Genomic DNA, 55,996 nt, shown 5'->3' with positions numbered 1-55,996 from the left:
CTTTTTGCCGGGGCGCCGTTCTTCGCTCAGCTCTGGGCATATTTGTCAGTTCTTCGGCATTTGGGGTGGCACAAGTTGAACGTATGGCGTCGTCGGTTCCTTATCAGGGCGAATGCGACTGGGGGCCGGCTTCCCGTGTTTGCCGAGCGACCTAATGTATTGATAGAGCGATTGCATATCGCTCTCGTCCATCGCTCGAAGATTGTACCAAGGCATCGGTGGAGACGTTCTAATGCGCTTCAGCATCCCTACAAATCCACGCTCGGTCATTACCGAAGCATCTATCCGAAGATTGGTCGCATAGGTCGTGCCCCAAGGACCGCGCCAACCGACCGAGTTGCCCATTAAAGCCTTTTCAGGATCAATCTTGCCTTCTGTTTCCCGGTAGCCTTCGGTATGGCAATCGTGACACCCGCCGATGATTGATACCTGCAACCCTCGTTCGACCGATACTTCGCCTTGAGCGAAGGCTGCAATTGGCATCGTGAGACCGGCTAATAGGAAAAACAGGCTTGTGACACGCATCCTTCCCTCCCATGCGTTCCGCTAAGCAGTATGAGCCAACGTCCGAAGGCGACGGCTAGCTTGAAAGGCTCTTTTTGTAAGGGCCGCGAATAGCCGGTTTCTCGGCTTCTCTCGCTTCGATCAGCGCAACGATGTCACCAATCTCCCAAAGCTTGTCAGTGACGCCAGTGGCCATCGCAGGCGTCATGCGCAACGTGGCATGGATGCGAACAAAATTGTAGTACATGAAATGCAACGCCACCGCATTGGCGTGAGCCTCCACCTTCTTGGAAAGCCATTGGTCAGGCGAGTGAAGCGGCGCATGTGCATCCGCATGGTCAGGTTCTGGCGTTCCGCAAATGACGTGCTGACATGCTTGATGTCAGGATTTCCTTCGATCCGTTCTTTCCGCGCGCCAGTGCATTCGGCGGGGCTATAGCGGCCCTTGGCGCTGTCAGGCGAAGTGCCATAGAGCTTGATCAGCATGGCATAGTCGATATCGCCGCCGAACGCACCTTCAACAGCCTCTAGCGACTTGAACCCCCGACGTCAGCACCGAAACATTCTGCCGCATCTTACCCTGTCCGATTTGCACGTCGCTACTCGCCTTTCCCGAACGAGCCGGCCAAGCAGCTTCCGCACCACGCAACATCTCTTATCTTGGGCAACACGGTCTCTTCATTACCGGATGTGCGGGATGTGGATTTGTTGTGCCGAGTGCAATATGGCCCCGTTTACCGGGACCGAGGCTTGTCGAAACAGTCAACCGCCTGGATTTGATATCGTTGTGCTGTTTCAGTACCGACGTTCTCGAGGCCGCGTCTATGAAGAGTGACGCGCTTTCGTACCCGCCCCGCGGCCTCTCTCGTGAGGAAGCAGCGCGCTATGTCGGCGTCGGATCGACACTATTCGACGACATGGTTGCTGACGGCCGCATGCCGAGGCCTAAGCACGTCAACAGTCGCGCGATCTGGGATCGTGTGGCGCTCGATATCGCTTTCTCCGCCCTGCCAGACAAAGACAATGGTCTCCAACAACTATTGGAGCGGAGCAAACGAGAGCCGACAAGGAGATAAGCAACTACGCACATTGCGTATACGCTGCAGGCGTAGTACAGTCATCGCCTGAGCGGATGAGATGACGTGAACGACAATGAAAAGCTCGCGCGAGAAGTGAAAGCCTGGCGGGCGAAGGGAGGATTCACCGCCGAGAGTGCAGCCAAGGTCTTGGGAATACCGAAACGCACTTTTGAAGGCATAGAGCAAGGTCGGGGCTTCCCTTACCCGGTACTCCTGCGCGTTGCTATAGAAAGCAAGACCCTTTCGCTTCAGGCAATGCTGGAGGATTCCCCGCCTGTGGAGCAACGGCAGCGGAAAACTCAAAGGGAGATTTGATGGTCAGGCCTTTTAAAGATGTCCGCTACCCCGGCGTTTCGTCGCGCATCAAGAACGGAAAGCTCGTCTATCGCTATCGCGGCAAAGGAATGCCCGAAATTCGGCTTCCTGGCGCACCAGGCGATCCTGAGTTCGAAGGCGCCTATGAACAGGCAACGCAAGGCCAAGGCCAAAAGGCCGTCATCATTGACTTGCCCGGTCGGGCGTTGCCAAAGACATTTGGTCATGCTGCGCGCCGACTTGAAGCGACGATGGAATGGCTGAACTTCGATGAAGCGACGCAGCAGAAGAATGCTCGGCTTATTGAGCGCTTCCTTCAGATGCAGGTCGATCCTGCCTATCCGCTGACTTGGCGCAATACGCCGGTGGAACATCTCGATGCCGACCATCTGCGTGCGATTATCGAAAGCGTCTTTGCCACCAACCGGACGGTTGCCAAGCACCTGCTGGTGGCAATCAAGAAGCTCCTGTGGGTGGCGATCGAAGTTGAGAAATGGATCAAACCGCAGGACGATCCCTCGCTGTCGATCCGCGTCCGCATTCCCAAATCGACTGCCAATCCCGCCTGGCCGATCGCCATTCGTGAAAAGTTCGAGGCGCACCATCCAATCGGCTCAGCGCCGCGCACCTGCTATGCGCTCGGTTTCTGGCTCGGCAACCGACGCGGCGATATCGCCTCACTGGAATGGGACGACTTGGTCTTCGAGGAGATCGAATTGTTCGATGGCTCCTTGGAAACAATCGAAGCCTTCGACTTCCGACAGCAGAAAAATCGCAACCGTCATGGCGGGCGCGAGATGTTCATCCCGGTTGTGGACAAGCTGGCGCAAGCTTTAGTGCCATTAGATCGCTCTAAGGGTGGCACGGTATTGAAGAACGCCTATGGGCGTCCGTTCTCCGAAAAGAGCCTCACCGGCATGATGGCACATTGGAACAAGCAGGCCGGCATCCCGGAGGGCTACACCTTGCACGGGCTGCGCCGTACCTTCGGCACGTATCTCGCCGAATGCAACATCCAAGCGCGCGCTATCATGGAGGCGATGGGGCATTCTTCAATGACGGTAACAGACGAGTATGTGCGAGAGGCCAATAAGAAACGGATGACTGTCGATATCGCCCGCGCCATTAACGAGCGGGAAGCCAAACGCGACGCCATGAAGCAACGGATACCCCTGCGCGTCATCAAATGAGTGAATCAACCCGACCAAGTGGAGGGTGGCATATCGGCCGCCCTTTTTTGGGCCCATAATGGGCCCAAAACGTTTTGGGCCGAGGCGTATTTTCCTCAATAAAATCAATGGTTATGGTGGGCCCGGAGGGTATTCAGAAAGCCATAAAAATCAATTGGTAAGAGATCAGTGGGACTTCAGAGCATTCAAATCTTTTCCAATGTTTTTCAATGTTGTTGTCCCACTCAGAAGTGCCTCAGTCCACCAAGCCGACGCACTGAACGCCTCACTCGGAAGGGAGGTTTGCGCAAGGTGAAAGGAAGATCGCGTCGGTGTGCAGCCTTCCTGAGAAAGGTCGCGGTAGAGCCAACTGCTGACGCTCAGCGCGAAGACATCAATGTCCTGTTATGGGGCCGTCAGAGGACCGGCCGCTTCTCGCGCCCAGAAAGCGATAGCAGACATGCAATAGGTGGTACAAAAGTCTCTAGCGTGACCCTTTCGAGACATTTGCGTGCGGCATTTGCGTCTCGAAAGCGGTTCTTCAGTGCTACCAGCACCAACGACCGTCTGCGGTCGTTCAGAACACGGGTTACCGTCTCTAAACCGGATATTGGACCGGGCAGCCGCCGGAAATTGATCGAATGGAGGTGATCGCCTGTCAGGACGCGTTCAAAAACGACCTACGACCGCGATCTTCATCGCGGCCGTTTTCATGGTGTCATTCCCGGCTATGCTGACAAGTTCTTTATGATCGGCAGCTTGCGGATCGTCTTGCCCGTCGCCGCCCGTAGCGCGTTGGCGACGGCCGGGCCGATCGGCGGCACACCGGGCTCGCCAACGCCCTTGGGCGGCTCGTCGGACGGCACAATGTGCACCTCGACGCGCGGCATCTGCTCGATCCTGAGCGGCGTATAGGTGTCGTAGTTCTCTTGGTCTATGACACCGCCCGTCAGGGTCAGCTCCTCCTGGAGGATCGCGCCTAGCCCGAAGCCGATACCGCCCTCCATCTGAGCGCGGATCTGGTCAGGATTTATCGCGGTGCCGCAATCTACCGCGCAGACGACGCGGTCGACTTTGAAATCATTTCCATCGTTGAAGGTGATCTCCACCACCTCGGCGACATAGGTCGAGAGGCTTTCATGCAGGGCCACGCCGCGGAAACGGCCTTCCGGCAGAGGCTTGTCCCAGCCTGCCTTCTCAGCAGCCAATTTCAGCACGCCGGCATGCCGTGGATGGTGACCGAGCATCGACAAGCGGAAATCGACCGGATCACGGTTCGCAGCGGCGGCGAGCTCATCGATCAGGGTTTCCATTGCGTAAGCGGTGTGGGTGGAGCCTACCGAACGCCACCACAGCACTGGGATGTTCACGTCCGTCGTGGTCAGCTCGACCTTCAGGTTCGGGATCGCATAGGGCAGGTTGGTGGCGCCCTCCACGGAGGTCGGATCGATGCCGTTCTCGATCATCGCCGCAAAGGGCGAACCGCCCGCGATCGATTGGCCCACGATGTGGTCATGGAGAGCGACGACATTGCCTTCCTTGTCGAGCCCCGCCTTGACTGCGTGCACATAGACCGGCCGGTACCGCCCACCCCGCATGTCGTTCTCGCGGGTCCACTGCACCTTCACTGGCTTGCCGGGTCCCAGTGCACGCGCTGTGGAAACAGCTTCGATAATGAGATCTGCGTCCGAGACCGCTCGGCGGCCGAAGCTGCCGCCGGTCTTCATCACGTGCAGCCTCACCTTGTCGGGCGTGGTGCCGCCTACTTGAGCGGCAGCCGCCTGATAAAGGTCGGGCATCTGGTGTCCGCCCCAGACGTCGATGGTGCCGTCTTCGTTGATTCGGGCGGCCGCGTTGAGTGGCTCGATCGAAGCATGGACAAGATAGGGGAATTCGTAGTGCCCTTGGATGACTTTCTCAGCACTGGCCAACGCTGCGGGAGTGTTACCGTCGTCGCGCGCGGTGGCCGCGCCCGGATCGTCTGCTGCCTTAGTGTATTCGGCCATGATCTCGGCCGTGCCGCGCCTTTCGGCCTTCTCTTCGTTCCAGGTCACCTCCACGAGATCGCGGCCCTTGAGCGCCGTCCACATGTCCCTCCCGACCACGGCAATGCCGCGCGGCGTCTGGACGACATCGACAATGCCGTCGAGTGCCTTGGCCTTGGAGGCGTCGAAGCTCTCGATCTCAGCGCCGAATTTCGGCGGATGGATCATAACGGCCGTATTGAGTCCATCCATCTTGAGGTCGATCGTGTAGGTCTGCGCGCCATTGGTCTTGCCGGCGGAATCGTAGCGCTTGAGGCTGTCCGATCCGATCTGGGCCCACTTGTCGCGCGGCTTTAGCGGCACGTCGTCGGGAACCGGCATTCCCGCTGCGGCTTCAGCCAGGTCACCGAAGCGCGCCTGCATCCCTGAGGCGTGCGACACGACCCCGGAAGCGACTGTGATCTCGCCGGCTGGCACGTCCCACCGCTGCGCCGCGGCCGCCACCAGCATGGCCCGTGCGGCAGCACCCGCCTTGCGGTAGCGCTCCCACGACGAGCTCATCGACGTGGAGCCACCGGTTCCCTGCGCGGCCCCTCCCCAGGCGAGATTGCCGTAGAGCGCGGTATTGCCATATCCGCCGACCACGTGGACCTGCGCCCAGGCGCCGTCGAGCTCTTCCATAACCAGGGTGGCGATGCCGAAATAGGAGCCTTGTCCCATCTCGAACTGCGACGAGTGGACGACGATTCGGTTCTCCGGTGTGATCTCGACATAGGTCTGGAAGGGGTTCGCCTGGACCGTTGCAGGCGTCGTTTGTGCGTTGGCGGGCGCGGCCATCATTAGCCGGTAGCCCACGGCGAGGCCCGCGGTGGTGACGGCCGTGCCGAGGAGGAACTGGCGGCGCGTAGGCCCCACGGCATTATGCTTCGGGAGAAACTGCAACATGCCTCAAGTCTCCAGCCGGTTGGCGGTCTCGTGGATGGCCGCGCGGATGCGATGATAGGTGGCGCAGCGGCAGAGATTGCCGCTCATCGCCGAATCAATATCATCGTCCGTCGGCTTCGGCGTCTCTGTCAGGAGGGCCACGGCCGACATGATCTGGCCAGACTGGCAATAGCCGCATTGAGGTACGTCGAACTCGGCCCACACGGCCTGGACCGTTTCGCCGATCTTGCCCGACACGCCCTCAATGGTGGTGATCGAGGCTCCTTCGATGTCGCCGACTGCGGTCTGGCACGAGCGCGTCGGCATGCCGTTAACGTGAACCGTGCAAGCGCCGCACTGGGCAAGGCCGCAACCGAATTTCGTTCCTGTGAGTCCGATGCCGTCACGGATCGCCCAGAGCAGCGGCATCTCTGGATCGACGTCGAGTGTTCGCGCCTCGCCATTGAGGGTAAAAGCGACCATGGTTTGCTCTCCTTGTCCTGAGCTGGCTATCTCGTTGCGCCTCCGCCCGGCTAGGAACCGGATTCTTATTGCTGAGGCATAGCGACCACAGACTAGGATCGCGCAGCTCGAGCAACAAGCCGCTAGCTGGCAATCGCGAGATCGTGAAGTGGCTCGTGTCGAAAGGCTGGAGGCAACTGAATGTCATTTTTGGGCCGACCGGCCGGTCAGTTTCCGGCTCGATGACCTGGTTGGCAGTCATTCCGCTTCTAAGCCTAAACCCCAGACATGAACTGTAGCAGCATCATAAAAGACGACATCAAGCGGCGATTTTTCGTTGCGCTGCACCGCTAGCTCGTTCGCGTGGTTCATGATCCGCTGGTTATCCGCGGATGCTGGTTCACCATAGATGCCAACACAGAGCTTGCGAAACTTGCCACGCGCTATGCGGTTAAGGATGTGGTCGTCATTCGTAGCGAGCGAATGGCCGAAAATGAAGAAGCAATGGCTGGCGGTCTTCACATTCGCGGTGAACTGCTTGAAGCCTTGGTACAGGTAGGCATTGTGACGGATCTTCGCCTTCTTCTCGGCGCTGGTGGGCTGATGAAGGGCGGCTTAGGGTCATGATTTCCGGTTCATCGCGCTGCAATGACCGATGAGTCACAGACGCTGCATTTCGCGCTAGACCGCAGCTGCGGTATTCTCGATCATACGCTCAGCCATCCTATTCGCACCTCGTTGCCGCCGTTCGCCGCACCTATCGATCGGAGGCCTTCCAGCCTCGCGATAGCCGCGCTATGTGGCTGCACACAACCTGACGACGAACAGGAGCAAGATTGGACACATAGAAGCCAGCACAAGATCGCCCTCCCCCTGTCCTTGCTCGTTTTCAACGAAAACAATCAAACTGAGTGCTGCGGGGATAGCGAGCTCGATTTGGCCCACTTCAGAGCGAAGTCGGCCATAAGCCCATTGATATAATTTTGGTGGGCCCTGAGGGTGCTTGGAAAGTCAGAAATATCAAAGGCTATTCGACAGTGGGACTGTGTTGCGTTACTATGCTCTCCGGTCTTTTCCGGTTGATTTGTCCCACCCTGATGCCGATTGCGGTCATTCGCCGCTGCCTTGGTCAATTCCCGATTCCACAAGCATCCGGTCCTGAGTGGGCAGACGGCCTTCCTAGTGGTAATTAGTCAGCGACACGTTGACCGTTCTCGTCATGCGGGTGAATCTACGTTCGACCATATACGTCGTCGAAGCGAACGATATCATCCTCGCCGAGATAATCGCCGCTCTGCACTTCAATGATCACCAGGTCAATTCTGCCTGGGTTCTCCAGCCGATGCTTATGGCCGCAGGGGATGTAGGCTGATTGGTTTGTCGCCAGGAACAACTCCTGCTCGCCATTGACGATTTTCGCGGAGCCGCTGACCACGACCCAGTGCTCCGAACGATGATAGTGCATCTGCAGGCTCAGCCGCCGACCGGGCTTCACCTCGATGCGTTTGATCTTGAAGCGCTCGCCTTCCTCGAGAACCGTGTAGGTACCCCACGGCCGGTGTACCGTGCTATGGACCAGGTGAGCTTCATGTCCTGAAGCCTTGAGGCCCTCGAACAGCTTCTTGACGTCCTGAACGCGGTCGCGGGATGCGACAAGCAAAGCGTCCGGGGAATCGACGATCACCAGATCGCTGACACCGACCGTGCCGATGACGCGCTTGTCGGAGCTCACATAGCTGCCGGTCGTGTCGACCATATGCACATCGCCGCGTATCCTGTTCCCGCTTTCGTCGGGGGCGATCAAATCGGCCATTGCGTTCCAGGATCCGATGTCGTTCCAATCCATGTCGCAGGCAACCACGGCAAGTTTGTTCGTCTTCTCCATGACAGCGTGGTCGAGCGAGATTCGCGGGGCGGAGCCGAAATGCTCAGGCGCGAGTTCGATTTTGGCAAAGCCTTCGCCTTGACTGAAGCGCCCGTTCTCGTAGCTGTCGGAGACGGCCTGGATCACCGCGGGGCAATGCGATGCCATCTCGTTGAGCATGGTTTGTGCGCTAAAGCAGAAAATGCCGGCGTTCCAGAAGAAGCGCTTGGACGCGACATAGGCTTTGGCTGTGTCCAGATCCGGTTTTTCAACGAAACGGACGACTTTTTCACCATCCGCTTCGATATAGCCAAATGCCGTGTCCGGTCTGGTTGGGGTGATGCCCAATGTGGCGATCCGCCCGAGCTTCGCATGTTCGATGGCCCGGCACATGACGTCTAAAAATGCAGGCAGGTTGCCAACCATGTGATCGGCTGGGAAGACGCATAGAATCGCGTCAGGGCCTTGCGTTGCCTTGGCATGGATGGCGGCTGCCGCAACGGCTGCGGCCGTATCCCGGCCTTCAGGCTCGAGCAGAAAGGTGCGTGGCAGGACCACGGAATCTAGTTCGTCGAACTCGTCCTTGGTAAGGAAGAGGTGTTCCCCAGATGTCACGGCGACGAGTTCCACTACGCCCTTTATCGAACCGACGCGCAGGACAGTGTGCTGAATGAGAGAATGTCCATCTGCTACTTTAAGGAAAGGTTTGGGGTGCGATTGCCTCGAAGCGGGCCATAGCCGCGATCCGGCTCCACCGCTGATGATGACGGGAACCACTTTCATTAAACAACCTCGATTTCGTCTCTGGACGTCATTGCCCGCGCCCTTAGCGTCAGCGTCACGACCGCCGTCGCTCTAGGATGGTCTTGCGGCGCTCCGAGTAACAGCGAAGTTCTGGCGCGTTGCCGGACGGCCGCAGATGAATGATCTCGTCATTCTGTATTCGTGCCCTAAGGCCGTTGGTTTCATCGACGTCGGCAACAGTCCCGAATGGAGCCAAGAACTGCTGCAGTGTGTCCGGATCCTCAAGCCTGCGGATCAAGCTGAGCAGCTGCGGGACATTTAGCGTATGCCATGGCCCGCCTCTCGTGGATTGCGGTCGATGTCTCTATGCCTGTTCGTTCCATTTGCCGAATTGCCCAGGTAGCGGTCTTAATCAAGATGAGAGATTCTTTGGCTGCCTTCTATCAAAATCAAACGACTTGGGTCCTTCAGATCGAACTCAATTACCCGCGGTACGAAAAGGCGTGCATATCGTGTAAAGGCGCTCGTCGGAGGAAACCGAACTACAGTATCGCAGCGCCCGAGAAGATACATCTCAACGAGGGCGGAAATTGCGCCGTCCATCCCAAGTGCTGCAGTGTGTAAGGGGCCGTCTTGATCGGATCGGAAATGCTTGGGGACGGTGAGAAGATCGGGAAACTTGGCCGACAGATGATCCAGGATTTGCGCGCTGTCCGTGCACAAGAACAGCCGCACAGGCTTGGGGTGCGGTAACGCTTTAGCCTTATCAACCGCAGTGCACACTTGTCGAACGGCGAACTCCGGATCGGCCCAGTAGGGCGCATGGTCCATGATGTCTTCACCGTTACCATGTCGAACATGAACCCCGATGATGCTGTGCCCCTCAAAACATTCTTGGTAAATGGCATCTATGCGTGTTTGAATTTCAGACCGAGGCTTGACACTCTGGAAGACCTGCCGCTCGGCATCCTCATCGCAGCGCCACATCAAGCAAGCGTCACACACTACTGTGTTCGCTTCGACATCGTGTTCGGCCTGAAAGAGCTCGCCCAACTCGTCGCGCTCTTGGAAAATCTGCTCATCTGGGCGGTAAAGGCAGTCGATCGCTGGCCTATTCCACCACTCCGGGAAGAATGGACCCGGGAAGGAAAAGTCGTTGATCCGGTCGTCGCAAATAGCCGGTACGCCAGCGATGTCATTGATCGGTTGGAAGAACACCGGAAAGGCATTTGTGAAGGGTTGGTCGAGATAGCAGGACCCGCGCCAGTCGACGGCTAGCGTTCGTCCCGACCGCTGAGCGTAGCGCCAAGCGGCCGCCAGCGACCACAGACAATCACCGAACCCCGTACGCCTCTGAGAGACGACGAACCTGCGCTTTACCAATCCACTGACCTGCATTTTCGGAAATCTCGTTTCAGAGACGAGGTTGCATCTGGCTTGGGATCTCTTAATCGATACTAGTCGACCGTTACGCCGGGCGATTTGGTAGAGGCTGCGCGTGGGGCAGAAGAGCTCCTCAGCACTGCCTATCCTTATCTCTGTGACGCTCGCAAATCTTGACGCCGGGTACGCTCGCTTCCGGTTTAAATTCAGCGTTCTCTAATGCGCCCGGCGACATGTGTAAAATTGATTGCGTGAATGTGGCCCATCCATGTGATGGATACTAAGGCGTTCCTTGACCATGAGCCTCTGCTGACGTGGGGCCGCGCTTTGCTAAGCGAAACAACCGGTCGAGACAGTCCACAAAGTCCCTTTTTCAAGTCCAATTCTTAACTGCCTCAACGCAACATGTCATTTGCGGGCGTTTCCTGAAGGACGGATGTGCAGGACCCGCCAGCCGTGAATGTCAGGCGCAGGCCATCCACGTCATTTATGGCCATCATGGCGTCCGGTCCCATCGAAAGATGCGACACGGCGCCCTCTGACGCTTTCAAGTGCGCCAACATGGCGCAATTCCTGCCGGATAGCTTTCGAGCCGGCTGGACTGAGCGACTGGCACGCGATGCTGTGCGACGATGTCCGGGAGAGGAATTTTGGCGTCTGCAGCCATGTGGAGGATCGTTCCGAGGGTTCTGCGGGTTCTCGGTGTCAGAGCGGACACCTGTGCAAACCCGCTCTCGTCCGTTTTCGACAGGCCCTTGAGGTTCATGGCCCTGTTGTTCGCCGAGATCACCCGCCAGTTCAGCGATCCAGGTGAAGATCGGCACGCCTGTCGATGCGGCGATCATCGCCTCGGCCAGCGAAGATGATGAAGAGGGCCATTGGGTCAAGTACAAGCGCCGACCAGCGTTTCATTGCTTCAAAGCCCATTTCGGTGCCTAGGCCGATACGGCCCTTGTCGAGGAGATCGCCGTCACGGCGCCCACACCGAGGACGGCAACGCCGTTCCTGATGCTCTGCCCGACAATCCCGGCGAAGTGTTTGCCGACAGCGCCTACCGAGGCAATCATCTCGGCGACGCGGTGCGCGCCAAGGGTGGAAGGCCGCGCATCGTCGCAACCGCTATGTGGGGGCGCGACGAGGCCGAGAGCTTGACGCCTGGAACCAACCGATCCACAGAATTTGTACTCGGATCGAGAAGATCTTCGGCACCTGTAGCCGGATGCGATGGCGAGGGCTGGCAAAGGCGGCCGTTCAAATTCGCCGCACTGCGATCGCCTCCAGTATGAATCACAGTTTGATGGTCGCCTCGTCCCGCCCATCGTTGAAGCCCAGCCACCGTTTTCGGGCTAGCGCGCCCGAAATTCTTTGGAGGTCAAATACGTAATGCCTACCCGGCTTTTCCCCGCCGTCTCAGATGTGCGGTTCGCCCAAAGCCCCCGACTGCCACGAACTTTGTCTTCGCGCGGAGCGAAACCTCGCGCCCACGACTTTGTGCCGCCGATGTGCCGCGCTGCCTTGTCAAACAATCCATTTTATGGATGCACCTCATCCAAACAATCGATTTCACTGATCAAAACAATTTCCATTAGAAGACGCTGAAGCAGGCAAAGATTACTTGGTCAGCGCAAAAGAGGGATGGTGGAGTTCTAGTGTGGCTTGGACCCACATGCTCGCCATTTTATCTGGGAACGGCTACGTGCCCTGCTGGCGCAGGGCAATACGATTCTAGTGGCCACCAACTTCGTGGAAGAAGCGGAGCGGCTATGCAACCGACTGTGCGTGCTTGAGAACGGATGTAGAATCCCAGAAGGGCGTCCTAACTCGCTGATTGATGAGCAAATCGAGTGCGACGTGATTGAAATCTATGTCGCTCACCCCGTGAGCTGAGTTCGGCACTCAGGCCGCATGTGCGACTTAGGCAGTTAGCGGCGAGACTCTGTTTTGCTATGCCTCCAAGCAGGAGCAGGTGTGCTCGCTGGCTGACACTGTCAATGACGAGCTCCGCGCCACATCTGTCGAAATCCTACCATAGGGTATGAGGCGGGCCGCCGGTGTGGCGAGCCAGATTCGAAACTTCAACTACCATAGAGCAGGAAGAAAATGGGCGAGAACAGGAAAGTTGCTCTGGTTACGGGCATAACGGGACAGGATGGTGCCTATCTCACGCGTCTTCTGCTGGAAAAAGGCTACGTCGTTCATGGGATTAAGCGACGTTCCTCTTCCTTCAACACGGGTCGCATCGAAGACATCTACCAAGACCCGCACGATCCCGATCCGCGCCTAATTTTGCATTACGGTGACCTCACTGATGCGACTAATCTCATCCGAGTAGTTCAGGAATCCCAGCCAGACGAGATTTACAACTTGGCCGCTCAGAGCCATGTCCAGGTGTCGTTCGAAACGCCGGAATACACAGCAAACGCCGACGGTATCGGAACATTGCGACTTCTTGAGGCGATCCGCCTCCTCGGTCTGAAGGACAAGACCCGCTTCTATCAGGCCTCGACTTCAGAGCTCTACGGCCTCGTGCAATCCGTACCGCAGAACGAAACAACGCCCTTTTATCCGCGCAGCCCTTACGCCGCCGCCAAGCTCTACGCCTACTGGATCGTGGTCAACTATCGCGAGGCCTATGGTATCCATGCTTCCAACGGCATTCTCTTCAATCATGAAAGCCCACTGCGCGGCGAAACTTTTGTGACGCGCAAGATCACCCGCGCCGCCGCTGCTATCTACCTCGGCAAGCAGGACAAGCTTTATCTCGGCAATCTCGATGCTCAACGCGATTGGGGCCATGCGCGTGAGTACGTGCGTGGTATGTGGATGATGATGCAGCAGGATCAACCGGATGATTACGTGCTGGCGACGGGCAAGACGACCCCTGTCCGCCAATTCGTCGAATGGGTTTTCGAAGATGTCGGCGTCGAGCTCGAATGGCGTGGTGAGGGAGTCGACGAAAAGGGCTATGATGTCGAGACCGGCAGATGCCTAGTCCAGGTAGACCCACGCTACTTCCGCCCCACGGAAGTCGATCTTCTCCTGGGCGATGCCACCAAGGCGAAGGAGAAGCTCGGCTGGGTGCATGAGACATCCGTGCGCGAGCTCGCCGCGGAAATGGTGCGGGAAGACCTCAAGGTCATGCAGACATCGGTAATCATGAAGGAAGCATAATGTACGATCTGAAGGGAAAAGCCGTGTGGGTCGCGGGCCACAAGCATGGTGGGCAGCGCTGTTGTAGGCCGCCTCGCGTCTGAAGACTGCAAAGTTATGGCCGCCCTGACGTTTCCCCCAAATTTTATCCAGTCGTGAGTTCGTTTCCGGGGGTGGATTTGCCCTGATGGCCGGTGGACGCGACGGGTGCTGGCGCGGAGCGTTTCACGTTGCGCAGCGCGAGCGACCGTCGCGGGTTGAAGATCGATGCACATTCGTTGGGTGTCTGCCATCCGATGTGCGAGTGCGGACGCGCGCCGTTGTAATCGGCGCGCCATACATTGAGCCTCGCGCGGGCCTGGGCCAGGGACGTGAACCGCGTCTCGTTGAGGAGTTCATCGCGAAGGGGGCCGTTGAAGCTCTCGCGTTAGGGTCCTAGCCAACCTCCGACTGTGAACTCGCGGAAGCGATTTACGGCAAGCGCACACAGCAGCTCGTCCACGGCGTTCGTACATGAAGTTTGGAAACTTATAATACTGGTACACACCTCCATGGGGGAACATTATCTCCAATATCTCAGCGATTGCCGGATAGCTATCTGCCTTCACCTACCTCGGCCTAGTGCAGAATCTTGGCCGAATGAACTCGGCGCTCTTGCTGCACACCAATGGTCCGTCCCGCGCGAAGTGCGATCATACCGCCGCAGCTTACCTTCAAATCCGGCACTGGCGAGGATCTAGATCCAAGCCGACGGCGCCGGGCATCAAATAAAAAGCCGCCGACCGAAGCCAGCGGGCTTGATTGGGATGGCCCGCGCGGACGGTCAAGACTGCGCCGGCCGACCATGACGGAGGGACCACCTTGGTCAACGGCACGGCCCGATGACGGCGTGCCGATGTACCACAACATGCGGCGAGATAGAGCCTTCCGGCGTCGCGGAAAAAAAGCCCGCCGGTTTTGAGCCAGCGGGCAAGTTCTGGAGTGGCTGAGATCAACCCAGCATCAGTCAACGACCGGCGGAAGGGTTGGTTGCAGTGGATGCCAGCTAGCCGCAGCATGCTGTGAATCGTAGCAAAGTGAAAAACAAAACTCTGGACTTCTAGGTCGGACTCGCCCCAATATTTGTTTGGGGGATTCACATGAAAATTGGAGCACTCATCGCAAGTGCAGCCCTGTGCGTCAGCGGCTGCTCTACGAGCGCTGTCGTGTCGGACAGCGATCTCACGGCAATGAATACCGTTGCGCTATGTCACGTTCTCGCCAGCAGCACGGACGAACAGTATCGTAGCAGGGTAGCGGCCCTTCTAGTGCGCAGGGGCGCAACAGCAGAGAAGTGCACCAGGCTTGTGCAAACCGACAATGCTGTCGCGACAGGCATAGCGATCGCGGCTGTCGGCGGCGCAGCTGTGGGTGTCGCTGCCAACAACGGCTATGGAGGCGGAACATATTACCGGCCACCGCCACCACAAACCTATGGCGTCGCGTGGGACCAATTCTATGGCCAGAACTACAGCGTTATCTGGCGCTGCCGCGACCGGTCCACCGGGCGGTTCCTTGACGATTACTATTGCGCCGGCCTGCCCATGGTCGACAGCGCATGGCCGGGCTGGTCGGCGTAGCGGATGAGCAGGCCATACCGCAAATATCGATCCAATCGGTGGCAGAGACCCACCGGTGCCAAGCTGTGGCGGCGCCAACTTGCGAGCGTGCCGGCAATGCTCGGTCTTACGGCAGCGGCGGCGGTGGCCGCCTTCCTGGCGCCGTCGGGCGCGCAACGTAGCGACGATGCATCAAAGGCCAGCCCACGAAGGGCGGCGCCCGCCTCGCTTACCGGTGTCGCTTCCGTCATTGACGGCGATACGATCGAAATCCACGGCCAGCGCGTCCGCTTCAACGGCATCGACGCGCCAGAGAGCCGGCAGCTGTGCCGCGATGCGAATGGCGCCGAGTATCCTTGCGGCCGGCGATCGGCCGAAGCGCTGGACACTTTCCTGGCCGCGTCGAGGCCGCTCGAATGCACATTCGCGACGTGGGACCGCTACCACCGCTTTGTCGGCGATTGTCGGCGCGCCGACGGCGCGGGCGTGGCCGCCTGGATGGTCAAGCACGGCCAGGCGCTGGATTGGCCTCACTACAGCCAGGGCGCTTATGCGGGGCAGCAGGCGCAAGCCCAAGCCTCAAAGATCGGCCTGTGGGCCGGGACGTTTCAGGCACCCTGGGAATGGCGCGCTGCGCACGCCGACGGCGCGGCGCCGTCGAGTCGCCCGCTGGGCATCATCAGCCGTAAGCTGGTCGCGCAGAGCGGCTATTCTTGCGAGCCGCGGAGAACGTGCAAGCAGATCGGTTCCTGCGACGAAGCCAACTGGTACCTGCAAAACTGCTCATGGGGCGGAAAACTCGATCGCGACAAGGATGGGATCCCATGCGAAACACTCTGCTAGCTGAAATGTAACGGAGTAAGCGCGCTACGGCCTGTTCGGCTTTCCGCTTACACCGATCCAACGAAGACCATGCATGGGCGACGCGGTCTGCTAACCCCATTTTTTGACGAGGTATTCTATATCTGAAGGGCAGAAAAAGTTATTGCGACAATAGAGAGAAGACGCCTTAACTAAGACTTTCAAAACCGTTAAGTGTATGCTGGCAGGCGATCAAGGCGTGATGTTGCCCTGTCGGGGGGGCGAGTAAAATGCAGACTGTGATGAGTCAAAAGCTGGCAAGCTATGGCCAGTGGACCTTACCGTGGTGCCTGGGCCTAGAGATTGCGGCCGCAGCGATTGGTCTTACGACAGGTGTAGCATTAGGCGTACAAGCGTTTTCTGCAAGCGAGTCTGTCACTGCAATGGATTTGACGCTCGCCAGTGCACCCTTTCTCATGGTGGCAATCGCGGAGCTCACCAAGATACCGATAGCTACCCACCGCCAAGACCTTGGATCGGACCTAAGTGTTCGTCCGTTGTCGGAATCCAGCTAATTTGGCCCTGTGTTCCTGAAGATTTTACCAAAAGCGCCTTCAGGGAGGAGGTGCCCATCTTGCGGATGAGAAATCAGTGGCCTGTCAATGTAATGTATTTCGCGGGTGGCGCAGCCGGTTGTCGGAGCACCTTTTGCTGCGCAATTCAAATAGGATTGAAACCACCTGTTTTTCCTATGGGAAACACTCCAGAAATATCGGCTTGAAATTGCAATTGCCGCGAGAGATCGCCAAGCTGATGACAAGGTCGATTCGACTTGGGTGGCAGGTAGCGATTGTCTGGGATAGAGAGTTTTTCTGCAGCAGACTCCTTGGTGGGATATGTCTACCAATGTGAGTATGCGCTATTTCGAGCCCTGGATACGGATGATCCCGCGGAAGGCTTCATGGTGGAAACCTTCGACGACGTGGTCGTCGGAGGCAAGGACGACGCGTTTGAGCTTTTGCAGCTGAAACACCACGACCCCGCCAAGGCAAAGGCCTTCACCGACAAAAGTGCGGATTTGTGGAAAACGATCCGCATCTGGTCCTCTCTCGTCAGGGACGACGCTGTCGATCCAAGCAAAACCGCGTTCTTTTTGCTCACCACTGCCCAGCCCTCGTCCTCTGCGATGCTTGTGGATTATCTAGCGCCCAAGGGAATCACGGGAGGAACGAGGCACGTAAAGGCTGCTAAAGGCCTTCTCATGCAGATCGCGAAGGAGATAGAGGCCGGAACGACGGGTAGCATGAAGAAGAACGTCGAGCCTTTCTTGGCATTACCAGAAGCCGTTCGCGACGTGCTGATTGGAAACATGACCATAGTGCCGGGAGTGGCGGTTATCGAGAGCCTTCGCCAGAAGATCGTCAAGCGATTAAGCCTGACGGGTGCTACGACCGGAAACCTGGAGCGCTTGGCGCAGTCGCTGGTTGGCTGGTGGTACTGGGTTTTGATCGAGCGCCTCAGAACGAAAGAGAAAGTGCCGATCAGTAAAGAGCTGCTCCAAGAGAAAATTACGGATTTGGTTTCCCAGTATGTCGTGTCGAGCTTGCCTATATTCGAAGACATCACGGACCCGAACGCCGACCAAAAGGCTCGCCTGTTGCAGAGGCTGTTCGTTCGGCAATTGATGGCTATCGGGCACGCTCCGGACAAGACGGCGGTCGCCGGGGCGCTACTTGATGTCTACAAGGCTGATGGGCACATAAAGCGCTGGATTGAGAGCCTGCGGCTGCAGCCAAAGGAATTACAAGAGTTCAAGGATCAGCTTTACGGTCACTGGGCAGCGAAATTCGGTGCGATCGAACCTGACGCAGACGCTTGCCTTGGCCGGGACGGCGTAGAATTTGAGCTAGAAAAGCTCGGCCGAACCGCTCTAAGCGGCTCACTCTCGGGAAGTCAGGCAAAGCTCAAGGACGTCGAGCTCGATTATCTACGGCGCGGCGTCTTACACCTCATGGCGAACGAACCAGTGATCGGTTGGCACCCTCACTGGACCGCGAAATTCAAGCCGGACGAATAATATGGCGTTTGCTCCCTGGAACGATCGGCAGACAGATTTCGCCAACTATTTTAATCCGGGCTATCTCGGCGTCCTCGTGTATAGCATGGCCAAAGGCTATAGCGTTACTAATGGGGGCATGTCGCTGGCCCTTGCGTTTCCCGGCATCGCCATAGCCTTGCATCCCGATATCCGGAATGCCCTTCCCCGCACTATCGCTACCCGATTTTCGAAGTGGCTGAGGGATCACCCAGAACTTCGAACCGACCTGATCTCATCTACGCAGTCCCTTGTTCCGCAGGTCAAGGAGGCCGTTTTGACGTCGCTCCGCTCGAACTGGGTCTCGACTGAGAACGGCCGCCTGATTGCGGCCACCAAGGGGCCTCCGATCTTGAAGTCGGACAAAACCCTTGATGACGACCAGAAGGCGGCCGCATTTGTCGGGAAGTGGTTCGCGAAGGTAGGAGACGACAGAGAAATCTACCAACAGGTAGGAGTAAAACCATAATGCAAATCCAGAGCGTGGTCCTTTACTCCCTTGACGGCAGGATCAACGAAATCTCGTTCGACCTAGGTCGCGTGAACATCCTCACTGGCCCAAGCGGTCGGGGAAAGTCTGCAATGCTAAGCGTCGTCGATTACTGTCTTGGAGCATCGCGTTTCGAGATCCCGGCAGGTGTGATCTCGAATGCCGTGTCATGGTTCGCCTTGAAACTGGATTTTGGTGCGGAAAGGTTATTCGTGGCCCGCCGTAGCGTCCCCGTAGGGAGGACGGCGAGCAATGAGTTCTTCGTGCGGCCAAACCCGGACCACGAAACGCCGCCTATGAGTGATTTGAAGCCGAATGCTCGTCGGGATGATCTTGTAGAAAAGATCGGATCGCTTCTAGGCGTGGGAGTCACACTTCTTCCTCGGGCCGACGGCACGGCTGACCGACAAAAGCTTACCTTCCGGTCAGGTCTTATCTACAGCTTCCAAAAGCAGAATGAGATCGCCAACCCGGACCTGTATTTCCATCGTCAAAGCGAACTCGCTCAGACGATAAGAGATACGTTGCCATACTACCTCGGGGCAATCTCCCCTGCCATCATCGAAAAGCAAGCCGAACTCCGCAATAAGCGGAAGAGACTGCGAGAGGTCGAGCGTGCGCTTGAACGCGGCGTATCGATCGCCGCCAATCGTGACACGGAACTCGTATCAATTGTGGCGGAAAGCACCCGGCTGGGTTTGATTGCGACATCCGACATCCCAGCTAGGAGGTCGACGGCACAGATACTCGAGAGAGTTTCTTCGGCCCTCCAAACCACTCTTTTCGCCGGTAGCCAATTAGCGGACGGTCAGGACGTTGACGTCCTCAAGCAGATGAATACTGAGCTACTGAATAAGACTCGTGAAAGGTCAGATCTCAAAAAAGAGATTGACGCTCTGGAGCGTTTTGAGAACGACCAAAACGTCGTCGATAGCGCGCTCAACGAGCAGCGGCGACGTTTGACGGCGTTGCATCTCCTCGCAGATGACCACGATTCCAAGCAATGCCCGGTTTGTGAAAGCTGGCTAGAGGGTGTCACGCCGGCTGTAGCGGATATGAAGCAATCTTTGGAAACGCTTGCCGTCGAACTTGCGATGGTGAATTCGGACAAGATCGATGTCCGGGAACAACTCTCAAAGCACCGTGCCGCCGTTACCAATCTCACGTCGGAAATCGCTTCGCTTAGGCGCGAGGTTCAACGCTTGAAGGTCGAGGAAGACTCCATCAAGTCGCTATTGGAGCAGAAACACGAGGTTGCCCGGCTTTCTGGCATGATCGACATGTTCCGCAGGCTCATATCGGTCGACGACGACGAGACACGTGTCGCGATGGAACTTGAGAGGGCCTCCTTGGTCACGGACATCGAAGAACTCGAATCAGAGACTAACCTGTCAGACGTACGTGCGAAGACCGCGACCTTCCTCGGCGGTATCGGGCAGCAGATCACCCGCTGGGCTCGCGAGCAACGTCTCGAATACGCGAACGGTTTTCTGACATTTGATCTCCGCGGGCCGAGGCTTGTCAGCGAGACTGCAGACGAGACGATTCCGTTTTCGCGCTTTGGCAGCGGACGGAACTGGGTCTGGTATCACTTGCTCGGCCATCTGGCTCTCCACGAATGGTTTGCCTCGAACAAGCGGCCCGTACCTAACTTTTTGATCCTCGATCAGCCGTCACAGGTCTATTTCCCTTCAGCTAACGGGGAGACAGAGGACAATGACTGGATGGAGGTCCGCAAAATCTACGAGTGGCTTTTCGACGTCGTCGAAAAACTTGATGGCCAGATGCAGATTATCGTCACCGACCACGCGAAATTCGAGAACGACTCGCGTTTCACAGACCACCTCAAGCACGACTGGTGGGAGGGAGGATCCCTGGTGCCCCAAGATTGGTTGAAGCAAAACCTGCAGTCCTGATGAACCCCCGACGTCATGGTCGCCACGTAAGTCGATGACAGTCATAGTGGTGGGCCCGCCTGCCATCAACTTTGTTTGGCGCGACATCGCTCTGCCACGAGAAGAATATTCCGATCATCGTCTCACCAATATCGCCTTCAACAACCAGCGAAATGCCGTATCAACCGGCCGGGAGGCATTTTGTCGATTGTGAGGTTTTCCCTGCCACCCTGTCGTCACGAGATCATGCTTTTTTTCGCCGCATTCTGCCGGATGCGATGCCAATAAATTTTGGACCGCTGCACCTCTAAACAAGTATCCCCCGGCACATGGCGGTTCGATATGATGAACATAGACACCGCACGGGGATCGATGAGTTTGAAACAACCGCGACGTCTTGACCTTTGTCGATCAGACATCTTCGCGGTCCGGCTGCGATTGTCGCGGTCAATAGTCCATCCGGGCAACAGAGCGGATCCGGCTGCGGCTCTTCGGCATATGATCGTCGAAGCTTTCCAGACGCTGTTGCTTCTGAAACGCTTTTCCAAGAGCGGCGATCGCCTGCGCTCGTTCTCGCAAGATCTGCCGTTCGCTTACCGAGAGATCCTTGTAGGATGACGGTTCGTAGCTGGTTGCGATCTCTGCGTATCCAAGCGAGCCCGGTTCGGGTTCTTCTGCGTAGGCATCGGCGAATTGGCGCAGCATCTCGTCGAGCGCGCGGACTTCGACTAGATACCGACGCCACTTGTGCTCGTTGAGTTCGAAATCGTTTGTGATGAGGTCGCCGGCACGTTCGCCGAAGCCGGTGAGCTGGTCTATGCGGGCGGGTGGCATATCCAGGTTGAGGCCGCCCTCCTCCGGTTTGAGGTCGACCGTCACGATCCGTTCGCGATAGCCGGCGAGGATCGACTGGAGGGAATCCTGCCAGTCCTTGGCGCTGTCAAACAGGGCGAACACGAAGGCGATCAGGCCGGAAAAGCCTTGCGTTGGCAGGAGTTGCCCCTGTCCCGCCTTTGTCGGAAGAAATACGCGGGTTTCCCCGGTGCTTTCCGGCTTCTCCCGCCGGCGGTCATATTCGCCGAGAGAGATGCCAAAGGTCGGGCGCGACGGCAGGAAGCGGTCGAAGAAATGTACCGGAAAATTTGACGACAGCCCTCCGTCGGAGAACATGCAGCGCACCAACCTGTCCTGTTCGGGGACGCCGACCAGCGTATAGTCGATCCTGTAGAGCGGCACCGCCGAGATCAGTGCCGGGAAGCTGAGGCTCATACGTGCGAGGACCACTAGCGGAAGATTGTCGATCTTGAACGGATAGAGGTCGCTTGACCCCTCCTTTGGCGTCGTCAGCATCGCGTCGACGACGCGAGCAGGAAAAAGCGAACGGAACTCCCGCTCGGAAAAGAGATGAAGGTTATTCTCCATCGGCAGCACGTAGGGGCGATGCGAGGTGATATCGGTGGTTACCGTTTGCACCTTGATCTGGCGGGATTGAAGATCCTTGACCCCAAGCGGTGCCCCGGTGGCCGAACGCCCGGCGACGAGATCTATCGTGTCGGCTAGCCACTCCGTCAGGGCGGGATGGCCGGCCGTCATATAAGGTTGGGTCATTCCGTTGCAGAGGCCGTAATCGGCCTGCGGGAGCCTGCGGGCGACATCGCGGGCGGCGACCAAAGCCGCTGTGGCGGCCGGCAGAAGAAGGAGCAGAAACAGGAACAGCAAGACAACGAGCAGCGCCGCTGGCAGGGAATGCCAGGTGAACGGGATCATGATGGCGATTATGATCGCAGGGATGGCACCAAAAAGGGCTGGCACCGGGTAGCCCTTCAAAAGCGCGAAGACCGTGCCCCCGCGATACTTTTCGACATCGCCGCCAGCACTAGATCGAAGACCGGGCGAAGCTCCTGGCGAGGCTGGAATTTCTCCAAGAGCGTCGCTGACAGCTGCTTTGGGAGCGCCTCGATCTTTTCAAATCCGCCTTCGGCGCGACCGAATTCGGCGGCGGCAGTGACCACCGCGGCAATCGCGCCGGCCGACGTACCGCCGATATTGCGGAAGCGGTACTTGCGCGAAAGTTTCACGACGGCCTTCGGGTAGACAACCCCACTTGTGATCCCGCCCTTCATGACGAGGTCGCAGCTCAGTTCAGGCGCGCTCATGTCCCATCTACCTCAATTGATTTTAAGCGTGTCCGACCAGGCCTTCACGAGGCTCGAATAGGGTTGGCCCGGCTCCGCCATCGTGCGGATTTCGTCGAGGATTTGGTTGACCAGCAGGTCGAGCCGCGCGCCCATGGTCTTGGTCTGCTGATCAAGGCTGGCAAGCAGCGTCTCCGAAATCTTGCCGATCTCGTCGATCAACCGGCTCAGGAAATCTAGCTTGCGCAGGACCCGTGTTCTCTCCTGAACCAATCCGAGCCGGTTCAGGCCGTAGACATGGATCGATGTCAGGCCACGCCTGGAAGGGACGTTGTCCTTGAAGGTCGGAAGGACGAGGCCGAGAGGGTCGCCACGGTCAATGTGAAACACCAAGTGCTCTTCCGGAACGTCAACGCAGGGGTTGATCAGGTCGGGCTGCTCGTCGATACCGGGAAAGTCCGCCGTCGCCCTGGCTGCACCGGCGATCGGAAACAAATCCTGCTTGCCAAGCGATGCCTTGACACCTTGCATTTCAGGAGCCGCCAGCAGTTGCGCGAGACTCTCGGGGAATCTCGGCAAGTCCTGCCAGCGCCGCCGATTGCAATCGATGCAACTTGGCAGCAGGTTGTCCCACACCATGGCAAGCCACCAGTAGCCGGGATGATTGGCAACTCGGGCGATGCGTCCCTTTGGCCGGTAATGTTCGACATCGACCGGCGCTTGGTTGGCATACCGGCTTTCGCAATAAGCGCATTTGCCGAAGAACAGCTTGTCGAGCGCGTATTTGACTGCTTCGTCGGAATAGGCGCTGAAACTGAACGTCTTGTCCTTCTTTTTCCTGGTTTTCGCACCTGGAGCCGCAGCGCCGGCGGCCGCTGTCACAGCTTGTGCCTTTGCCTGCGCCGCGAAGAAGATCTTCGCCTTTGCCAGTTCCTTGCCGCCGCGGCTTTTCTCACCGACAAGAACAGCCGGCGCCGAAACCAGGGTCCGATCGACGCGCCGCATCAGATGCCCTCCAGGACGGCCAGGATCCGCCTCTTCGTTTCATCGCGCAGGACCTCGCGTGGCCGGCCGGCAAGGTTGCGCCGCTTGACGAGGTAGTCGGCAACGGCCTCCTGCACGAGGCGGGCAGCCTCGCTCATGCCGACCGGAAGGGCATCCACTACCTGCCTGCGGATCGCGTCCATCGCAGTTCTGACGTCCTGGTCCGGCGCACTCCCGTCCTTTCTTGCGAGATAGTCGCCAAGCCTTGCGAGGCTTGCCTCGATCTCGGGGTCGTCGGTGGAAAACAGGCTGAACAGGTCCGAGGTCAGGAGCTGCTCGATGGTCAGCGCCGACACCTTCGGCAACTGGGTGAGGCTGTCGACCATGAGCGGGATCTGGCCGCTGCCTAGCTGCCTGGCGACCTTGCTCAACACCACCACTTCACCGTCGCGCATTCCCCTGAGGCACAACGGATCATGCGTCGTGACGATGAAGGTCATCGACGGCAATGCAGTGCGCAGGCCCTTCATGATGTGGATCTTCCAGCGCGGATGGAGATGGGCCTCGACCTCGTCGATCAGCACGATCCCTTCCGCCGAGGTCAGCGTTGTGAAGTTCGGATTGATGTCGCGATCCATGAGCCATCGCAGGATGTCGCAGGACAATGCGAGAATGGTACGGAAGCCCGACGAGACGTTTGAGAGCGGGGTCCTGCTCTTCTTGCCGGACGCATCAATCTGCATCTCAACGAAGCATCGCCTCTTGGCCTCGTCTCGATGGATGACTTCGATCTCTTCGGCCGCCCCGAAGATCACTCCCAAGGCCTGGACGACGGCCCGGTACTCGGTCGGCGGCAACCCGAGAAGCCAGTGCTCCGGATTGCTGAGCAGGCTGTCGGTATGGAACAGGCTGAGCACCGGTCGTGACGGTTTCCAGTCATGCAGGTCGCGCACATAATGACGGTAGGCGCCGTAGCCGAAGACCAAGGGCAATCGGTTCTCGCCGATTTGAGAATAGCCCTTGGCACCGACCGTGAGTGTCGAGACCTGTCCATTGTCGAACTGAAGGCGAACCTTGGCCGATCGCCTTTGCGGCAGGTCCTCGGCACCCATGAAGCTGGGGTTGAGCCTTAGGCTACCCGGTTCTTCCACCAGGTCGGGGCGCGCGTCGGTGCCGATGAGGGCAAGCGCGATCGCCTCTAGGATGGAGCTCTTGCCAGCAGCGTTTTCGCCAAGGATCAACAATGCCTGCGCCATGCGTTCGGTCGAGTCTGGTGCAGCAGGCAGTTTGATCGACAGCGTCTCAATGGCCTTGAAGTTCGTCAGCCGGATTTCCTTGAGGCGGGGGGGTGCTCCCGCTATGTCGTCTTCCTCGACGATATTCGCAGAAGCGGCAATCCGCACAATTTCCGCGTCGCTGGCATCGACCTGGCGCCTGAGTATCCGCCAGAGGCCTACGAATTCATTGGTGTCGTTCGGCCCATCGCCTTCAAGTTTTGCATAATCGTCGAAGGCCTGCTTTCGTCTGGTTCTCAATCGCGTCCGATTGAGCCGGAAATGCTTGATGGTTTCCTCGCCCTGTGGACTTGCAGCTTCCATCGATCCGTCTTTCCGCGGGACGAGATGGCGGGCAATGTCGTCGGCACAGGGATCGACCAGGAGCGGTGCCTCGTTGAGGACCATGTCCGGCCACGTCCCGTCGCCTTTCTCGACAAACCGGGCATATTCTTCCGGCGCCGGGATAGGCGTCCTCTGTCCGTCGACCGGGAAGTAATTGGTTCGTTTCGGCCTGCAGTCCCCGCAGCTCGGATAGAGATTGATCCAGGCATCCGACAGCCAGCCGTAGTAGAGATGGGCATCGCGTGCCCGCCCGTCCTCCTCGCTGCCGATCGTTGGCTCGGCATCGTTCATCGGCCTGAAGCGGTGCAGGAACATGCTTTTCGAAGCCTGTTCGCAGAACGCGCACTTTCCCAGGAACATGTGCGAGAGATCGCGCATGATCTCCCGTGACTCGAGCTGCATGATCGGAACGCGGGTCTGTTCGCGTTTCATCGGATCCAACTGAAGATAACGGAGAAAGGATTGACGTCTCTCCGTAGCGAGCGAGCCCCCCAAGGCCGCTGGCGGACTTGGTGCCCGCGCGACGTTTCGCATGATCTACTCCAAGTGATTCGGTGTCGGCACGTCAGGCTTCATTTTAGGCTAAAAGACGATTCCTCGGCGGGCAGCGTTTTCTACCTTTTAGAGCCAAGGCTGATCATGTGAATATCGCGAGAAACTTGCAACCATAAAGTTTCTTCGAAGAATAACTTCTCGCCTGCTGCGGCTCATAGCTGTGACTTGCCTCATCTAGTCGGGAGAGAGCAGCGGAGCCGCGAGGTTATCGGCCCAACGCCCCGCCCGTCGAAGCCCAGTAAGTTGCAATATCATGATCTACCTAGGCCTGATCGGCATCACGATCACGCCACAAGCTCACGTGTCGTGTCTGCGGCATCATGTCTGCTTTCAGTGGATTGTGTTGAAGAAGTCGGTGATTAAGCCAGGCGTTCTTTTCGCCGCGACGAGTTGCGATTGGGTCGAGGCGGCCTCCTTGCCCTAAGTGGCTGGGATTGGTGTCCGGATAGTGCAGATCTTGGCCAATTTCCTGAGGTTCTGGGCGATGGCTGCGAGGTGGAACTCATCGCGGGCACCACAGGGGCCGCGCAATCGCAGTCTGTCGAGCTTCAGGATGCGCTTGAGGTGCGCGAACAGCATCTCCACCTTCTTCCGTTGATAGCGTGAGGTTTGGTAGGCCTCGGTCTTGGCGATGTCGCGGGCCATGTCGCGCGCGCCCTCATAGATCGAGCGCAGCACTTTGCGCGCCGGCTCCTTCGGGCAACAGCGGGGCTTCAGCGCACAGGCGTCGCAATCCAGCTTGCTGGCGCGATAGCGCATCATGCCATTCTCGTCGACGAGAGGGTGTGGCACCCGATAGGTCTTCTGGCGCTGCCTGAGCGTCTTTCCGCCAGGGCAAATATAGGCATCGGCCTTATGGTCGTAGGTGAAGTCGTCGCGCGAGAAGGTGCCATCCTTGCGCCTAGACTTGTCGAACACCGGGATATGCGGCTCGATCCCACGCTCATGCACCAACCAGTTCAGCATTTCGGCCGAGCCGTAGCCGGTGTCGGCAATCAGCCGCTCTGGCCACAGGCCGAGCTCGTCGTGCGCCCGCTCGATCATGGTCTTGGCGGCCGTCACCTCGGCTTGGCGCACCGCGGTCGAGGGCTCCACATCGACGATGACGGCGTGCTCCACGTCGATCAGATAGTTCGTGCAATAGGCATAGACGGCCGGGCCGCCCCAAGAGGCGGTCCAGCGCGCGGCGGGATCAACAGGGGAGACGAACTTGGGCTCCACCGGCGTGGCGGCCCCGAAGGCGGCGTCATCCAGAGTGGCGAGATACTCAGCCACGGCCCGCTTGGCTTTGGGATTGAGGTCCTCGGCCGTTTCGATCCCGCGCTGACGATGGGCGTCGGCGACGATCATGCTGGCATCGACCGCAAAGCCTTCGCCGCCGACGAGCCCTTCAGCTATGCAGCGCCGGACGACGGTCTCGAACAGTTCGCGCAGCAGGTCGGCATCGCGGAAGCGGCCGTGGCGGGTCTTGGAGAAGGTTGAGTGGTCAGGCACATCACCCTCGAGGCCAAGCCGGCAGAACCACCGATAGGCCAGGTTCAGATGTACCTCCTCGCACAGCCGGCGCTCCGAGCGGATGCCGAAGCAATAGCCGACGATCAGCATGCGGATCAGCAGCTCAGGGTCGATCGAGGGACGGCCGATCGAGCTGTAGAAGGGCGCCAGATGCTGGCGGATGGCGGACAGGTCGACGAAGTGGTCGATCGCTCTGAGCAGGTGATCCGCCGGCACATGCCGCTCCAGGCTGAAGCCGTAGAACAGCTCCTCCTGCATCACACTTTGCTCGCCCATCATCGACTCAATCTCCTCTTACGACGAAGATTGAATCAGATGGGATATTCGGCTTGAGCCCCATCTTCGACGGTGATGGACGGAGGTGCTGCGCTCCGAGCTGATGATAGAACGTGGTCTGCAGCTACAGCCACAAGCATCAGGAAAGGAAACGCAGCATGAAGCATTATGCCGGATTGGATATCTCGGTAAAAGAGACCGCCGTTTGCATTGTCGATGAAACTGGCAAGATCTGCCGCGAGGTCAAGGTGGTCAGCCACCCCGACGACCTCACCGCGGTTCTGAAAGGTCCCGCCTTGCGCATCGAGCGGATCGGGCTCGAGGCCGGACCGTTGTCGCAATGGCTGTTCGAAGGCCTGGCCAAGGCCGGTTTGCCGGCAATCTGCATCGAGACCCGACACACCAAGGCATTCCTCAAGGCGCGGCCGAACAAGACGGATCGCAATGATGCGCGCGGCATCGCACAGATGATGCGCGTCAACCTGTTCCGCCCGGTGCATGTCAAGACGCTGACGAGCCAGAAGCGCCGCGCGCTGCTGACGGCGCGCAAGCTGCTGCAGGACAAGGCCCTCGCCATCGAGAACGACCTGCGCGGCCTGTTGCGCAATTTTGGGCTCAAGGTTGGCGTCGTCGGGACCGTCAAGTTTGAGGATTGGATTCGCGAGCTCGTCGAAGGACGCTGTGAACTGGCCGAAATTGTCACGCCGCTGCTGGAGGCGCGCTGCAAGCTGCGAGAACAGTTTACAGTTCTACATCGCAGACTTCTGAGAATCGTGCGGGACGATGAGGTCTGTCGGCGCTTGATGACGATCTCCGGCGTTGGTCCTGTGGTGGCGCTGGCTTATACCGCGACGATCGACATTCCACAGCGATTCAGAAACTCCAAAACGGTGGGGTTCATCCTGGGACTGACGCCGGTGCTCAACCAATCAGGTGAAAGTCACCGCGTCGGTCGCGTCTCGCTGTGCGGCGACGGGATGATGCGCACCTTGCTCTACGAAGCCGCCCAAGTGATGCTAACGCGCGTCAAGAAGTGGTCATGGCTGAAGGCGTGGGCGATGAATGTCGCCAAGCGGTGCGGTCTGCGAAAAGCGATCGTGGCACTCGCCCGCCGGCTGGCGGTCATCATGCACCGCATGTGGGTGGACGGCACCGAATTCCGCTGGACGCGGGAGGCCTCGCCAGCCGCTATCTGACCGGGAAGGCCGTAAGGAGAGAGACAAGTTCCGCCACCGGCGGAAGCACGTCCTTCGCGGGACGATGGATGAGGCGAGTTCGTTGAAGCACTCGGACCGGTCGCTCACTGCAGCCGATCAGGCCGCGAATCAGATTGTGCCGCTTCATTCTCCTGATCCCATGCTGGGAGGGCTAAAGCCGATCCCGTAGAGAAGCGAGGCCCCGCGAAAGACGTCAAACGCCGGAGAAGCCGCAAGCTCGAAAGCGCTTGACCTCAACATGCCGAATAGAGAAGTGCTTCAGGACTGCTGCAACCCGGACTTTTTCAACACATTCAGTGGATATTTGTTGAAAAAGTCCGCGTCGCGGTCGCCCGTGGCACTTTCGTAGCATGGCGTTCCGCAGAGACCCCAAAATTGAATCCTGATTCCATGCAATGCGCCGGGGTGGAACTGGATTCTAATATCGATGGCGATTTGCGGTGCGCCGGACTTTTTCAACACTATCAGTGCACGTCTGACGTCGACGGGGTGACCGACATGAGGCGCAGAGCCGGCATTGGTTCGGGGCAGATCAGCTCGACTATTGTGCCCTATGTTTCGGCTTGCCGCCGGCAAGTTGCTTCAATGCATTCGCCCGCCTAGAAAGGTGCCCCCTCGGACTCACTGGTCGCTGTGACTTATTCGGACCCTGAAATTGGCTGCCGCCGCGATTTCTCTGACTTGTCGACGACAGGGAGCCCTTCCTTTCTGGCCTTGGCAAACGCTCGATCGCTCTCCAGGAACTCCGCCAGCATGAACGGGATCAGTTCCGCTACCGATTCGGACTCGCCATAGGTCTGACGATAAAGCGCCGCATAGTCCTGCAGTGCTTGGTTCAGGTCTGCACTTACGCTTATGGTGATCTTCGAAGGTGTCCGATCCGGAAGTTTGCCGAGTTTCAGATTGGTCATGATGACTCCAGTCAATTCGGGTACGGCCGTAGCACAAGATCCTTGTGCACGATGACGCGCAGTGGCCAACCAGGGCGGACGGTGATCGTGGGCTGAATATTGAGGTTCTTCTCGGTGATGCGCTGGCCAGCTTGACTGACGTTCTGCTGAGCGGATTCGCGGATTGCTTTGACCAGGTCGCTTTCGTCTTGCCCGAGGCTCAGCTCCGTGCCGACCCCCAGCAACGTGGCCAGCGGAACGCCTTTCATCAGCTGCCAGGTGTGGAAATCCACCTTGTCCTCAAGCCCGGCATAGCCGGCGGTGTCCGTCGCCGGCAGATTGTCGATTTCGATCGAAGAGCCGTCGGGCAGCAGTATCCGTTGCCAGACCAGCAGCGCGCGCCTTTGTCCAAAGGCAACAACGCTGTCATAGGTGCCAATCAGGCGAGAGCCTTGCGGAATGAGCAAGGTGCTGCCGGTGACTGTGTCCTGCACATTCTCGGTGACCTGTGCGACGACGAGGCCGGGCAAGTCGGAATTGATGCCAGTGATCAGGCTCGCTGCGATGACGCTGCCGGCCATCAGCTGATACGGCGAAGCCGGCGTCTGCAGTGCATGCAGATTGTAGATTCCACTTGTGTTCCGCTGGCTGACAAAATCGAGCTTTCGCTGTTGATTGTTTTGGTCGCCCTCGGCCGGTGCTACGGAAGCTGAATCGCGTGCGGCGTCCGATTGTGGAGCCGTTGCCTCAAAGGGTGGACGCCCGCCCTGCCCGTTGCCGGCGGCATCCGTTAGCCGGGGTCGATTTTCGATCCGGAAGAAGACTTGCGATTCGCGCGCCTCGATCGCCTGCTGTGCAAGGCGCTGCTCCTCCGCCGAAACCTCCTGGCCCGGCGCGATGCCCAGCTGGCGTTGGTGCTCAAGGATGGGGCGGCCGAGGTCGCCGGGCAGCGGTGGTCCAAGCACCGGAGGCTTGGGCTTGATCCCGGAATAGTCTTTAGGCAGCCTTTCAATTGCCTCCGCGGTTGGCTTCCGCTCAGTGTTGTAAAGCTCTTCAGCCTGCTCTTTGATGCGCAGCGCCGGTCCCTGCAGCGCCATCATGGTGACGCCTAGAACGGTCCCGGAACCAACAGCAGCAATGGCGACAATAATGCCGCGCTTGAAGCGCACAGCGCGGCGAGGCGAGGCCCGCAGCTGCAGCTGTTCTGGATCGAGTTTCGGTGAAGCATCGGAGCGGGAAGTATCCGTCATGGGCCGTCCCTCACCTGCTGGACCGCGAAAAGAGCAATATCCGCCGCGGCGCTTGCCTGCCGTCGGTCCTCGTGATGCGCACCACCTGCTGCTGCTTGGCGCCGAGGCGCAGTTCGGCCGCGGCGAAGAGGCGATCGACGATGTAATAGTTGCCCCGTATGCGGTAGTTGACGAGCTGGTTGTCCCCGTCAGCACCGACGATGAAGAGCGGTGGGGCCTCGCCCTGATCGATGCGGCGCGGGAACTCGATGTAGACCTTGCTGCCATCATCGAACGCGCGCGTCGGCCTCCAGGGCGGCATGTCGCCGGTAATCGAATAGCGGAAGCGAATATTTTCGAGAGCCACATTCGACGCCACTGGCATAGCGGCGTCGGCCTGCGCATTGCGCCGGCGTAGCGCGATGATCTGGTCCTCGCTGTAAGTCCAGGAGATGGCTGCCATGGCGGTCTTATCCGTGCTTTGAAGCTGCAGGTGATAGCTTCGCCGGTCCGTGGTGATCACCAGATTGGTGGCAAGTCCTGGCGCGAAGGGCTTCACCAGCACATGGGTGCGCTGGTCATCGCCGGAGCCACTGACGGTGTCGCCAATTACCCAGCGCACTGTATCGCCGGCCGACACGGATTGGAGTTTCTCGCCTGACTGCAGAGCGATATCGCTGACGCGCTCCGGTGCGGCATAGAGCTGGTAGAGCGCGCCTTCGGCAAAGGGGTAAACCTGCACCGCATTCACATAGCCATATTTGGTGGGTTGCTGCGTCGCCGCCTTGTTGGCATCGGCGACACGTTCTTCAGGCGAGCGCTTGTCTTCAGCAGCCTTGCCCGGCTCGGGCTGCAACTGGCCGGGCAGCGGCAGCGGTTTCGGCACTTCCACGACTTTGACGGGCTTCCCCGGCGCCTTCTCAATCGCGGCCGGCTTGAAGTCAGCATGGTCATAGGAAATCTGCGGCGGCGGCACCGGCTTCGAGCCACAGGCGGAAATGACCGCAGCCGACGCCGACAGGATCAGCGCAGTGCGGAGAGACGAGAGTCTATTTATCATTGGCGGGCTCCTTTGGGGGAACGGAAGTTTGCGCGGCACTGTCGAGCTCGCGCGACCAGTCGATTGCGTTGATGAAGACGCCGAGCGGGTTTTTGCGCAGCTGATCGGTATTGTTCGGCGGCCGGATCACAATGGTGAGGATCCCGGTCCAACGCGTTGTGCTGGCGAGGCTGCCGCGCTCAAAGACCTGCTCGGTCCATTTGACTTGATAGGAGCTGTCGGACGCTCGAACCACGCTCGTCACCTGCACCGAGACGCTGCGCGTCCCGATCTTGCCGAACGGGTCGTTGGCCTTAGCGTACTCGTTGAGAAAGAGGGCTCCACGGTCGGTGGCAAAGTCGTAGGCCGACAGCCAATTCTGCCGCACTAGCACCGCATCGGTGGAAACAGAGCGGACATTCTGGATGAAGCGGCCGAGATGCCAGGCGATCTGGGCATCGGTGGGCTCGTAGGTTTGGATTGCCGGCGCGACAGCCCGTGTCTCACCGAAGCGGTCGACCTCGACAACATAAGGCACAACGCGGCCCTGCATCGACTGCCACAAGAGTCCACCAGAGAGCCCGGTGGCCAGAGCGAGGCAGCCAAAGGCCATCAGGCGCCAGTTCCTTGCCTGCACGCGCGCAGTGCCGATGCGCTCGTCCCAAAGTTGGGCGGCCTTCTGGTATGGTGTGACGGGGCGGGGCGTCTTCCCGTAACGTTGAACTGGTCGCTTGAAGAACATCTAGTCTTCCTTATCGTTGAGAGAGGGGTTGGCGCCGCTTCCACCCCGATCGCCATCGCGGACGGCCTGCGTGGCGGCGTGGCGATGGGCGCGCGCGGTCTGTTCGGAACGCAAGCGCCTCGCCCACGCCGGCGCGGCATTGGCACCTGACGCGGCAGGGTTTCCGGTCATTGATGCGGTCGGCGTGCCGCCCGTCGCGGTCCAGGCGGCATCGCGGCCGGCATCGGCGCTGCGCCGGAATGGTTCTGTTGCAGATCGCATTCCCCGCATCGCGGCGCCGCCAGCTGCGCCGGCAACGCCCTGCAGTCCAGCCGCTACGCCGGAGAGGCCGGACTCGGGCGATGTTGCACGCCCCATCTGCCAAGCTGTGGAAGCAGCCGATCCCATGGCCGTGCCGGCTCGAACGGCGGCGAGACCGCCGCCGGTTGCCATGCGCGCGCCGGCAAGCGCCGCACCTCCGGCAACGAGCGTTGATCCGGCGGCCGCCGCGGTGGTTCCGAGTGCGGCTCCCGCGCCAAGCTGCGGCGCGCCCGAGACAAGACCCGAGGCAATTCCCGGCCCGAAAATGCCGAGCCCAAGCAGCGCCAACGCGCCCAGCACCTGTGACATGGCCGCGGCCAAGTCCGGCTCCTTGCCTTGCAGGGCGGAAGCGAACTCGCCGAAGAGCGTGGAGCCGATGCCGACGATGACGGCAAGCACCATCACCTCAATGCCCGACGAGATCACATTGCCGAGCACGCGCTCGGCCAGAAACGCCGAGCGGTTCCAGAGCGCGAAGGGCACCAGAACAAAGCCGGCCAATGTGGTGAGTTTGAACTCCAGGATGGTGATGAAAAGCTGGATGGAAAGGATGAAGAAGGCGATGAGGACCAGGAACCAGGCGAGAAGCAGCACGAAGATGGTCAGCGCGTTGCCAAAAATCTCGGGAAAGCCGACTAGCTGGCTCGCTTGATTGAGCAGCGGCCAGGCGCCCTCGAAGCCGGCCGCGGCAATGCGGCCTGGCCGCAGGAGACTGTCGGCGGACAAATTGCCGGACGAAGCGTTGATGCCGAGCCCGGCAAAGGAGCGGTAGATAATATCGGCAAGGCTTCTGAAATTGTTCAGGATGAACGCGAAGGCGCCGACATAGAGCACTTTTCGGACGAGCCGACCGAGAATATTGGGTTCGCCGCCGAACGCCCAGACCAGGCCCGCCAGCGTGATGTCAATGCCGATCAGGATGGTGGTGAGAAAGGCGACGTCGCCCGAAAGCAGACCGAACCCGCTATCAATATAGCGGGTAAAAGTCTCCATGAAGCGATCAATGACGCCGAGGTCATTCATGTCGCCGCCTTCCTCGTTGTCTTGAAGAACTGCTGATCAGTTGCCGGGATAGGCCGTACCGGTGCCCAGGAAACGCTTCGTCGTCTCGCGGGCGGCTTCCTCAGACTGCGCCTTGCGGGCAGCATCTTCGGCTTCAGCCCGGAACTGGGTCGCGAGCAGCGTCTGGATCTGCATCTGCTGCTTGGTCGAAAGCGCGATCAGCTGATTGGTGGCCTGGCTTGCCTCAAGGGCACCTGCCGCGCCCTGACTGCGGTTGACGAGATCGGTAAGCAGGTCGCCGTCGGCCCGCACGTTCTCCACGATCTGCGACTGCGCGCTCATGGTTTGGCGGAACGCCTGCATGGCGTTTTGCCAGCGCTCGCGCGCGGCGCTCGCCACATCGTTGACCTCGATTGTGGCGTCGTAGCTTTCCGGATATTGCACACGCCACTGGTTCTGAAGCTTGTCGAGATCGAAGCTCAGGCCGCTGGCCTGGGTCATCAGGCCGTCGATCCGTTGGAGCGAACCTGTGAGCTGGCCCACCGAAGAAAAATCCAGGCGCTGAAGGTGCCGCGCCATGTTCTGCAGCATCGTCGCCTGGTTCTGAAGCGACTGGATCTGGTTGTTTATCTGCTCCAGGGAACGTGCCGCTGTCAGCACGTTCTGCGCATAATTCGACGGATCGAACACGATCAGGGCGTGGGCCGGCTGAACGTAGTCGGCCATTGGTTTTGCGATCAGGGAAACGGTGATCAGGCTGGTGAGAAGGCGGCGCCGCATCATGACGATTGCTCCTTGTCTGGTTGAGGGAATTGCTGGAGAAGCTCGGCAGCCCAATCGAGGCCGCGCGCACTCAGGAACCGGGAGGCAAAGCTGTCCTGCCCGTGCTCTGACAGGACGCTGTCGATCAAAGCTTGCGTGGCCGGATCAGAGGCGCCGCAGAGCGCAAGAGCGATCGGGCCGAGCCCGAGCTCGAAGAGGCGGTTGCCGCGGCGTGACTGCAGATAATACTGGCGCTTCGGTGTGGCACGGGCGACCAATTCGATTTGCCGCTCGTTCAGGCCGAAGCACTCATAGGCTGCCCGCACCTGCGGCTCCACGGCACGGTCATTGGGAAGAAAAATGCGCTGTGGGCAGCTCTCGATGATTGCCGGCGCGATCGACGAGGCAGCGATGTCTGCAAGTGACTGCGTGGCGAAAATGACGGAGACGTTCTTCTTTCGCAGCACCTTCAGCCATTCGCGGATGCGGGCGGCAAAGAGAGGGTTGTCGAGATAGACCCACGCCTCGTCGAGCATCAGCAGCGTCGGCCGTCCGTCGAACCGCTCCTCGAGACGATGGAACAGATAGGTGAGCACCGGGAGCACAGCGCCTTGGCTGTGCATCAGCTCTTCGGTCTCGAAACACTGCACATCCGACAAAGCCAGCCGATCTTCATCGGCATCGAGCAGCCGGCCGAAGGGACCGTCGAGCGTGTAGGGCATCAACGCGGCCTTGAGCCCATTGGACTGAAGCAGAACCGACAGGCCCGTCAGCGTGCGTTCCTGCACCGGCGCAGTCGCAAGGCTGATGAGTGCCGACCAGATCGCCTCCTTTACCTCCGGCGTAACGCTGACATTCTCATGGGCAACGAGGCCGGCTATCCATTCCGCCGCCCAGCTGCGAGTAGTCTGGTCGCCGATATTGCTCAGTGGCTGGAAGGCAAGCGCACCATCCGCGCCCAGCGCGTGGTGTTCTCCGCCCATGGCCAGTGTTGCCGCACGAGCCGAATTGCCCTTGTCGAAGACATAGACCTGCGCCCCGGCATAGCGTCGAAACTGCAGAGCGACTAGCGCGAGCAGAACCGACTTGCCGGCACCGGTCGGACCAACGATCAGCATGTGACCGACATCGTCGACATGGGTGGAAAGCCGAAACGGTGTCGACCCGTTGGTCTCTGCGAAGAGAAGCGGCGGGGATTCGGTCCCAGTCACGTTGGCGAGATGCTCGTTATCCACCGGACCGGCCCACGCCGACGACAGCGGCATGACATGGGCAAGATTCAGCGTGTGAACGAGCGGCTGGCGAACGTTAGCGTAGACATGACCGGGCAACGAGCCGAGCCACGCCTCGACCGCATTGATGCTTTCACGGATCGTGGTGAAGCCGAGCCCATTGACTATGCGCTCAACCGCTCGGAGCTTTTCCGCGGCGGTCTGCCGGTCCTGGTCCCATACCGTCACCGTTGTGGTGAGATAGCCGAAGCCGACGTGATCGCCGCCCAATGCCTGAAGGGCGGCATCCGCATCGAGCGCCTTGTTGTCGGCGTCACTATCGACGAGAGGGACGGGTTCGTTGGTCACGACCTCGCGCAGGATGGCTGCGACCGATTTGCGCTTGGCAAACCACTGACGGCGCAACCGGGTCAGTGTCTTTGTGGCTTCCGTCTTGTCGAGCGGGATGAAGCGCGTCATCCAGCGGTAGGCGAAATCCTGATGGTTGAGCGCGTCGAGGATCCCTGGCCGGGTGACGTTCGGGAAACCAAGGATGGTGAGGGTGCACAGATGCTGCTCACCCAGCATCGGCTCCAGGCCGCCGGTAAGCGGCGCGTCAACCAGAACACCGTCGAGATACATTGGCGTTTCCGGCATGGCGACCGGATGTTGGTAGGTCGAGATTGTGCCGTGCAGATAGGTTAGCGTCTCGGCATCATCGAGGGCGCGCACTTCCGGCATGAAGCCGGACAGCAAATCCAGGACGCGGTCGGTCTCGTCGCGAAACCACGCCAGCTCCTGGCGCCAGTCTCTAGCCCCTCCCGAGTGATGCGAGTCGACCAGTGCGCTTTCCGCCCGCGCCTGGCCATCTGGCGCCGGCATGAAGACCAAGGTCAGATGATAGCGACTCTCGAAGTGCGCGACCTTGCCCTCGAAGGCCGCGCGCCGTTCCTCATCGACCAGCCATGAGGCAGCATCGGGAAAAGCCGAGCTCGGATAGCCCAGCGCTTCAACGCGCTCGGCCTCGAAAAACAACCCCCATCCGGAGCCCAACCTTCGTAGCGCATTGTTGGCTCGTGCGCAGATGCCGACCAATTCGGCTTCGGTCGCGCTTTCAAGGTCGGGGCCACGGAACCGGAAGGTTCGCTGGAAGCTACCGTCTTTATTGAGCACGATGCCGGGCGCGACCAAAGCGGCCCAGGGCAGATGATCGGCCAGCCGATCGGCTTTGCCGCGATACTCCGAAAGGTTCAGCATGCAAGCCACCCCTTCAGGCGAAGATGACGGACAAGCACGCTGGCGAAGTCCGGATCGCGGCGAGCGGCAAAGACCGCGAGCGTGTGGCCGGCGATCCAGAGCGCCAGTCCGGCGATCCACTGCTGCAGGCCAAGGCCTATTGCCGCGGCCACCGTGCCGTTGAGGATCGCCACCGCTCGCGGCGCGCCGCCCAGCAGGATCGGCTCAGTCAATGCCCTGTGAACGGGGACTTCGAAACCCTCGATATGCTGCTCTCCGGTGGCCATCAGACGAGTGCCCCGCCGCCGAAGGAGAAGAAGGAGAGAAAGAAGCTCGATGCCGCGAAGGCGATCGACAGGCCGAAGACAATCTGGATCAGCCGGCGAAAACCGCCTGCCGTGTCGCCGAAAGCAAGGGTCAGGCCGGTGGTGATGATGATGATCACCGCGACGATCTTGGCGACCGGTCCCTGGACCGACTCAAGGATCTGCTGCAGCGGCTGTTCCCAAGGCATGCCGGAGCCCGCTGCGTGGGCCGGGACGGTGAGAAGAAACGCGAGCGCGGTGGACGAAAGGAAGCGAAGCTTCTTGAGCATGAGGTGACCTTTCAAAACTGCTGGAGTTGCGGAAGCGTGAGCGGGGTGACGGCGTAATCACCGCTGCTGTCGAGACCGGTGACCTCAGCGATCGCGTCAATGCGGCGCGAGGATCCGCGCCCAGCGATGAAGACGATCAGATCTACCGCATCAGCGATGAGGCGGCGGGGAACGGTGACGACGGCTTCCTGGGCGAGCTGCTCGATACGGTAGAGAGCGGAGCGCGCCGAATTGGCGTGAACCGTCGCGATGCCGCCGGGATGCCCGGTGTTCCATGCCTTCAGCATGTCCAGGGCTTCCGCGCCCCTGACTTCGCCCACGATGATGCGGTCGGGTCTGAGCCGCAGGGTCGAGCGCACGAGATCGGCGAGCGTGATCGACCCCCGCCTCGTCCTCAAGGCAACGCAATCCTTCGCCGCGCATTGCAGTTCGCGCGTGTCCTCGATCAGGATCACCCGCTCGTCGCAATCGGCGGCTTGTGCCAGCAGCGCATTGGCAAGTGTTGTCTTGCCCGACGACGTGCCGCCGGCGACCAGGATGTTGCGCCGCTCGCGGACCGCCTTCTTCAGCGCATCGGCCTGCAGCGGCAGCATGACCCCGTCGGCGACATAGTCGGCCAACGTGTAGAGTTTCGCCGCAGGCTTTCGGATGGCGAAGCATGGCCCCAGCACGACAGGCGGCAGCAGACCCTCGAAGCGCTCGCCCGATGGCAATTCGGCGCTGACAATCGGATTGTCCGCATGCGCCTCGGCGCGCACGTGGGAGGCGACCAGGCGGATGATGCGTTCGGCCTCAGAAGGATGCATGTGCACGCCGGTGTCGACCCGGCCTTCACCCAACCGGTCGAGCCGCAGCGCACCGTCGGGATTGACCATCACCTCAATGACGGTCGCATCGGCAAGGGCTTCGGTGATCGCCGGACCCATGGCGGTGCGCAGCATGGCGCGGCGGCGATGGTCGGCTTCCGGATGAGAACTCATCCTTCCCCTCCCCTGCGATCGTCGGTGCCAAGTGACCGTTTCGCGGAAGCGATTTGGCGGCCGACTTGTTCGACGAACTTCTCGAAGCGCTCCTGGGCAATCGCTTGCGTCGCCTTGTCCGGCACCGGCGTGTGAGCATGAAGCGTGATCGAAAAGCGGATGAAGAGCGCCAGGCTCTCCAGGATCATCTCGACATCGCGCCTGACATGTCCGAGGTCACGGGAAAGACGGTCGAGCCTCTTGCCGTAGCGGTGGTCGAGTTCATTCTCCCCACGCCGCTCGATAAAGGCCTCGACCGCGTGCGCCACAATGGCCGATTTGGTGGTCGATGGATTGCGGCTGAGGTTCTCCAGCTTCTCGCTCAACTCGGGTCCAAGCAAAAACTGGTGACGAATGCGGTGGGGCTTCATGCTGCTTGTTCCCTCTGACCGGCGCTGATGCACCGGCGACGGGAACGAGCATCGTCGAGATCCTCGAAATCGCTTACGGCCGTTATCTACGCTGAGATGCGCCCGCGTATGGCGCGCCGTTCAGAAGCCGGGCACGATGTCCTTGTCGTCGCCCATTCCCTCATTGAGGCCGTACGCACGTGCTGCGGTGGAAATCCGATCCATGACGCGCTTGTCGGCGAGCGTCTCGCAGTCATCGTCTGCGGGCGTGAACAGATCGCCATGATCAGGCTCCTGGGCGACGAGGGTCCGTTCTTCGGGCAGGCCCGGATGGCGCTGCTGCTGGACACCTCCGTCTTCGATTGCCGCGCCGGCACTGTCGTCGTCGCCAGCAAGACGCCGATCCACGCCGCGCACCTGTCCGCTCCAATCGTCCGGGCGCGACGTGGGCCGATCCGCGTAGGCACCGTCGCGCAGCACCGGCGAAGGCAGCACTCGCTCCGTGAAATTCGGATCCTGGTAATAACGCAACTTCTTGGCGCGAATCGGCGGCAATCCCGAAACCAGGATTAGTTCGTCAGCCTGCGGCAACTGCATCACCTCACCCGGCGTCAGCAGGGGGCGAGCGGTCTCTTGGCGGCTTACCATGACGTGGGACAACCAGGGCGCCAACCGATGGCCGGCATAGTTACGCATCGATCTGAGTTCCGTCGCGGTACCGAGCGCGTCCGAGATGCGTTTGGCCGTGCGCTCGTCATTTGAGGAAAAGGCAATCCGCACATGGCAATTGTCGAGAATGGCGTTGTTCTCGCCATAGGCCTTGGAGATTTGGTTCAACGATTGCGCTATCAGATAAGCGCGGATGCCGTAGCCTGCCATGAAGGCGAGCGCAGTCTCGAAGAAGTCGAGCCGACCGAGCGCCGGAAATTCATCCAGCATCATCAGGAGCTGATGCTTGCGGCTCTTCTTTGGATCGCCCTCCAGGCGCTCGGTCAGCCGCCGGCCGATTTGATTGAGCACCAATCGCACCAGGGGCTTAGTGCGGGAGATATCCGACGGCGGCACGACCAGATACAGCGACATCGGTCGCTCGGCATCCACAAGGTCGGCAATGCGCCAGTCGCAGGCCGATGTTGCCGCGGCCACCGTTGGATCACGATAGAGCCCGAGAAACGACATGGCGGTCGAGAGAACGCCTGAGCGCTCGTTCTCTGACTTGTTCAGCACCTCACGAGCCGCCGAGGCCACGACCGGATGGACCTGGGGCTTGTCCACCGTGCCGAGGTGGTTGGTGGTCATCATCCGCTGCAGTGTCGCAGCGAATGAGCGTTGCGGGTCCGACAGGAAGGTGGCGACACGGGCGAGTGTCTTTTCCTCTTCGGCGTAGAGCACGTGCAAGATGGCGCCAACTAGAAGTGAATGACTGGTCTTCTCCCAATGGCTCCGCCGCTCCAGCGCGCCTTCCGGATCGACGAGAATGTCGGCGATGTTCTGAACGTCGCGGACCTCATCTGGACCTTTGCGCACTTCCAGCAGCGGGTTGTACCGCGCCGATCTCGGATCGGTCGGATTGAACAAGAGACAGTGCGAGAACTTCGACCTCCAGCCAGAGGTCAGCTGCCAGTTCTCGCCTTTGATGTCGTGAATGACGGCCGAGCCGGTCCAGGAAAGAAGGGTTGGAACAACGAGTCCGACGCCCTTGCCCGAACGTGTCGGCGCAAAGGCCATGACGTGTTCCGGTCCGTCATGGCGCAGATAGCGATAATTCAGTCCGCCAAGGAAAACGCCGGCCGGCTGAAACAGCCCCGCCTTCTCGATTTCCAGCTTCATGGCCCATCGTGAGGACCCATAGGTGGTGACCAACCCCCGCTGCCGTGCGCGCCAGAGGGACCCAGCTATCGCGGCGGCACAGCCCAGGAACCCACTGGCTCCGGCAAGTATGCCAGCCTTGTCAAAGACCTCAGGCGCATAGGCGTCAAATTGGAACCACCATTCGAACAGCTTCCACGGCTGGTAGATCGGCCAGCCGACTGTCACAAACCATGGTGCGCCGAGTGACGGCTGATAGGAGAGCATGTGGGCGCACCATTGGGTTGCAGTCCACACGCCAAGAATGACAATTGCGAATACGACAGCGATCTGCCCAATCAGCAACTTCGTGGGTGTCAATGGCTTGCTCCGCTCTTCTGGCCAGACGGACCAAACATCGCGCCGAGCGATGAGAATTCGAACGGCCGCTACGTGCGACTAGGTGCGATGACAAGGTTGATAGGCATTATTCAGCTGCGAACAGCGAAAATCCGCCGCAGCAACCGATCGGCGGTGCCAGGTACGCGGTTAGGTCGCAGAAGATGTTGGGGCTTCAGGCGCGGGCACATTGAAGATGTGCTGACAGACAAACCTTTGGAGCCGACGCGTTTGTGCGAGTAGCGAGCTGAAGGGCTCGGCGAGAAATCGTCGTTCTCAATCGGGCGACGGGGGATACATCGGCGAAGACAGGGAGGATGGGCCAGACCGAGCCGACGGAAAGGTCGTAGCCAAGGCGGCCTTGGAGCGCATAGCGCCTGGCCGGGAGGCCGCCGCCAGTCAGACTTACGCGGCGCGTCGTTGAGCGAGGTGAAGACCCGAACGGGCTCGACGAGGGTCCACGGCGGTCACAATGTGGTGGTGGTGATCGCAGTAGACGCGATCCGGCGAAGTTGGCCCAGCACAAAAACGATAACCGCCGGGTACAGAAGCGTCTTCGCTCACCGGGAAGCGGCACTGATAGAGGCCTAGCTGAATGAGGGGGACATCTCTCGAAGTTGGTCTGATATTTTCAGGCATGATGGTTTCCTAGTTCGTAGCAGTTACCAGCTGACGGCCGCAGTGCGACCCGTCGGGACGAGCTTCTCTCGTTTTGGAGGGCTATGGGTCACCATATGGTGTTGGTAGCACCATCAATGAAGCCCTACGCCCTGCTTCTGAAGCCAATAGTTTGCGACTTAAGGCCACACGCGCGAACGCATTAGCAATCTACCATCGTGTCCCCGAGGCACTCGCCCGCCGCGGTTTGCCGGCGGCGGGGTGGCACTGGCTTGTGGGGCCCTAGGCCCACTCGCGGCGCTCGCACTGGATCTCGGTGCGGGTTTCCCTTGTCTCATCGCCCTGTCAGCGCCTTGCAAATGAGCGAAACCAAGCTGTCGCGCGCTCGCTCGTGGAGTGCGCCTTTCGGCCGCCATGCAAGGAAATCATCAACGCTCATCCAATCAGCCGGGTTTGTGTCGGCGTCTGGCTGGCTGAATTCCACATACAGATGCAGTTCGTCCGGCACGAAGACGACCCTCCACAATCCTTCGATGTCATTGGCAAGGTTGTAGGCGAGGACGGTCATGGCGGGGCACTCCTTTCGCCGTGGAGCGTGCCTATCTCACGGGAAAATTCCATCGCCAGAAGTTGGTATTGACGCTCCCGCTTTCTCACAAATCCAACGTCCGCATGATGCCGAAAGGTGCAGCTAGCTTTTTTGTATCCTGGTTGGAACACGGGACCGCCGCGCAAGTTCGGTGCACGCAGCCATTCCTCCCCTCCAGGTATTGCTGCAGATCGGTATCCCGATCGGCCCGCGCTCCCCGCAAGGCGCGGGCCCTGGGGCTGTGGTGCTCATGCCATCTACTTCGATCCGCAAGATGGAATATGATCGGGATAGAAGAACCCTCTCGGTGTGGTTCGTCGCCAGCCGTAAACGGTACGAGTTTGAGGGGGTACCGCCGGAAACCTTTGCCGCGTTCCGGGCCGCGTTCGCCAAGGGCCGCTATTTCAACGACCACATCCGCAACAATTTCCGCTACCGTCTGGTTGCGAGCGATAGCGACCCGGGATGACCTGACCTGCCGGCGGCTCAGTCGTCCTATCGCTCCAACCGGCGGTTGGTGGACGCGTTGCCGCTGTGGCGCTTAGGGTTGGTTACGGTCCGCGCTCACTTGGCAAGCCCACCCCCCGCATCCCCCCGCCTGGTGCAAAGCGTTTGATCGGTCCCGCCGTTCTGGCAGTGCGGCGGGACTTTTTTGCGGTCCAGGTGGAGCATCGGCGCGCGGGGAAGGCGCGGTGCACGCAGCACCCTTTTCTCATCCAACGTACGTCGGTGGCGCGCTGAAGGGTCTCAATGACGGTCTGCCGCCGGAGCTCAATTAGCTGGACTATTGCTCGACCGGAAGCGGCTGGTGCTGCGGCTCAGCGTGATGAAAGACCTGTCCAAGATCGCGCGCGTCGAACGTTTGGCCGCAGACTGGGCAGTAGACCAAGTGCTTCGACTCGTCCTCTACCGGCCCGTCATGCGGCCTGCCCTCATAGCCGGTCGCGATGTTGTCGGTTCTAATCCGGGGCATCGACAAGTGCCTTTCGTCGTTTTGGCGGCCGATATTTCTCCATTAGCCGGACCTTGTCACGGTCGACCGTGACCAGCGGCCCGAGGTCGATCGTCACGGTGTCCTCGTCGATGCGCGTGACCTCGCCTTTCAGGTCGATTTGCTGGCCTCGGTTCACCTTGGTGTGGTCGATGATGGAATGTGGGAAGTCGTAACCTGGGATAGAGACGCTTACGCGGTCCTCTGTTATTGTTATCCGCCTTCGAACCCTGGCCGTAATCGCCACCTGGTCACCAATGCCTATTCCCCGAGCCATGCCATGGATTCTGGTGCGGGCAGTGTCCTCTTCAAGAGGCTTCTAATATACGCCCGCAATCGTAAGGCTGACCTACGACCAGAGTTACAAAAGTTGAACTTCATCGGGGAACACTCCTTCTGTCTGCCTGTTCAATTTGCCAGGCGCATCCCGCGCATTCAGACAGGAGAAAGATGATGAAACGCATCCTTTTGGCTTCGGCCGTGCTGGCGGTGTCGGCCGGGCTTTCCTTTGCCCAGACGACTAGCGGAACTTCGAGCGGAACCTCGACCACCACAACCATGCCCAGTACGACGGATCAGGGCACCGGCACGACGAGCAGCGGCACCAACATGTCCGGCGATCAGGGCACCGACACGACGACCACCAGCGGCACCACAAATCCGAACTCGGCCAGAGACTGCGCGCCGGGCCAGCAGACTGGCAGCGCTCAGCAGGCGGCGCCTGGTCAGCAGGACACGACAGCCAATACCGCCGCGCCGGGCCAGGTGAAAAAGACCGACGAAGGTTGCTGATTGGCACATCGGCTCGGGTTGGAATCACCAGCGTGTGGCTGGCTGATCTCCCCCGACCACCGCCTGAACTCAACTCGGCTGGCGAGCAAGTTCCCGCCAGCTCAACGTTCTGATGCTGAAAATACTGGACCAGATCTATGCGTTCTCACCGTGGCGCCAGCGAAGCGACGACACCGGGGCGGGACAGGCGAGGCCGCTACAGCTCCAGGCTTATCTTCCCGGTGCGCACGGCGTCGACGACTTCGCTCATCGAGTCGAGGACGAGCTGGCCGACGATCCCCATGCGGATCAGCAACTCAGGGTCGATCGAGGGACGGCCGATCGGGCAGGCCGCACCCTAATACCCAGGCGGAAAGGCCACGCCCACGCCTGGACACGGCCAGTGTATAGCGGCGGACTGCTTGCCAATGAGCTCTAGTGATGTCGAGCGCCCGCTGCGCCGATATGAGCGTGGAGGCCACGAACAGGCGTTTCAAAGGTCTGGCCTGATCGCGCCGGTTGATGATGCGGATAAAGGCCTGGTGGCCAGGCATCAGCGGCTCGGCCGCCGCCACGATCTCGGCCTGCCGCCACTTGTAGAAGGGCGCAGATACTGGCGGATGGCCTTGAGCGTAGCGTCATGCTGGAGCGCCAACGGATCGGGATCGATGCCGCCAAAAGGCGACAAGACCAAGTACCCAGGACCGAAGCCAACAGCGATGGGGAAGCGCGACAAGATCGTGAAGTTGGATGCCGAGGGCATGACCAGAACAGCGATAGCCAAAGGAACTGGGGTCAGTGAGCGGAGCGTTTATCGGGAGCTTCAGGGGACCGGTGAGCGCCGATAGGTGACCACTAGGACTACGAGGCGAATTAGGCCCCACCAGACTATGAAACGCTCCTCTCCCAAGCTGACCCGCGCTCTTCCGTATCTTGACCCTCAGCTTCAGACGCCTGTCGAGGAAGTGTTCGACGCTGGCCATCACCCGTGCGCCCGCACGCTCGCTGCGAACATAGAGGGCAGTCGTCGGCGTAGCGAACGAAGCAGTGCTTGCGTCGCTCCAGTTCCTTGTCGAGTTCGTCCAGCATTCCGACTTTGAAACATGGCTGATTTCCACACAGTCGCGGCGGGGCAAGACCGGCTTTTAAGCGTTTGAGACGGATCTCATGGATGGTCGCTGGCTCTGGATGACGGAAACGGATCAAAACGACGGCTGGATGCTCTGCATAGCCAACGAGATCACAATCTGCGGCTTCGGAAGCGAGGCTAGTCTCCATGACGTCAGGGCACGCCGCCGCTTCCGGTCTGCCAGCCTGACGCATGTGTCAACAGTTCCGAGCCGAAGCACTGCACCGCCCTCCCAGCCAAAGAAAGTTGGCTCGCCCGACTGGCAGAAGAAGGCCTCGATGCTTCGCGCCTTCGCGGGGCCGTCAGCCAGACCATCGCCGGTGGGCCGCCGAAGGAACGTGGCATCCTTGCCGCGCTGCGCCGATCCCGCTGCCGGAGCCGATCTCCAGGTCAAGATCTGATGCGACATCTGCTCGATACAAACCGCCTCGGAGCCCCTGCTCTAAAGGAGGGCCCAACGAAACGACCATAATCTTTTCATCTCCTCCCTCACAGCCGTCGAATTCGTCGCGGTGTGCTTGAGAAGCCGTCGGCAAGCGGCGTGACGAGCTCGAAAAATAGTTCGCGGCGTCGGACGGTGCACAGATGCTTTTTGCCGGCCGGGTCCTGTTGTACGACGAGAGGATGGTCCGGCTAGGCAAAGTGCCGGGCCCAAGGAGAGCCAGCTCAGCCTCAATCGCATCGGCCAGCGATTCTTTGAATTCGCGGTAGTCCACATTCATGCAACCACTGCCCTTGTCTTCGCGTTTAGCTGCGTTCAATCGTGGGGAGCGACAAGAATGCGGGCCTTCAGTCCAATTACAATCTGCCTCAATCGCAACCTGACGGTGGTCGCGTCCATAGCCGACGCAATGAAGGTGCTTCAGCAACCATGGCCTAGAATGGGAAAGCCGGGGCGGCTCAACGCGATCCGAATGGTCGAGGAGTCCCTCGCCGGGCATTGCAGCCAGCAAGCTGCGCTCGAGGCCTTCAAGGCGGCCGCGGCTGAACAGGGACTCCTTAGAACAAGAGGGACCACCGCAGGTCTGGGGAAAATTGCGCGGATGGTTGAAGATCTGATGTGAGGTCATGCCGGCCTCCCTAACACTGAAGAGCCGCCCCACTTGAAGCCCGAAATACTGCCTTCTCCCGCGGCAGCCGAAACGCCTCAAAACGGGCTATTAGCCTGGACGTGAGAAGGCCCTGGCTGTACAGTCTAAATGAGATCGACTGGTCGTCGTAGGCCCGTCGAAGTCAACGGGCTGGACCAAGCGTGTCAAAGACACGACTGGCGAAGAGATCGTGCCCAGCAGAGCGTGAGGGATCGCGATGCCAAGACCGATGCCGTCGAGCCGAGACACTCGCGGTCGAAGAGACCACGGAGAATCATCTGCTCATCAAGCCCAGTTCTCCGCGCAATCCTGATCGCGATTTTTGATAAGGTGCAGCCGCACTGTTTGGCCAGCGCAGAAATTCACCGTCGGTTAAGTGGGTCCTGGCTGTCCCGGACGCGGACAGCCGAGCGTCCGTGCGAAGCGTCGCGAGATTTTTGAACAAAAGCGCGAGCTCTCTACCTTACCGAGGGCTTCAGGCGGAAAGCGTTCAAGAGGGCCGTAGCGGCCAAGCAGCCGGGCAGCCGAGACCAGGCCGATGCCTTCGAGACCCGGATAGCCATCGGCGGCATCACCGACGAGCGCGAGGAAATCTGGAATGAGGGCCGGCTCAACTCCGAACTTCTCGCGTACACCCGCGCCATCGCGAATTTTCTGGGTCCTGCGGTCTACCTGGACCACGTGGTCACCGCGGACACACTGCGCGAGATCCTTGTCCGGCGTCCAGATGCACGCCTTCTGCACGCGCTCATCGGCAGCCGCGCTGTGCGCCGCGGAGGCCAGCGCGTCGTCGGCTTCGAGCTCCATCATCGGCCAGACCGCCACTCCCATCGCCGCCAAGGCTTCCTCGAGGGGGTGAAACTGCGCGAGCAACGCCGGCTCGATGCCATCCCCGGTCTTGTAGCCGGGCCAGAGCTGATTTCTAAAGATTCGACTACATGATCGGTAGCCACCCCAACGTGTGTGGCGCCATTCTCGATCATCTCCAGCACTGTGTTCAGCACGCCGACGACGGCGCCAAACGGCTTGTCATGGCCGTTGTTGAACCGGCGTTGGCCGTAGAAGTGGCGAAACAGTTCGTATGTGCCGTCCACTAAATGTACGATCATTGCAATCCTCGAGGAAAAGCATCCGGCCCGGTCTGCAAAGCTAGACGACAGTTGGCCTTCTCCAAACCTTCAAGTAGGTGCGCTCCGCGAACAACGAGAAGATCAGCTACCTGCCGCGCAAGCTCAGCGAAGAGGGCAGCGGCCCGTTCGGGACCTCTGCTACTATGCACCTTGGGGCAAACTTGCGATCTTCTACGCCGGCTACCACTGGTCCAGGGATTGATTAGGCTCGGTCGCATCGACGGCGGCTTCGATCCTCTGCTGGTGGGAGGCGAATTCCGCTCCGCATCGAACTCCTCTCCTGATCCCATACTGACGACAGGACAACAACAATGCTTGGAAGCTTGGAACAGTTCTTTATGGTCCTGGCGACATCCGCTGCGATGAAGTCGCCGACCCGAAGGTTCTTCATCCGACTGACCCATCATCCAGCTCTCGGCGACCTGCATTTGCGGCTCGGACCTGTGGCCGTATAGGGGGATCCAGAATGTCGAAGCCCCATGCACATGGGTCAAGAATACTGCGGCATCGTCATGGAGGTCGGCAGCGAAATCAGGACGGTTCGTCCCGGCCAGTTCGCTGGCGGAGAGTTGGCTTTCGAGTTTGCTGAGGCCGAGTGAGACGGCGCAAGCCACCTTGATGTTCTGAGTTCGCTCTGCACTGGGGTCATACACCTTGATATGGTCTTATGTCCTAGGACAGAGGACACACCGCATGAATGGGATGAAAAGTCAGGATATCGTGATGCTTCTGAAGCTCGTGAGCTTGCAGGAGCAGGAGGGGCAAGTTGGCTCCGGGGAGCTTCATTGGAGCTTCTCGGGCGAGGCCCCGTACTCAGTTCGCGGCCTGGAATCGCTACCCGGGATCAGCAAAACGAGATCGACGCTTCGATCAAGCGAACCCTCTCGTCGGGACTCGCCATCAAAGATCGAGATACGGGCCGAGCCAATCCCCCTCGCCGCAATCTACACAATTTTCTCGTCCACGGACTGAAATTTGTGTTCCCCGCAAGGCGGGCGGCATCACGCGCGGCATGCCGACGGCCTTTGCCGCGCCAATGCTAAAAGGACTGCTGATGAGCGGCGGTGAGTACATCCACATCTGGCCGTTTGCGGAAGGCCGGGATATGGGCCAATCGATCGAGCCCTTGTTCAAGAGCGTGCCTGAAGCTGTTCCGAAAGATGAGCGGCTGGACGAATATCTTGCGCTTGTCGATGCGATCCGGCTCGGAAACCAGCGGGAGGTGGGCCTTGCCGGTGAGCGGCTTTCTGAAAGGCTTCTGAAGAAATGACTACCATCAGAGGCGAGCTGCTCCACATGCTACAGATAGTAGCCGAGGCGCTGGGAAGCGACTTTCGGGAGCGTCTGATATTTGTGGGCGGATGCACGACCGCTCTTTTCATTACCGACGAAGTCACGCTTGGGGATGTCAGGGCGACGGACGATGTCGATCTCATTGTCGATCTACTCCGCAAAGCGCGGTGTTGGTCGGAGATAATAGAACCTTATACCGCAATCCAACTTAGCTAGTTGTAATGTCCCCTCCTCTTTTGCCGCAGCCAGGAATGCCCTGCAGGCCTCCTCCGGCTCCATCTGACGCTGCCCCCAGTTTCTATCCATTTTTGAGTTCCTCAGCCCTCCAGGAACGCCAGAAGCGCCGCATTCACCGCGTTGCTCTCTTCGCGTTGAACCCAATGCGTCCCCTCCTCGAAAGTCTGCAGGCGGCCATCGTCGCAAAGGGCGAGACTGCGCTTGGCCAGCCCGGATTCCAGAGCCTGGTCCTGCATCCCCCACATAACAAGAGTGGGCGTCGTGATCCGCTCCTTCAGGCTCGGGCGAAAGCGCAAGGCGCGATACCAGTTGAGCATGCTGGTCAGCGCCCCCGGCCGCTCCCAAGCCTGCCGATATTCTGCAATCTCCTCTTCTTCGAAGGCGCCTTCCCGGCTGGATGTCCTGAGTGCTCGTGCGAGCAAGGCGGAGCGCCGCGCACCCAAAACGGCTTCGGGCAGCAATGGGATCTGGAAGAAAACCACGTAACTGCTCCGCAGAAACTGCGTCGGAGATCGCAGGGCATGGGTAAACACCACGTCGGGATGGGGCGCATTCAGGATGACGAGCTTGTCCAGGCGATGAGGCAACTTTGCCCCGGCGGCCCAAGCGACGATGCCGCCCCAGTCATGGCCGGCGAGGTGAAACCTTCCGATGCCGAGCGCGTCGGCCAAGGCGAAGACATCGCCGAGGAGCTTGGGGAGCGTGTACTCGCGGATGCCCCCTGGCTTGTCGCTGGTGTTGTAGCCCCTCTGGTCGGGAACGATGACCCGATATCCGGCGGAAGCGAGCGTACCGATCTGCCGTCTCCAGCCGATCCAGAAGTCCGGGAAGCCGTGCAGGAGCATGACCGGCTTACCCCCGGCAGGCCCGGCCTGAACGACATGAAACCGAATGCTTCCGGCGTTGACGAACTGATGTTCAGGCGCGAGCGAGATCATGGCTGGTAACGCGAGTGTCCTAAAACTGATCCAGCGCAATGAGGATTATCAGGCTGTCGTCCCGACAACATGCACGCTCAGCCGTCGCATCCCAGCAGATGGGCATGGGAGCCGAAGGTCCAAGTGGGGATGCCGCGAGTGTTTCTGCAGCCGGGGTGTTATTTGCAAGCGCAGGTCTGCACCTGCATCCTTTGGCGCTACTATACGTTTCCCTGCGACGAAGGTGCTCCGGACCGGCGGCCATGTCGAAGAAAACAACCGAGGACGCTTACGAAGGTAAAGTGCAACTTGAGCGGCCGCCCGACCCGGAGGGCCGGGGACGCAATGCCGAATGGCCGTCAGAGATTCCTGGCCGCGGCTGGAAGGACGTGCTGTGGCGGATGTTCGCTGAGCTCACCGAGGACCGTGTTATGCTTATCGCGGCCGGGGCCGCATTCTATCTGCTTCTTGCCTTCTTTCCAGCGCTTGCCGCCTTCGTGTCCATCTACGGTCTCGTCGCCGATCCTCAGACCATCGCTGAGCACGTTGCGTTCCTTGGCGGCGTACTGCCCTCGGGAGGTCTGGATATTATCAGATCTCAGCTTGCGTCCTTAGCCGCTCAGAAGACTGGCGCGCTCAGCTTCGGCTTCATCTTCGGCCTTGCCGTCACACTGTGGAGCGCCAGTAACGGCATAAAGACGCTATTCGAAGCCATGAACATCGCCTACGAGGAGAGTGAAAAGCGCGGCTTCATCCACCTGAATCTCCTGGCCTTGGGCTTCACACTTGGCGCCATCCTCATTGGCATCGGCTTTATCGTCGCGGTGGGGATTGTGCCGGCCGTGCTTGCACTGCTGAACCTCGGCGGCTGGATCGAAGCCCTTGTGCGGATCCTTCGATGGCCGATGATGCTCATCATGGCTGGCGTTGGGACCACGCTGATTTACCGCTACGGGCCCAGCCGTGAAAGGCCAAAGTGGAAATGGGCGACATGGGGCGCCTTCCTCGCGGCTGTGGTCTGGATCGCAGTCTCGATAGGATTCTCCTACTATCTTGAAAACTTCGCCAACTACAACGCGACGTATGGAGCCCTTGGGGCAGTGATCGGCTTGATGATGTGGACTTGGATTTCTGTGATTATCCTGGTTGTAGGTGCGGAGCTGAATTCCGAGATGGAGCATCAGACAGCGATGGACACCACCACAGGTGCGCAGCAGCCGATGGGTTCGCGAGGTGCCACGGTCGCCGACACGCTGGGCGGATCGGCCGATGACGCCGACCAGCAGTCGCGTTTTGACGAGCGCAATGCGTAGCGCGCAGCTCACTTTGCATGCCATGGTCAAGCGGCTGTAACCACGCCGCGGAGCGTGGCCCAGAACGGCTCAAGCCGCGGGCCCGGCTTGCCGAGGTGACAGGCGATCTCACCATCCAGAAGCAACGCAAAAGCGCCGTCGCCGATGCCGAACCCCTCGCCAGCCTCGACGAGGTCGTTGTTCTGCTGAAGCGTCAGAGCCACCGACTTGAAGGCGAGATCGCCTCGCTACGCGACGACGACCCGCTGTGGGCCTGTCTCGATTAGATCTTCCGTCCGGTCAACGGTGTCGCCCGCGTACTCCTGATGGCCGAGTTGTCCGAGATTGGCACCCTTTCCAATAAAGCCATCGCCAAACTCGTAGGCTTGGCGCCGATCGCCAGTGACAGCGGGAGGCGCAGCGGTCGAAGACCGGTGCGCGGCGGCCGTGAAGGTCCGCGCAGCCTCTCCTCGTCGCGCTCACCGTCGCCAGATATGGTCCCCACCTCGGCGCCTTCCATCAGAGTTGAAGCAGGCAGGGAAGGGACAGATGGGTGATTCGCATTGCGCTCGCCCGCAAGCAACTCGTCATTCCCAATGCAAACGCACCCGATCCGCGCACCGAGTTCGAAAATGCAACTTGGACACCCTAGCCAGTCGCTCATTGGGAACCAACGGGCCTTACCTCCGTTTGCTCCTCGAATGGAGGAAACCATGAACAACCGGAATTCTGAACGGCGTCCCCCAACTGCGGTAAGGACTGGTGACGGTACCTCGGAAGACATAGGAGCAACCGTAAGGGGCGCCTTATCCAAAGCGTCGGACATAGCACAAGGGGCAGCGGGAACCGCCAAACGGGCGGCCGCTGGTGGCGCGTCCACCGTGACCAATCAGGTGAAGGAGATGTTGGACCGTCAGGTCGGCAGCGGCGCCGAGGTGATGGGCCAACTGGCGAGTTCGACCAAACGTGCGGCCGAGGACCTCGACACAAATGCACCGATCGTCGCTGGGGTCGTGCGCACCTTCGCCAATAGGCTTGATGGATACGCAGACGACCTGCGAGACAGATCCGTCGATCAACTGGTTCTTGCAGCGTCCGATTTGGCCAGGCGCAAGCCGGGTTTGGTGTTTGGGCTGGCCGCCGTAGCGGGTTTTTTGACATTCCGCACGCTGAAGAGCGCGCCTCCCGCTTCAGAATCCATCAAGGAAAGGCGGCCGGGAGCGAACTGATCTGATGGCACAGGAACAACTGAAGAATTCGCCTCTCCCTCAAGCACTGTCGGCAGTGTTGGCGGACGCCGCGGACCTCTTTCAAAAAGAGTTGCGCCTGGCGCATGCGGAGCTGTCCGCCAACGTCTCAACGAAGCTCCAAGCAGGTGTGTGGATGTCTGCTGCTGGCGCGCTGGGAGTGGTCGCCGCTCTGCTTCTAATGCAAGCCCTCGTACTTGGAATCTCGAGCTTAGGGATAGCCCTGCACTGGTCGTGTCTCATAGTCGCGACCGCAACGGCGGCTGCCGCTGTTTTCGCCTACTATAGGGGCCGCGCTGATGCGCAAAAAGAACTTCTGCCGACACACTCTATAAGCCAAATAAAGCAGGATATTGCGACAACCAAGGAGCAATTAACATGAGCCGCAATTCACAGGTCCAGGATTTTGGAACGAAAGAATGGCTTCTCAGCTCCGCTAGGAACAATCCCGAAGGCCTTCTGCTCGTCGCAGCAGGGTGCGCGCTGCTAATGCGCAGCCGCGGTTCAAGTGCCGGGCATCGCGAGCAATCCCGTGGAACCAACGGGCGCCAAAATGCTCCGCACGCACGCACCGCCAGCGGCGGGGCGTCAAAAGCGCAGGAACAGGCTAGCGAGACAGCTGAGGCCATGCGCGACAATTTAGCCGGCATTGGGGAGAAGGTGAGTGAAACCGCAAGTCACTACGCATCATCCGCCGCGTCATACGCAGAACAGGCCGGTCGCTCCGTATCCGAGAAGTCAGGGCGCGTGGTGCAGCAAGCCCAATCAACGTTGCAAGACACGATTGGCCGCATGGTGGAAGAACAGCCATTGGCTTTTGTTCTGGCCGGCTTCGCAGCCGGTGCCGCCATAGCTGCTGCTTTGCCGGCCAGCGATGTCGAGAGGCGCACGCTCGGCCCAGCAGGAGAGCGATTGACGGATGCTGCTGAAAAAGCTGGGGAACGCTTGAAGTCCTCGACATCAAAGGCGGGCGAACGGCTCAAAAGCGCCGCCGAGGAACATGGGCTGAATTCGGACGGCCTGAAGGAGGTCGCAAGGGACGTTGCGGGCGCCTTTGGAAGCGCCTTGTCAGAAGAGCAATCAAGTGAACCCGTGCAGCCGCCTTCGCCAAGCCCAAGTGGATCGAGCGGTTCATCCACTCCGGCCGCCAAGCTGCAACCGGGCAGCGCCACCCCTTCGGAAGGAATAACGGCCAAATCGCAGCGGTCGGGCAACGCTCGGTCGAGCAAACCTGCCCGCCCCGGTGGCAAGAGAGATTTATGATGGCCGATCCGCAACTTGAGCATCTTGAATACGAAGTTGAGGCTGCCCGGGCTAAGCTCGCCGAGGACTTGTCGACACTTCGGTCGCCAAACACGCTCTCCGAATTTACCGATGATTTGAAACACGAAGCGCTTGAGGCAAAGGATGCCCTGGTGGAGAAAGCAAGAGCCTCAATGCAATCGGTGGCGCAGGCGATTATTGACGATCTCAAGGCCAAGGCGGCTGCCAATCCGAGCGCTGCTTTGGCGATTGGGGCCGGTTTGGGGTGGCGTTTCCTCCGCCGTCCGCCGATCGCAACCGCACTTGTCGGAGCGGGATTGTTCAGCTTATTGCGGACCAATTCGGCCCGGCCACCCGGCGAGCAGCAGGTGGATCACCTATCGTACGCCAAGGAGCGCCTGAAGGAGCAATCTAGTGATTTGGCGGAAAGCGTCAGTGATTTCGCTCTTGAAACGGCTGGTAAAATAAAACGCCAAGCTGCCGAGTTGACCGGCGTGGCCAAGGAAACTGTAAAAGAGAAGACAGAACGTCTAGCTGCGGGTATCCGCCATAGCGGCGTTGGGCCGCACGAGGGCGAGACTGCCGCGAGAGCATCCGCACCCTTCGATGAAGCTTCGTTAGCTGTTCAAGACGCATCGGGCAATGAGCATACCGAGGACAAACTCCTTCTGGCGGCGGCAGGTTTGGCAGTCGCCGCGGCTGTCGGCTTTGCCTATCAACGACGTGTGAATGAGCAGATGGACACCGACCGAACTGGAAGAGCGTAGACAGAGGTCATTGCAGGAAACAGTCGTCCTGAAGGCAAAGTATGATGCCGCGCTGACATTTATCGAGTCCCGACGAGTTCAGCCATCGGATTGCATATTCTGGAACCACGGACGGCGCGATGACGATGCGCACGGCGGAGAAGATCGGACAAAGCGGTCAACCCCTTCGAGCATGATGATCGTCGGCCGGTCGGTCACGGCCTTCAGCGAAACCGCCAGCGACCGGCTGAAGCGGAATTCACCCCGAAAACCGTGCAAGTGCTGCCGACCCCATAACGTGAGCGCAACGGCGCGCTCTGTCCGCTGTCAGGACGAACTTTCTCCGATCCGGCTTGGCGCTGCCGGTGCCCGCGCACGCAACTGCTCAGTCATCTAGAGCGTTCTCGGGCATTCCGCTATCGCGACCTCGTTTGGAACGTTTTAACACGCCCACTCGAGCTTTATTTCGCCGAGCGCTGCGCTAGCCCTTCCGATCTGGCTATTGCCAATGCGTATTTGACCAGGCTTGCGCAGGCGAACGCTTCGACTCTCTAAGTGACGACGCCGCAATATTAGCATCGCTCGTCGTTGCAATTTCTCGAAATGCGCAGCTCGACGACCGCCTGCTAGGCGTGTTCGTTGCCCAGCGTTCACGAAGGGGGACGCGCTAGCGGACGAATCCCGATCACCCAGTTTACGGTTACTACGTTCCTACCCGATCACCGCTTGGCGCTGTCGCTGTCCGCTTCGGCCCGCGCAAGGAACTGCTCGGTCGTGGAGGGAAGACGGGATTTCAGCCAATCCGCCATCGCGACTTCCTCTCGCAGATTCTCTTCGCAAGCCCGAAGTACCTCGCTTTCGCCGAGCGATCGAGCAGCGGCAATCAGGATCGTGTAGGAGGCGATTTCCATGTGCTCGAACGTGTAGCTCGCGAGCGATCCTTTCATCACCTCGTCTCCAGCGAAGACGCCGCTCAGCGATTGCGCCATCGCCGTCAGCTTACCGCCAGCATCCTTCATCGTGGATGAACCCTCGTCCATCTGATCGAGACAAGTCTTGAGCCGGGCAGCCTGTTGCTTGGTCTCGTCGAGGTGCTGTCGGATTCGGTCGCTCAGTTCGGGATAATTCTCGATACGACTCAACTGCCCGTTCAACATCGTTTCGGCCTGCTCTTCCATGGCATGGGCATCTCTAAGCCATTGGACAAACCATTCGCGGCTTTCTGACATCTCGAATCTCCTTTGCGATCTAAGGAAACTTTCAGAAGAGGACATTGTTCCGGAGTAGAGCCCGCCGAACGGGCCTTGACCGTCGCAGAGATCAGCGCCGTGGCGGGTCTCAATTCACCTCGCGAAAAATCC

At 59.7% G+C, this 55,996-nt stretch carries 53 protein-coding genes and 6 pseudogenes; 26 read left to right on the top strand and 33 right to left on the bottom strand.

Going from position 1 to position 55,996, the window contains the following annotated elements; translation table 11 throughout:
• Positions 1 to 45: 45 nt before the first annotated feature.
• The gene (locus NKJ23_RS21660; RefSeq protein ID WP_352457996.1) at positions 46 to 525 is read right to left on the bottom strand and encodes a c-type cytochrome; all 480 of its coding nucleotides are present in this window, start codon (positions 523 to 525) and stop codon (positions 46 to 48) included.
• 55 nt (positions 526 to 580) lie between these two features.
• Positions 581 to 1,035: pseudogene (locus NKJ23_RS21655) on the bottom strand (IS1 family transposase); the annotation flags it as partial.
• A 293-nt stretch (positions 1,036 to 1,328) separates the two neighbouring features.
• Here NKJ23_RS21655 and NKJ23_RS21650 point away from each other — a divergent pair.
• The 3 genes from NKJ23_RS21650 to NKJ23_RS21640 all read left to right on the top strand — a co-directional run bounded on the left by NKJ23_RS21650 (position 1,329) and on the right by NKJ23_RS21640 (position 3,088).
• Complete coding sequence (locus NKJ23_RS21650; protein ID WP_031212899.1) at positions 1,329 to 1,580, top strand: hypothetical protein; 252 nt, start codon at positions 1,329 to 1,331, stop codon at positions 1,578 to 1,580.
• Positions 1,581 to 1,646: 66 nt separating this feature from the next.
• A complete protein-coding gene (locus NKJ23_RS21645) occupies positions 1,647 to 1,898 on the top strand; it encodes a helix-turn-helix domain-containing protein (protein ID WP_023680045.1) in 252 nt (83 codons plus the stop codon).
• Positions 1,898 to 3,088 (top strand): tyrosine-type recombinase/integrase, encoded by a 1,191-nt coding sequence (locus NKJ23_RS21640; RefSeq protein WP_352682193.1) that lies wholly within the window; start codon positions 1,898 to 1,900, stop codon positions 3,086 to 3,088. The genes NKJ23_RS21645 and NKJ23_RS21640 overlap by 1 nt, the downstream gene beginning before the upstream one ends.
• Positions 3,089 to 3,795: 707 nt before the next feature.
• On the opposite strand, the gene NKJ23_RS21635 is transcribed toward NKJ23_RS21640, so the two are convergent.
• From NKJ23_RS21635 to NKJ23_RS21610, 6 genes are all read right to left on the bottom strand, one after another.
• A complete protein-coding gene (locus NKJ23_RS21635; RefSeq protein ID WP_352682191.1) occupies positions 3,796 to 5,997 on the bottom strand; it encodes a xanthine dehydrogenase family protein molybdopterin-binding subunit in 2,202 nt (733 codons plus the stop codon).
• Positions 5,998 to 6,000: 3 nt separating this feature from the next.
• Complete coding sequence (locus NKJ23_RS21630; protein ID WP_352467057.1) at positions 6,001 to 6,459, bottom strand: (2Fe-2S)-binding protein; 459 nt, start codon at positions 6,457 to 6,459, stop codon at positions 6,001 to 6,003.
• Between the two features lie 237 nt (positions 6,460 to 6,696).
• Entirely contained in the window at positions 6,697 to 6,993 is a 297-nt protein-coding gene (locus tag NKJ23_RS21625; RefSeq protein WP_245278578.1) for a DUF4917 family protein, read from the bottom strand.
• Between the two features lie 676 nt (positions 6,994 to 7,669).
• Positions 7,670 to 9,085 (bottom strand): mannose-1-phosphate guanylyltransferase/mannose-6-phosphate isomerase, encoded by a 1,416-nt coding sequence (locus NKJ23_RS21620; RefSeq protein ID WP_352682189.1) that lies wholly within the window; start codon positions 9,083 to 9,085, stop codon positions 7,670 to 7,672.
• A 55-nt stretch (positions 9,086 to 9,140) separates the two neighbouring features.
• Entirely contained in the window at positions 9,141 to 9,302 is a 162-nt protein-coding gene (locus NKJ23_RS21615; RefSeq protein WP_352479197.1) for a hypothetical protein, read from the bottom strand.
• A gap of 152 nt (positions 9,303 to 9,454) precedes the next feature.
• Entirely contained in the window at positions 9,455 to 10,444 is a 990-nt protein-coding gene (locus NKJ23_RS21610) for a nodulation protein NodZ (protein WP_352530898.1), read from the bottom strand.
• Between the two features lie 795 nt (positions 10,445 to 11,239).
• Here NKJ23_RS21610 and NKJ23_RS21605 point away from each other — a divergent pair.
• From NKJ23_RS21605 to gmd, 3 genes and pseudogenes are all read left to right on the top strand, one after another.
• Complete coding sequence (locus NKJ23_RS21605; RefSeq protein WP_352449730.1) at positions 11,240 to 11,368, top strand: hypothetical protein; 129 nt, start codon at positions 11,240 to 11,242, stop codon at positions 11,366 to 11,368.
• Positions 11,369 to 12,082: 714 nt separating this feature from the next.
• Positions 12,083 to 12,398, top strand: a pseudogene (locus NKJ23_RS21600) (nodulation factor ABC transporter ATP-binding protein NodI); the annotation flags it as partial.
• Positions 12,399 to 12,529: 131 nt separating this feature from the next.
• Complete coding sequence (gene gmd / locus NKJ23_RS21595) at positions 12,530 to 13,600, top strand: GDP-mannose 4,6-dehydratase (protein WP_023718702.1); 1,071 nt, start codon at positions 12,530 to 12,532, stop codon at positions 13,598 to 13,600.
• 124 nt (positions 13,601 to 13,724) lie between these two features.
• Here gmd and NKJ23_RS21590 read toward each other — a convergent pair.
• A pseudogene (locus NKJ23_RS21590) lies at positions 13,725 to 14,003 on the bottom strand (integrase core domain-containing protein); the annotation flags it as partial.
• Positions 14,004 to 14,718: 715 nt separating this feature from the next.
• On the opposite strand from NKJ23_RS21590, the gene NKJ23_RS21585 reads away from it, so the two are divergent.
• The 5 genes from NKJ23_RS21585 to NKJ23_RS21565 all read left to right on the top strand — a co-directional run bounded on the left by NKJ23_RS21585 (position 14,719) and on the right by NKJ23_RS21565 (position 20,479).
• Positions 14,719 to 15,198, top strand: coding sequence for a hypothetical protein (locus NKJ23_RS21585; protein WP_352682186.1), 480 nt, complete (start codon positions 14,719 to 14,721; stop codon positions 15,196 to 15,198).
• 123 nt (positions 15,199 to 15,321) lie between these two features.
• Positions 15,322 to 16,020, top strand: coding sequence for a thermonuclease family protein (locus tag NKJ23_RS21580; RefSeq protein ID WP_352682184.1), 699 nt, complete (start codon positions 15,322 to 15,324; stop codon positions 16,018 to 16,020).
• A 919-nt stretch (positions 16,021 to 16,939) separates the two neighbouring features.
• Positions 16,940 to 18,055, top strand: coding sequence for an ABC-three component system protein (locus tag NKJ23_RS21575; protein WP_352682182.1), 1,116 nt, complete (start codon positions 16,940 to 16,942; stop codon positions 18,053 to 18,055).
• A 1-nt stretch (position 18,056) separates the two neighbouring features.
• Positions 18,057 to 18,542, top strand: a complete 486-nt coding sequence (locus NKJ23_RS21570; protein ID WP_352449733.1) for a three component ABC system middle component — start codon at positions 18,057 to 18,059, stop codon at positions 18,540 to 18,542.
• The gene (locus tag NKJ23_RS21565) at positions 18,542 to 20,479 is read left to right on the top strand and encodes a DUF3732 domain-containing protein (protein WP_352541483.1); all 1,938 of its coding nucleotides are present in this window, start codon (positions 18,542 to 18,544) and stop codon (positions 20,477 to 20,479) included. Before NKJ23_RS21570 ends, NKJ23_RS21565 begins: the two co-directional genes overlap by 1 nt.
• Before the next feature lie 426 nt (positions 20,480 to 20,905).
• Here the strand turns inward: NKJ23_RS21565 and NKJ23_RS21560 are convergent, their stop codons facing one another.
• The 5 genes from NKJ23_RS21560 to NKJ23_RS21540 form a co-directional block, all read right to left on the bottom strand.
• The gene (locus NKJ23_RS21560; protein ID WP_352682180.1) at positions 20,906 to 22,270 is read right to left on the bottom strand and encodes a patatin-like phospholipase domain-containing protein; all 1,365 of its coding nucleotides are present in this window, start codon (positions 22,268 to 22,270) and stop codon (positions 20,906 to 20,908) included.
• Between the two features lie 11 nt (positions 22,271 to 22,281).
• Entirely contained in the window at positions 22,282 to 22,614 is a 333-nt protein-coding gene (locus NKJ23_RS21555) for a hypothetical protein (RefSeq protein WP_352682214.1), read from the bottom strand.
• A gap of 12 nt (positions 22,615 to 22,626) precedes the next feature.
• Positions 22,627 to 23,598 carry an HNH endonuclease family protein gene (locus NKJ23_RS21550; RefSeq protein WP_352449736.1) on the bottom strand — a complete coding sequence of 324 codons (972 nt, stop codon included), beginning with the start codon at positions 23,596 to 23,598 and terminating at the stop codon, positions 22,627 to 22,629.
• Complete coding sequence (locus NKJ23_RS21545) at positions 23,598 to 25,628, bottom strand: AAA family ATPase (RefSeq protein WP_352682178.1); 2,031 nt, start codon at positions 25,626 to 25,628, stop codon at positions 23,598 to 23,600. Before NKJ23_RS21545 ends, NKJ23_RS21550 begins: the two co-directional genes overlap by 1 nt.
• Before the next feature lie 543 nt (positions 25,629 to 26,171).
• A complete protein-coding gene (locus NKJ23_RS21540) occupies positions 26,172 to 27,545 on the bottom strand; it encodes a transposase (protein ID WP_352682176.1) in 1,374 nt (457 codons plus the stop codon).
• Positions 27,546 to 27,700: 155 nt separating this feature from the next.
• On the opposite strand from NKJ23_RS21540, the gene NKJ23_RS21535 reads away from it, so the two are divergent.
• Positions 27,701 to 28,738, top strand: coding sequence for an IS110 family RNA-guided transposase (locus tag NKJ23_RS21535; protein ID WP_352682174.1), 1,038 nt, complete (start codon positions 27,701 to 27,703; stop codon positions 28,736 to 28,738).
• Between the two features lie 659 nt (positions 28,739 to 29,397).
• Here NKJ23_RS21535 and NKJ23_RS21530 read toward each other — a convergent pair.
• The 13 genes from NKJ23_RS21530 to NKJ23_RS21465 all read right to left on the bottom strand — a co-directional run bounded on the left by NKJ23_RS21530 (position 29,398) and on the right by NKJ23_RS21465 (position 42,507).
• Entirely contained in the window at positions 29,398 to 29,670 is a 273-nt protein-coding gene (locus NKJ23_RS21530; RefSeq protein WP_352449738.1) for a DUF2274 domain-containing protein, read from the bottom strand.
• Between the two features lie 11 nt (positions 29,671 to 29,681).
• Complete coding sequence (locus NKJ23_RS21525) at positions 29,682 to 30,899, bottom strand: TraB/TrbI/VirB10 family type IV secretion system protein (RefSeq protein ID WP_352682172.1); 1,218 nt, start codon at positions 30,897 to 30,899, stop codon at positions 29,682 to 29,684.
• A gap of 10 nt (positions 30,900 to 30,909) precedes the next feature.
• Positions 30,910 to 31,938, bottom strand: a complete 1,029-nt coding sequence (trbG, locus tag NKJ23_RS21520; protein WP_352682170.1) for a P-type conjugative transfer protein TrbG — start codon at positions 31,936 to 31,938, stop codon at positions 30,910 to 30,912.
• Complete coding sequence (gene trbF / locus NKJ23_RS21515; protein ID WP_352682168.1) at positions 31,928 to 32,659, bottom strand: conjugal transfer protein TrbF; 732 nt, start codon at positions 32,657 to 32,659, stop codon at positions 31,928 to 31,930. The genes trbG and trbF overlap by 11 nt, the downstream gene beginning before the upstream one ends.
• Positions 32,660 to 33,982, bottom strand: a complete 1,323-nt coding sequence (gene trbL, locus NKJ23_RS21510; RefSeq protein ID WP_352682166.1) for a P-type conjugative transfer protein TrbL — start codon at positions 33,980 to 33,982, stop codon at positions 32,660 to 32,662. It abuts the gene before it with no gap.
• 36 nt (positions 33,983 to 34,018) lie between these two features.
• Positions 34,019 to 34,744, bottom strand: coding sequence for a P-type conjugative transfer protein TrbJ (trbJ, locus tag NKJ23_RS21505; protein ID WP_352473678.1), 726 nt, complete (start codon positions 34,742 to 34,744; stop codon positions 34,019 to 34,021).
• Positions 34,741 to 37,191 carry a conjugal transfer protein TrbE gene (gene trbE / locus NKJ23_RS21500; RefSeq protein WP_352682164.1) on the bottom strand — a complete coding sequence of 817 codons (2,451 nt, stop codon included), beginning with the start codon at positions 37,189 to 37,191 and terminating at the stop codon, positions 34,741 to 34,743. The genes trbJ and trbE overlap by 4 nt, the downstream gene beginning before the upstream one ends.
• The gene (locus NKJ23_RS21495; protein ID WP_023680309.1) at positions 37,185 to 37,457 is read right to left on the bottom strand and encodes a VirB3 family type IV secretion system protein; all 273 of its coding nucleotides are present in this window, start codon (positions 37,455 to 37,457) and stop codon (positions 37,185 to 37,187) included. Before NKJ23_RS21495 ends, trbE begins: the two co-directional genes overlap by 7 nt.
• Positions 37,457 to 37,765: a TrbC/VirB2 family type IV secretion system protein gene (locus NKJ23_RS21490; protein ID WP_023680310.1), complete on the bottom strand. Its 309-nt coding sequence runs from the start codon at positions 37,763 to 37,765 to the stop codon at positions 37,457 to 37,459. The genes NKJ23_RS21495 and NKJ23_RS21490 overlap by 1 nt, the downstream gene beginning before the upstream one ends.
• A gap of 11 nt (positions 37,766 to 37,776) precedes the next feature.
• On the bottom strand, positions 37,777 to 38,745 hold the full coding sequence (gene trbB, locus NKJ23_RS21485) for a P-type conjugative transfer ATPase TrbB (RefSeq protein ID WP_352509269.1): 969 nt from the start codon (positions 38,743 to 38,745) through the stop codon (positions 37,777 to 37,779).
• A complete protein-coding gene (locus tag NKJ23_RS21480) occupies positions 38,742 to 39,155 on the bottom strand; it encodes a CopG family transcriptional regulator (RefSeq protein WP_352682162.1) in 414 nt (137 codons plus the stop codon). The genes trbB and NKJ23_RS21480 overlap by 4 nt, the downstream gene beginning before the upstream one ends.
• A gap of 120 nt (positions 39,156 to 39,275) precedes the next feature.
• Positions 39,276 to 41,303, bottom strand: a complete 2,028-nt coding sequence (locus NKJ23_RS21475) for a conjugal transfer protein TraG (RefSeq protein ID WP_352509271.1) — start codon at positions 41,301 to 41,303, stop codon at positions 39,276 to 39,278.
• A gap of 970 nt (positions 41,304 to 42,273) precedes the next feature.
• Positions 42,274 to 42,507, bottom strand: coding sequence for a hypothetical protein (locus NKJ23_RS21465; protein ID WP_352508341.1), 234 nt, complete (start codon positions 42,505 to 42,507; stop codon positions 42,274 to 42,276).
• A gap of 172 nt (positions 42,508 to 42,679) precedes the next feature.
• On the opposite strand from NKJ23_RS21465, the gene NKJ23_RS21460 reads away from it, so the two are divergent.
• Positions 42,680 to 42,997, top strand: a complete 318-nt coding sequence (locus NKJ23_RS21460) for a KTSC domain-containing protein (protein ID WP_352508340.1) — start codon at positions 42,680 to 42,682, stop codon at positions 42,995 to 42,997.
• A 315-nt stretch (positions 42,998 to 43,312) separates the two neighbouring features.
• Here NKJ23_RS21460 and NKJ23_RS21455 read toward each other — a convergent pair whose 3' ends face one another.
• Both NKJ23_RS21455 and NKJ23_RS21450 read right to left on the bottom strand, forming a co-directional pair.
• Positions 43,313 to 43,501: a hypothetical protein gene (locus NKJ23_RS21455; protein WP_352508339.1), complete on the bottom strand. Its 189-nt coding sequence runs from the start codon at positions 43,499 to 43,501 to the stop codon at positions 43,313 to 43,315.
• Complete coding sequence (locus NKJ23_RS21450; protein WP_352682161.1) at positions 43,488 to 43,796, bottom strand: hypothetical protein; 309 nt, start codon at positions 43,794 to 43,796, stop codon at positions 43,488 to 43,490. The genes NKJ23_RS21455 and NKJ23_RS21450 overlap by 14 nt, the downstream gene beginning before the upstream one ends.
• 176 nt (positions 43,797 to 43,972) lie before the next feature.
• Here NKJ23_RS21450 and NKJ23_RS21445 point away from each other — a divergent pair, with 176 nt between their 5' ends.
• The 3 genes and pseudogenes from NKJ23_RS21445 to NKJ23_RS21435 form a co-directional block, all read left to right on the top strand.
• Positions 43,973 to 44,311 (top strand): hypothetical protein, encoded by a 339-nt coding sequence (locus NKJ23_RS21445; protein WP_352457937.1) that lies wholly within the window; start codon positions 43,973 to 43,975, stop codon positions 44,309 to 44,311.
• A 407-nt stretch (positions 44,312 to 44,718) separates the two neighbouring features.
• Positions 44,719 to 45,138 (top strand): hypothetical protein, encoded by a 420-nt coding sequence (locus NKJ23_RS21440; RefSeq protein WP_352682212.1) that lies wholly within the window; start codon positions 44,719 to 44,721, stop codon positions 45,136 to 45,138.
• Positions 45,139 to 45,382: 244 nt separating this feature from the next.
• A pseudogene (locus NKJ23_RS21435) lies at positions 45,383 to 45,535 on the top strand (diguanylate cyclase); the annotation flags it as partial.
• 186 nt (positions 45,536 to 45,721) lie between these two features.
• Here NKJ23_RS21435 and NKJ23_RS21430 read toward each other — a convergent pair.
• Positions 45,722 to 46,141, bottom strand: coding sequence for a hypothetical protein (locus NKJ23_RS21430; protein WP_352682210.1), 420 nt, complete (start codon positions 46,139 to 46,141; stop codon positions 45,722 to 45,724).
• 57 nt (positions 46,142 to 46,198) lie between these two features.
• On the opposite strand from NKJ23_RS21430, the gene NKJ23_RS21425 reads away from it, so the two are divergent.
• Positions 46,199 to 46,483: a DUF982 domain-containing protein gene (locus NKJ23_RS21425; protein WP_023680323.1), complete on the top strand. Its 285-nt coding sequence runs from the start codon at positions 46,199 to 46,201 to the stop codon at positions 46,481 to 46,483.
• A 399-nt stretch (positions 46,484 to 46,882) separates the two neighbouring features.
• On the opposite strand, the gene NKJ23_RS21420 is transcribed toward NKJ23_RS21425, so the two are convergent.
• Complete coding sequence (locus NKJ23_RS21420; RefSeq protein ID WP_352508345.1) at positions 46,883 to 47,440, bottom strand: 5'-3' exonuclease; 558 nt, start codon at positions 47,438 to 47,440, stop codon at positions 46,883 to 46,885.
• Between the two features lie 153 nt (positions 47,441 to 47,593).
• Here NKJ23_RS21420 and NKJ23_RS21415 point away from each other — a divergent pair, with 153 nt between their 5' ends.
• The 3 genes and pseudogenes from NKJ23_RS21415 to NKJ23_RS21405 all read left to right on the top strand — a co-directional run bounded on the left by NKJ23_RS21415 (position 47,594) and on the right by NKJ23_RS21405 (position 48,910).
• Entirely contained in the window at positions 47,594 to 47,842 is a 249-nt protein-coding gene (locus NKJ23_RS21415; RefSeq protein WP_352516146.1) for a cyclophilin-like fold protein, read from the top strand.
• Between the two features lie 150 nt (positions 47,843 to 47,992).
• Positions 47,993 to 48,206: pseudogene (locus tag NKJ23_RS21410) on the top strand (alcohol dehydrogenase catalytic domain-containing protein); the annotation flags it as partial.
• A gap of 446 nt (positions 48,207 to 48,652) precedes the next feature.
• Positions 48,653 to 48,910, top strand: coding sequence for a hypothetical protein (locus tag NKJ23_RS21405; protein WP_352508334.1), 258 nt, complete (start codon positions 48,653 to 48,655; stop codon positions 48,908 to 48,910).
• A gap of 340 nt (positions 48,911 to 49,250) precedes the next feature.
• Here NKJ23_RS21405 and NKJ23_RS21400 read toward each other — a convergent pair whose 3' ends face one another.
• Complete coding sequence (locus tag NKJ23_RS21400) at positions 49,251 to 50,108, bottom strand: alpha/beta fold hydrolase (protein ID WP_352508333.1); 858 nt, start codon at positions 50,106 to 50,108, stop codon at positions 49,251 to 49,253.
• A 242-nt stretch (positions 50,109 to 50,350) separates the two neighbouring features.
• On the opposite strand from NKJ23_RS21400, the gene NKJ23_RS21395 reads away from it, so the two are divergent.
• The 6 genes and pseudogenes from NKJ23_RS21395 (at position 50,351) to NKJ23_RS21365 (ending at position 54,656) form a co-directional block, all read left to right on the top strand.
• Positions 50,351 to 51,400 carry a YihY/virulence factor BrkB family protein gene (locus NKJ23_RS21395; protein ID WP_352682158.1) on the top strand — a complete coding sequence of 350 codons (1,050 nt, stop codon included), beginning with the start codon at positions 50,351 to 50,353 and terminating at the stop codon, positions 51,398 to 51,400.
• 62 nt (positions 51,401 to 51,462) lie between these two features.
• Positions 51,463 to 52,031: pseudogene (locus NKJ23_RS34705) on the top strand (transposase); the annotation flags it as partial.
• 229 nt (positions 52,032 to 52,260) lie between these two features.
• On the top strand, positions 52,261 to 52,608 hold the full coding sequence (locus NKJ23_RS21380; protein WP_352508329.1) for a hypothetical protein: 348 nt from the start codon (positions 52,261 to 52,263) through the stop codon (positions 52,606 to 52,608).
• A 4-nt stretch (positions 52,609 to 52,612) separates the two neighbouring features.
• Positions 52,613 to 53,008: a phage holin family protein gene (locus tag NKJ23_RS21375; protein ID WP_352508328.1), complete on the top strand. Its 396-nt coding sequence runs from the start codon at positions 52,613 to 52,615 to the stop codon at positions 53,006 to 53,008.
• On the top strand, positions 53,005 to 53,889 hold the full coding sequence (locus tag NKJ23_RS21370; protein WP_352508327.1) for a hypothetical protein: 885 nt from the start codon (positions 53,005 to 53,007) through the stop codon (positions 53,887 to 53,889). The genes NKJ23_RS21375 and NKJ23_RS21370 overlap by 4 nt, the downstream gene beginning before the upstream one ends.
• Entirely contained in the window at positions 53,886 to 54,656 is a 771-nt protein-coding gene (locus NKJ23_RS21365) for a hypothetical protein (protein WP_352508326.1), read from the top strand. Before NKJ23_RS21370 ends, NKJ23_RS21365 begins: the two co-directional genes overlap by 4 nt.
• A gap of 698 nt (positions 54,657 to 55,354) precedes the next feature.
• Here NKJ23_RS21365 and NKJ23_RS21360 read toward each other — a convergent pair.
• Positions 55,355 to 55,864, bottom strand: coding sequence for a ferritin-like domain-containing protein (locus NKJ23_RS21360; protein WP_352508344.1), 510 nt, complete (start codon positions 55,862 to 55,864; stop codon positions 55,355 to 55,357).
• Positions 55,865 to 55,996: the final 132 nt, after the last annotated feature.

The sequence above is a fragment of the Mesorhizobium sp. M0184 genome (assembly GCF_040322215.1).
Lineage (GTDB): Bacteria > Pseudomonadota > Alphaproteobacteria > Rhizobiales > Rhizobiaceae > Mesorhizobium.
Note: the sequence above shows the minus strand (reverse complement) of the source record. Positions and strands in the feature narration are given on the sequence as shown.

Excerpts from the sequence above, each read along its gene's own strand:
- NKJ23_RS21660 (WP_352457996.1), bottom strand. The coding sequence starts at position 525 with ATGCGTGTCACAAGCCTGTTTTTCCTATTAGCCGGTCTCACGATGCCA.
- NKJ23_RS21650 (WP_031212899.1), top strand. The coding sequence starts at position 1,329 with ATGAAGAGTGACGCGCTTTCGTACCCGCCCCGCGGCCTCTCTCGTGAG.
- NKJ23_RS21640 (WP_352682193.1), top strand. The coding sequence starts at position 1,898 with ATGGTCAGGCCTTTTAAAGATGTCCGCTACCCCGGCGTTTCGTCGCGC.
- NKJ23_RS21635 (WP_352682191.1), bottom strand. The coding sequence starts at position 5,997 with ATGTTGCAGTTTCTCCCGAAGCATAATGCCGTGGGGCCTACGCGCCGC.
- NKJ23_RS21630 (WP_352467057.1), bottom strand. The coding sequence starts at position 6,459 with ATGGTCGCTTTTACCCTCAATGGCGAGGCGCGAACACTCGACGTCGAT.
- NKJ23_RS21620 (WP_352682189.1), bottom strand. The coding sequence starts at position 9,085 with ATGAAAGTGGTTCCCGTCATCATCAGCGGTGGAGCCGGATCGCGGCTA.
- NKJ23_RS21610 (WP_352530898.1), bottom strand. The coding sequence starts at position 10,444 with ATGCAGGTCAGTGGATTGGTAAAGCGCAGGTTCGTCGTCTCTCAGAGG.
- gmd (WP_023718702.1), top strand. The coding sequence starts at position 12,530 with ATGGGCGAGAACAGGAAAGTTGCTCTGGTTACGGGCATAACGGGACAG.
- NKJ23_RS21585 (WP_352682186.1), top strand. The coding sequence starts at position 14,719 with ATGAAAATTGGAGCACTCATCGCAAGTGCAGCCCTGTGCGTCAGCGGC.
- NKJ23_RS21575 (WP_352682182.1), top strand. The coding sequence starts at position 16,940 with ATGGTGGAAACCTTCGACGACGTGGTCGTCGGAGGCAAGGACGACGCG.
- NKJ23_RS21570 (WP_352449733.1), top strand. The coding sequence starts at position 18,057 with ATGGCGTTTGCTCCCTGGAACGATCGGCAGACAGATTTCGCCAACTAT.
- NKJ23_RS21565 (WP_352541483.1), top strand. The coding sequence starts at position 18,542 with ATGCAAATCCAGAGCGTGGTCCTTTACTCCCTTGACGGCAGGATCAAC.
- NKJ23_RS21555 (WP_352682214.1), bottom strand. The coding sequence starts at position 22,614 with ATGAGCGCGCCTGAACTGAGCTGCGACCTCGTCATGAAGGGCGGGATC.
- NKJ23_RS21550 (WP_352449736.1), bottom strand. The coding sequence starts at position 23,598 with ATGCGGCGCGTCGATCGGACCCTGGTTTCGGCGCCGGCTGTTCTTGTC.
- NKJ23_RS21545 (WP_352682178.1), bottom strand. The coding sequence starts at position 25,628 with ATGAAACGCGAACAGACCCGCGTTCCGATCATGCAGCTCGAGTCACGG.
- NKJ23_RS21540 (WP_352682176.1), bottom strand. The coding sequence starts at position 27,545 with ATGATGGGCGAGCAAAGTGTGATGCAGGAGGAGCTGTTCTACGGCTTC.
- NKJ23_RS21535 (WP_352682174.1), top strand. The coding sequence starts at position 27,701 with ATGAAGCATTATGCCGGATTGGATATCTCGGTAAAAGAGACCGCCGTT.
- NKJ23_RS21530 (WP_352449738.1), bottom strand. The coding sequence starts at position 29,670 with ATGACCAATCTGAAACTCGGCAAACTTCCGGATCGGACACCTTCGAAG.
- NKJ23_RS21525 (WP_352682172.1), bottom strand. The coding sequence starts at position 30,899 with ATGACGGATACTTCCCGCTCCGATGCTTCACCGAAACTCGATCCAGAA.
- trbG (WP_352682170.1), bottom strand. The coding sequence starts at position 31,938 with ATGATAAATAGACTCTCGTCTCTCCGCACTGCGCTGATCCTGTCGGCG.
- trbF (WP_352682168.1), bottom strand. The coding sequence starts at position 32,659 with ATGTTCTTCAAGCGACCAGTTCAACGTTACGGGAAGACGCCCCGCCCC.
- trbL (WP_352682166.1), bottom strand. The coding sequence starts at position 33,982 with ATGAATGACCTCGGCGTCATTGATCGCTTCATGGAGACTTTTACCCGC.
- trbJ (WP_352473678.1), bottom strand. The coding sequence starts at position 34,744 with ATGATGCGGCGCCGCCTTCTCACCAGCCTGATCACCGTTTCCCTGATC.
- trbE (WP_352682164.1), bottom strand. The coding sequence starts at position 37,191 with ATGCTGAACCTTTCGGAGTATCGCGGCAAAGCCGATCGGCTGGCCGAT.
- NKJ23_RS21495 (WP_023680309.1), bottom strand. The coding sequence starts at position 37,457 with ATGGCCACCGGAGAGCAGCATATCGAGGGTTTCGAAGTCCCCGTTCAC.
- NKJ23_RS21490 (WP_023680310.1), bottom strand. The coding sequence starts at position 37,765 with ATGCTCAAGAAGCTTCGCTTCCTTTCGTCCACCGCGCTCGCGTTTCTT.
- trbB (WP_352509269.1), bottom strand. The coding sequence starts at position 38,745 with ATGAGTTCTCATCCGGAAGCCGACCATCGCCGCCGCGCCATGCTGCGC.
- NKJ23_RS21480 (WP_352682162.1), bottom strand. The coding sequence starts at position 39,155 with ATGAAGCCCCACCGCATTCGTCACCAGTTTTTGCTTGGACCCGAGTTG.
- NKJ23_RS21465 (WP_352508341.1), bottom strand. The coding sequence starts at position 42,507 with ATGACCGTCCTCGCCTACAACCTTGCCAATGACATCGAAGGATTGTGG.
- NKJ23_RS21455 (WP_352508339.1), bottom strand. The coding sequence starts at position 43,501 with ATGCCCCGGATTAGAACCGACAACATCGCGACCGGCTATGAGGGCAGG.
- NKJ23_RS21450 (WP_352682161.1), bottom strand. The coding sequence starts at position 43,796 with ATGGCTCGGGGAATAGGCATTGGTGACCAGGTGGCGATTACGGCCAGG.
- NKJ23_RS21445 (WP_352457937.1), top strand. The coding sequence starts at position 43,973 with ATGAAACGCATCCTTTTGGCTTCGGCCGTGCTGGCGGTGTCGGCCGGG.
- NKJ23_RS21440 (WP_352682212.1), top strand. The coding sequence starts at position 44,719 with ATGAGCTCTAGTGATGTCGAGCGCCCGCTGCGCCGATATGAGCGTGGA.
- NKJ23_RS21430 (WP_352682210.1), bottom strand. The coding sequence starts at position 46,141 with ATGAATGTGGACTACCGCGAATTCAAAGAATCGCTGGCCGATGCGATT.
- NKJ23_RS21425 (WP_023680323.1), top strand. The coding sequence starts at position 46,199 with ATGCGGGCCTTCAGTCCAATTACAATCTGCCTCAATCGCAACCTGACG.
- NKJ23_RS21405 (WP_352508334.1), top strand. The coding sequence starts at position 48,653 with ATGCCGACGGCCTTTGCCGCGCCAATGCTAAAAGGACTGCTGATGAGC.
- NKJ23_RS21400 (WP_352508333.1), bottom strand. The coding sequence starts at position 50,108 with ATGATCTCGCTCGCGCCTGAACATCAGTTCGTCAACGCCGGAAGCATT.
- NKJ23_RS21395 (WP_352682158.1), top strand. The coding sequence starts at position 50,351 with ATGTCGAAGAAAACAACCGAGGACGCTTACGAAGGTAAAGTGCAACTT.
- NKJ23_RS21375 (WP_352508328.1), top strand. The coding sequence starts at position 52,613 with ATGGCACAGGAACAACTGAAGAATTCGCCTCTCCCTCAAGCACTGTCG.
- NKJ23_RS21370 (WP_352508327.1), top strand. The coding sequence starts at position 53,005 with ATGAGCCGCAATTCACAGGTCCAGGATTTTGGAACGAAAGAATGGCTT.
- NKJ23_RS21365 (WP_352508326.1), top strand. The coding sequence starts at position 53,886 with ATGATGGCCGATCCGCAACTTGAGCATCTTGAATACGAAGTTGAGGCT.
- NKJ23_RS21360 (WP_352508344.1), bottom strand. The coding sequence starts at position 55,864 with ATGTCAGAAAGCCGCGAATGGTTTGTCCAATGGCTTAGAGATGCCCAT.